Annotated in this window: 52 protein-coding genes (1 of these 52 running past the window's edge); 27 read left to right on the top strand and 25 right to left on the bottom strand. The window is 64.8% G+C overall.

Annotated features, from left to right (window positions below; translation table 11 throughout):
* Positions 1 to 59: the 3' end of a septation protein A gene (locus AAE027_RS35075; RefSeq protein ID WP_370990250.1), read on the top strand. Its footprint begins 544 nt before the window's first position; the window shows 59 of its 603 coding nt (coding positions 545-603); its start codon lies beyond the left edge, outside the window; its stop codon occupies positions 57 to 59.
* A gap of 169 nt (positions 60 to 228) precedes the next feature.
* Here the strand turns inward: AAE027_RS35075 and AAE027_RS35070 are convergent, their stop codons facing one another.
* The 5 genes from AAE027_RS35070 to ccmA form a co-directional block, all read right to left on the bottom strand.
* Positions 229 to 822: a DsbE family thiol:disulfide interchange protein gene (locus tag AAE027_RS35070; RefSeq protein ID WP_128930639.1), complete on the bottom strand. Its 594-nt coding sequence runs from the start codon at positions 820 to 822 to the stop codon at positions 229 to 231.
* Positions 819 to 1,004, bottom strand: a complete 186-nt coding sequence (gene ccmD / locus AAE027_RS35065) for a heme exporter protein CcmD (protein WP_370990249.1) — start codon at positions 1,002 to 1,004, stop codon at positions 819 to 821. Before ccmD ends, AAE027_RS35070 begins: the two co-directional genes overlap by 4 nt.
* The gene (locus AAE027_RS35060) at positions 1,001 to 1,792 is read right to left on the bottom strand and encodes a heme ABC transporter permease (RefSeq protein ID WP_370990248.1); all 792 of its coding nucleotides are present in this window, start codon (positions 1,790 to 1,792) and stop codon (positions 1,001 to 1,003) included. Before AAE027_RS35060 ends, ccmD begins: the two co-directional genes overlap by 4 nt.
* A gap of 106 nt (positions 1,793 to 1,898) precedes the next feature.
* A complete protein-coding gene (gene ccmB / locus AAE027_RS35055; protein ID WP_091893069.1) occupies positions 1,899 to 2,567 on the bottom strand; it encodes a heme exporter protein CcmB in 669 nt (222 codons plus the stop codon).
* 232 nt (positions 2,568 to 2,799) lie between these two features.
* Positions 2,800 to 3,402: a heme ABC exporter ATP-binding protein CcmA gene (gene ccmA / locus AAE027_RS35050; RefSeq protein WP_370990247.1), complete on the bottom strand. Its 603-nt coding sequence runs from the start codon at positions 3,400 to 3,402 to the stop codon at positions 2,800 to 2,802.
* Between the two features lie 240 nt (positions 3,403 to 3,642).
* Between ccmA and acnA the strand changes: the two genes are divergently transcribed.
* The 3 genes from acnA (at position 3,643) to AAE027_RS35035 (ending at position 8,320) form a co-directional block, all read left to right on the top strand.
* Entirely contained in the window at positions 3,643 to 6,363 is a 2,721-nt protein-coding gene (gene acnA, locus AAE027_RS35045) for an aconitate hydratase AcnA (RefSeq protein ID WP_128942438.1), read from the top strand.
* 221 nt (positions 6,364 to 6,584) lie between these two features.
* Complete coding sequence (locus AAE027_RS35040; RefSeq protein WP_128930645.1) at positions 6,585 to 7,361, top strand: DUF1223 domain-containing protein; 777 nt, start codon at positions 6,585 to 6,587, stop codon at positions 7,359 to 7,361.
* A gap of 587 nt (positions 7,362 to 7,948) precedes the next feature.
* Entirely contained in the window at positions 7,949 to 8,320 is a 372-nt protein-coding gene (locus AAE027_RS35035; RefSeq protein ID WP_128930646.1) for a DUF2794 domain-containing protein, read from the top strand.
* An 89-nt stretch (positions 8,321 to 8,409) separates the two neighbouring features.
* Here the strand turns inward: AAE027_RS35035 and AAE027_RS35030 are convergent, their stop codons facing one another.
* The 4 genes from AAE027_RS35030 to AAE027_RS35015 form a co-directional block, all read right to left on the bottom strand.
* Positions 8,410 to 8,940, bottom strand: a complete 531-nt coding sequence (locus AAE027_RS35030) for a GNAT family N-acetyltransferase (RefSeq protein WP_370990246.1) — start codon at positions 8,938 to 8,940, stop codon at positions 8,410 to 8,412.
* 260 nt (positions 8,941 to 9,200) lie between these two features.
* A complete protein-coding gene (locus tag AAE027_RS35025) occupies positions 9,201 to 9,992 on the bottom strand; it encodes a Bax inhibitor-1/YccA family protein (protein WP_025575992.1) in 792 nt (263 codons plus the stop codon).
* Between the two features lie 269 nt (positions 9,993 to 10,261).
* Positions 10,262 to 12,832, bottom strand: coding sequence for an ABC transporter permease (locus tag AAE027_RS35020; protein ID WP_370990245.1), 2,571 nt, complete (start codon positions 12,830 to 12,832; stop codon positions 10,262 to 10,264).
* Positions 12,829 to 13,551: an ABC transporter ATP-binding protein gene (locus AAE027_RS35015; RefSeq protein WP_370990244.1), complete on the bottom strand. Its 723-nt coding sequence runs from the start codon at positions 13,549 to 13,551 to the stop codon at positions 12,829 to 12,831. Before AAE027_RS35015 ends, AAE027_RS35020 begins: the two co-directional genes overlap by 4 nt.
* A gap of 55 nt (positions 13,552 to 13,606) precedes the next feature.
* Between AAE027_RS35015 and AAE027_RS35010 the strand changes: the two genes are divergently transcribed.
* The 12 genes from AAE027_RS35010 to AAE027_RS34955 all read left to right on the top strand — a co-directional run bounded on the left by AAE027_RS35010 (position 13,607) and on the right by AAE027_RS34955 (position 27,723).
* Positions 13,607 to 14,242 (top strand): arylesterase, encoded by a 636-nt coding sequence (locus AAE027_RS35010; RefSeq protein WP_370990243.1) that lies wholly within the window; start codon positions 13,607 to 13,609, stop codon positions 14,240 to 14,242.
* 175 nt (positions 14,243 to 14,417) lie between these two features.
* Entirely contained in the window at positions 14,418 to 14,954 is a 537-nt protein-coding gene (gene thpR / locus AAE027_RS35005; RefSeq protein WP_091893084.1) for an RNA 2',3'-cyclic phosphodiesterase, read from the top strand.
* A gap of 173 nt (positions 14,955 to 15,127) precedes the next feature.
* Entirely contained in the window at positions 15,128 to 16,312 is a 1,185-nt protein-coding gene (gene zapE, locus AAE027_RS35000; protein WP_370990242.1) for a cell division protein ZapE, read from the top strand.
* Between the two features lie 251 nt (positions 16,313 to 16,563).
* Positions 16,564 to 17,532, top strand: a complete 969-nt coding sequence (mdh, locus tag AAE027_RS34995; protein ID WP_091893088.1) for a malate dehydrogenase — start codon at positions 16,564 to 16,566, stop codon at positions 17,530 to 17,532.
* Positions 17,533 to 17,751: 219 nt separating this feature from the next.
* Positions 17,752 to 18,948, top strand: coding sequence for an ADP-forming succinate--CoA ligase subunit beta (gene sucC, locus AAE027_RS34990; protein ID WP_091893090.1), 1,197 nt, complete (start codon positions 17,752 to 17,754; stop codon positions 18,946 to 18,948).
* Positions 18,949 to 18,952: 4 nt separating this feature from the next.
* A complete protein-coding gene (locus AAE027_RS34985) occupies positions 18,953 to 19,432 on the top strand; it encodes a DUF1579 family protein (RefSeq protein WP_370990241.1) in 480 nt (159 codons plus the stop codon).
* A gap of 33 nt (positions 19,433 to 19,465) precedes the next feature.
* Positions 19,466 to 20,350 carry a succinate--CoA ligase subunit alpha gene (sucD, locus tag AAE027_RS34980; protein WP_370990240.1) on the top strand — a complete coding sequence of 295 codons (885 nt, stop codon included), beginning with the start codon at positions 19,466 to 19,468 and terminating at the stop codon, positions 20,348 to 20,350.
* A gap of 136 nt (positions 20,351 to 20,486) precedes the next feature.
* Complete coding sequence (locus AAE027_RS34975) at positions 20,487 to 23,444, top strand: 2-oxoglutarate dehydrogenase E1 component (protein WP_091893096.1); 2,958 nt, start codon at positions 20,487 to 20,489, stop codon at positions 23,442 to 23,444.
* Positions 23,445 to 23,645: 201 nt separating this feature from the next.
* Entirely contained in the window at positions 23,646 to 24,887 is a 1,242-nt protein-coding gene (gene odhB / locus AAE027_RS34970; RefSeq protein ID WP_370990239.1) for a 2-oxoglutarate dehydrogenase complex dihydrolipoyllysine-residue succinyltransferase, read from the top strand.
* Between the two features lie 67 nt (positions 24,888 to 24,954).
* Complete coding sequence (locus AAE027_RS34965) at positions 24,955 to 25,704, top strand: SDR family oxidoreductase (protein ID WP_370990238.1); 750 nt, start codon at positions 24,955 to 24,957, stop codon at positions 25,702 to 25,704.
* A gap of 54 nt (positions 25,705 to 25,758) precedes the next feature.
* Positions 25,759 to 27,159 (top strand): dihydrolipoyl dehydrogenase, encoded by a 1,401-nt coding sequence (lpdA, locus tag AAE027_RS34960; RefSeq protein ID WP_370990237.1) that lies wholly within the window; start codon positions 25,759 to 25,761, stop codon positions 27,157 to 27,159.
* A 33-nt stretch (positions 27,160 to 27,192) separates the two neighbouring features.
* Positions 27,193 to 27,723: a hypothetical protein gene (locus AAE027_RS34955; RefSeq protein WP_370990236.1), complete on the top strand. Its 531-nt coding sequence runs from the start codon at positions 27,193 to 27,195 to the stop codon at positions 27,721 to 27,723.
* A 110-nt stretch (positions 27,724 to 27,833) separates the two neighbouring features.
* Here AAE027_RS34955 and AAE027_RS34950 read toward each other — a convergent pair whose 3' ends face one another.
* Together AAE027_RS34950 and AAE027_RS34945 are read right to left on the bottom strand one after the other, a co-directional pair.
* Complete coding sequence (locus AAE027_RS34950; RefSeq protein ID WP_128942448.1) at positions 27,834 to 28,424, bottom strand: DUF4337 domain-containing protein; 591 nt, start codon at positions 28,422 to 28,424, stop codon at positions 27,834 to 27,836.
* 81 nt (positions 28,425 to 28,505) lie between these two features.
* Positions 28,506 to 29,471, bottom strand: coding sequence for a tyrosine recombinase XerC (locus tag AAE027_RS34945; protein WP_370990235.1), 966 nt, complete (start codon positions 29,469 to 29,471; stop codon positions 28,506 to 28,508).
* 111 nt (positions 29,472 to 29,582) lie between these two features.
* On the opposite strand from AAE027_RS34945, the gene AAE027_RS34940 reads away from it, so the two are divergent.
* Entirely contained in the window at positions 29,583 to 31,793 is a 2,211-nt protein-coding gene (locus tag AAE027_RS34940; protein ID WP_370990234.1) for a primosomal protein N', read from the top strand.
* 246 nt (positions 31,794 to 32,039) lie between these two features.
* On the opposite strand, the gene AAE027_RS34935 is transcribed toward AAE027_RS34940, so the two are convergent.
* On the bottom strand, positions 32,040 to 32,540 hold the full coding sequence (locus tag AAE027_RS34935) for a septal ring lytic transglycosylase RlpA family protein (protein ID WP_249759057.1): 501 nt from the start codon (positions 32,538 to 32,540) through the stop codon (positions 32,040 to 32,042).
* A 636-nt stretch (positions 32,541 to 33,176) separates the two neighbouring features.
* Here AAE027_RS34935 and AAE027_RS34930 point away from each other — a divergent pair.
* From AAE027_RS34930 to AAE027_RS34905, 6 genes are all read left to right on the top strand, one after another.
* Positions 33,177 to 33,737, top strand: coding sequence for a F0F1 ATP synthase subunit delta (locus tag AAE027_RS34930; RefSeq protein ID WP_370990233.1), 561 nt, complete (start codon positions 33,177 to 33,179; stop codon positions 33,735 to 33,737).
* On the top strand, positions 33,737 to 35,266 hold the full coding sequence (atpA, locus tag AAE027_RS34925; protein ID WP_370990232.1) for a F0F1 ATP synthase subunit alpha: 1,530 nt from the start codon (positions 33,737 to 33,739) through the stop codon (positions 35,264 to 35,266). The genes AAE027_RS34930 and atpA overlap by 1 nt, the downstream gene beginning before the upstream one ends.
* A gap of 174 nt (positions 35,267 to 35,440) precedes the next feature.
* A complete protein-coding gene (locus AAE027_RS34920) occupies positions 35,441 to 36,313 on the top strand; it encodes a F0F1 ATP synthase subunit gamma (RefSeq protein WP_370990231.1) in 873 nt (290 codons plus the stop codon).
* Between the two features lie 34 nt (positions 36,314 to 36,347).
* Positions 36,348 to 37,790, top strand: a complete 1,443-nt coding sequence (gene atpD, locus AAE027_RS34915; protein ID WP_091893120.1) for a F0F1 ATP synthase subunit beta — start codon at positions 36,348 to 36,350, stop codon at positions 37,788 to 37,790.
* 88 nt (positions 37,791 to 37,878) lie between these two features.
* On the top strand, positions 37,879 to 38,286 hold the full coding sequence (locus AAE027_RS34910; RefSeq protein ID WP_091893122.1) for a F0F1 ATP synthase subunit epsilon: 408 nt from the start codon (positions 37,879 to 37,881) through the stop codon (positions 38,284 to 38,286).
* A gap of 146 nt (positions 38,287 to 38,432) precedes the next feature.
* Positions 38,433 to 40,088 (top strand): adenylate/guanylate cyclase domain-containing protein, encoded by a 1,656-nt coding sequence (locus AAE027_RS34905; RefSeq protein ID WP_370990230.1) that lies wholly within the window; start codon positions 38,433 to 38,435, stop codon positions 40,086 to 40,088.
* A 521-nt stretch (positions 40,089 to 40,609) separates the two neighbouring features.
* Here AAE027_RS34905 and AAE027_RS34900 read toward each other — a convergent pair.
* The 9 genes from AAE027_RS34900 to AAE027_RS34860 all read right to left on the bottom strand — a co-directional run bounded on the left by AAE027_RS34900 (position 40,610) and on the right by AAE027_RS34860 (position 49,142).
* Complete coding sequence (locus AAE027_RS34900; RefSeq protein WP_370990229.1) at positions 40,610 to 41,110, bottom strand: RNA pyrophosphohydrolase; 501 nt, start codon at positions 41,108 to 41,110, stop codon at positions 40,610 to 40,612.
* Positions 41,111 to 41,174: 64 nt separating this feature from the next.
* Positions 41,175 to 41,681 carry an RNA pyrophosphohydrolase gene (locus AAE027_RS34895; RefSeq protein ID WP_091893128.1) on the bottom strand — a complete coding sequence of 169 codons (507 nt, stop codon included), beginning with the start codon at positions 41,679 to 41,681 and terminating at the stop codon, positions 41,175 to 41,177.
* Positions 41,682 to 41,762: 81 nt separating this feature from the next.
* Positions 41,763 to 42,986: a divergent polysaccharide deacetylase family protein gene (locus AAE027_RS34890; RefSeq protein ID WP_370990228.1), complete on the bottom strand. Its 1,224-nt coding sequence runs from the start codon at positions 42,984 to 42,986 to the stop codon at positions 41,763 to 41,765.
* Between the two features lie 329 nt (positions 42,987 to 43,315).
* Positions 43,316 to 44,671, bottom strand: a complete 1,356-nt coding sequence (locus AAE027_RS34885; RefSeq protein ID WP_128930672.1) for a S41 family peptidase — start codon at positions 44,669 to 44,671, stop codon at positions 43,316 to 43,318.
* A complete protein-coding gene (locus tag AAE027_RS34880) occupies positions 44,668 to 46,002 on the bottom strand; it encodes a murein hydrolase activator EnvC family protein (RefSeq protein ID WP_370990251.1) in 1,335 nt (444 codons plus the stop codon). The genes AAE027_RS34885 and AAE027_RS34880 overlap by 4 nt, the downstream gene beginning before the upstream one ends.
* 32 nt (positions 46,003 to 46,034) lie before the next feature.
* Positions 46,035 to 46,517, bottom strand: a complete 483-nt coding sequence (gene rlmH / locus AAE027_RS34875) for a 23S rRNA (pseudouridine(1915)-N(3))-methyltransferase RlmH (RefSeq protein ID WP_370990227.1) — start codon at positions 46,515 to 46,517, stop codon at positions 46,035 to 46,037.
* 94 nt (positions 46,518 to 46,611) lie between these two features.
* Positions 46,612 to 46,968, bottom strand: coding sequence for a ribosome silencing factor (gene rsfS / locus AAE027_RS34870; RefSeq protein WP_128942457.1), 357 nt, complete (start codon positions 46,966 to 46,968; stop codon positions 46,612 to 46,614).
* Positions 46,969 to 47,181: 213 nt separating this feature from the next.
* Positions 47,182 to 47,826 (bottom strand): nicotinate-nucleotide adenylyltransferase, encoded by a 645-nt coding sequence (locus AAE027_RS34865; protein ID WP_370990226.1) that lies wholly within the window; start codon positions 47,824 to 47,826, stop codon positions 47,182 to 47,184.
* 20 nt (positions 47,827 to 47,846) lie between these two features.
* On the bottom strand, positions 47,847 to 49,142 hold the full coding sequence (locus tag AAE027_RS34860; RefSeq protein WP_370990225.1) for a glutamate-5-semialdehyde dehydrogenase: 1,296 nt from the start codon (positions 49,140 to 49,142) through the stop codon (positions 47,847 to 47,849).
* A gap of 190 nt (positions 49,143 to 49,332) precedes the next feature.
* On the opposite strand from AAE027_RS34860, the gene AAE027_RS34855 reads away from it, so the two are divergent.
* Both AAE027_RS34855 and AAE027_RS34850 read left to right on the top strand, forming a co-directional pair.
* A complete protein-coding gene (locus AAE027_RS34855) occupies positions 49,333 to 49,611 on the top strand; it encodes a type II toxin-antitoxin system ParD family antitoxin (RefSeq protein ID WP_370990224.1) in 279 nt (92 codons plus the stop codon).
* Positions 49,592 to 49,888, top strand: a complete 297-nt coding sequence (locus tag AAE027_RS34850) for a type II toxin-antitoxin system RelE/ParE family toxin (RefSeq protein ID WP_370990223.1) — start codon at positions 49,592 to 49,594, stop codon at positions 49,886 to 49,888. Before AAE027_RS34855 ends, AAE027_RS34850 begins: the two co-directional genes overlap by 20 nt.
* Positions 49,889 to 49,898: 10 nt before the next feature.
* Here AAE027_RS34850 and proB read toward each other — a convergent pair whose 3' ends face one another.
* Entirely contained in the window at positions 49,899 to 51,020 is a 1,122-nt protein-coding gene (gene proB / locus AAE027_RS34845) for a glutamate 5-kinase (protein WP_370990222.1), read from the bottom strand.
* A 179-nt stretch (positions 51,021 to 51,199) separates the two neighbouring features.
* Here proB and AAE027_RS34840 point away from each other — a divergent pair, with 179 nt between their 5' ends.
* The gene (locus AAE027_RS34840; RefSeq protein WP_370990221.1) at positions 51,200 to 52,165 is read left to right on the top strand and encodes a Bug family tripartite tricarboxylate transporter substrate binding protein; all 966 of its coding nucleotides are present in this window, start codon (positions 51,200 to 51,202) and stop codon (positions 52,163 to 52,165) included.
* Positions 52,166 to 52,326: 161 nt separating this feature from the next.
* Here the strand turns inward: AAE027_RS34840 and AAE027_RS34835 are convergent, their stop codons facing one another.
* The 3 genes from AAE027_RS34835 to AAE027_RS34825 form a co-directional block, all read right to left on the bottom strand.
* Entirely contained in the window at positions 52,327 to 53,961 is a 1,635-nt protein-coding gene (locus AAE027_RS34835) for an alkaline phosphatase family protein (protein WP_370990220.1), read from the bottom strand.
* A 227-nt stretch (positions 53,962 to 54,188) separates the two neighbouring features.
* The gene (gene obgE, locus AAE027_RS34830) at positions 54,189 to 55,229 is read right to left on the bottom strand and encodes a GTPase ObgE (RefSeq protein ID WP_091893209.1); all 1,041 of its coding nucleotides are present in this window, start codon (positions 55,227 to 55,229) and stop codon (positions 54,189 to 54,191) included.
* An 84-nt stretch (positions 55,230 to 55,313) separates the two neighbouring features.
* Positions 55,314 to 55,796, bottom strand: coding sequence for a MaoC family dehydratase (locus AAE027_RS34825; protein WP_370990219.1), 483 nt, complete (start codon positions 55,794 to 55,796; stop codon positions 55,314 to 55,316).
* Between the two features lie 264 nt (positions 55,797 to 56,060).
* Here AAE027_RS34825 and AAE027_RS34820 point away from each other — a divergent pair, with 264 nt between their 5' ends.
* Entirely contained in the window at positions 56,061 to 56,975 is a 915-nt protein-coding gene (locus AAE027_RS34820; RefSeq protein WP_370990218.1) for a DMT family transporter, read from the top strand.
* Positions 56,976 to 57,032: the final 57 nt, after the last annotated feature.

Genomic DNA, 57,032 nt, shown 5'->3' with positions numbered 1-57,032 from the left:
TCGAGCCGGTGTCGCTGGAGGCGAGCGAGGCCGAGGCGGGAGATGTGAGCAAGGGGTGAGCGCTCGCCACACATTCGGTGTCATTGCCCGGCTTGACCGGGCGATCCAGTACTCCGAGCCGTCTGTGGCTGAATCGATAAGCCGCGGCGTACTGGATGCCCCGGTCAAGCCGGGGCATGACAGCTGTATGTGGGGCGCCGGGTCTTTGATTCGCAATGACGGGCTTGGCTAAGATCCCGCCTTCAGCGCCTTCTCCAGCTCCGGCATCAGCACCGTCTTGAGGTTTTGCGGCGTGACCGGTCCGACCAGCTTGTAGACGATCGTGCCCTCGCGCCCGACGACGAAGGTCTCGGGCACGCCATAGACGCCCCATTCGATCGAGGCGCGGCCGTTGGCGTCCACGCCGACGCGGCCGAACGGATTGCCGTAGCGTCCGAGGAAGCGCCGGGCGTTGTCGGCCGCGTCCTTGTAGTTGATCCCGACGAGCTGGAAGCGCTTGTCCTTGGCGAGCTCGGTCAGGAGCGGCGCCTCGTCATGGCACGGCACGCACCAGGACGCCCAGACGTTGACGAGGCTGACCTTGCCTTTGAACGCGGCGGGATCGAGCCCCGGCACCGGCGCATTGTCAGCCTGCAATCCCTCGAGCGGCGGCAGCAGCGTTTGCGGCGCCGGTCGCCCGATCAGTGCGGACGGAATCCGCGAGGGATCGCCGCTGCCGAGCCGAAACCAGAACAACAGCGCAAGGCCGAGGAAGGCGATCAGCGGCAGCGCCATCAGGAAGGTGCGGCGCTGCGGCGTCGCCGGGCTCGATTGATTGCTCATGATCGATCCGTCGCGCTGCGGCCCGAGCGGCGGCTAACGCCACTGCGATCGAGCTCGCGCAGGCGCTGCGTCTGGTTGCGATAGTCGAGCATAACCCAGCCGATCAGGATCACGACGACGAGGGCCGCCGCGGCATAGGACGTCACGATGAACGACGCATAAGGACCGAGCGCCATCATCACGCGGCCCCAGCTTCTTTTGTCGCGTTTTCTTCACGCGAACCGGCGTCCACTTCGCTCGAAAACGCGACGCGGCTCGCCTGCATCATCTGCAGGGAGCGGACGCGGCGGCGCAGGATCTCGTTGCGCATCGCCGCCAAGTGCAGCGTGACGAACAGCAGCGTGAAGGCGATCGCCATCACCAGCAGCGGGATCAGGAACGACTTGTCGAGCGTCGAGCCGCCCATGCGCATCACCGAGGCCGGCTGGTGCAGCGTGTTCCACCAGTCGACGGAGAACTTGATGATGGGCAGATTGATGGCGCCAACCAGCGTCAGCACCGCCGCGGCGCGCGCCGCGCGCGAGGGATCGTCGACCGCGCGCCACAGCGCCATCAGGCCGAGATACATCAGGAACAGGATCAGCACCGAAGTCAGCCGCGCGTCCCACTCCCAGTAAGTGCCCCACATCGGCCGGCCCCACAGCGAGCCCGTGAGCAGTGCGAGGAAGGTGAAGGCCGCGCCGATCGGAGCAGCCGCTTTCGCGGCGACGTCGGCGAGCGGATGCCGCCACACCAGCGTGCCCAATGAGGCGATGCTCATCACGCCCCACACGAACATCGAGAGCCACGCATTGGGCACGTGGATGAACATGATCTTCACCGTCGCGCCCTGCTGATAGTCGTCGGGCGCAAGCGCTGACTGGTACAGACCGATGGTGAGCAGGATGACGGTCGCAGCCGCGAGCCACGGCAGCAGGCGCGCTGTCAGCGCGAGGAACCGCGTGGGATTGGCGAGGTCGATCAGCGTCATGGTATTCTGATAATCATCCGGGAGCGCTCAGGCAATCAGCACGAAAGCACGTCGCGAAAGTTGATGCGGGTCAAGGTCAGGCAGGCCCATCTCAGTCGGGTCCATCTCAATCGAGTCCATGCCGCAGGCTCGCCGCCGCGGCGAAGGGGCCGATCACGAGGCTGACCAGCGACAGCGCGCAGAGGATCGAGAACGGCGCGCCGAACGTCATGGGACCGACGATCACGGCCTGCGAGGCCGCGACCCCGAAAATCAGCACCGGAATCGACAGCGGCAGCACCAGCACGGCCATCAGCAGTCCGCCCCGATGCAGGGTCACCGCCAGTGCCGCGCCGATCATGCCGGTGAAGGTAAGCGCCGGGGTTCCCGCCAGCAGTGTGAGCGCCACCGCGCCGGTTGCGACCATGTCGAGGTTGAGCAAGAGGCCGAGCACGGGGGTTGCGACAATCAGCGGCAGGCCGGCCGCCAGCCAATGCGCCAGCGCCTTGGCGGCGCAGGCGAGTTCTAGCGGCGTCCGGCTCATCGTGATCAGGTCGAGCGAACCATCCTCATGGTCGGCCATGAACAGCCGGTCCAGGGTCAGCAGGCTTGCCAGCAGCGCACCGAGCCAGAGGATGGCCGGCCCGAGCCGCGACAGCAGCGCCAGATCCGGCCCCACCGCGAACGGCATCAGCACCACCACGGTCAGGAAGAACAGCACGCCTATCAGCGCCCCGCCGCCGACGCGGAGCGCGATCCGGATGTCCCGATGGATCAGGGCCGACAAGGCGGTCATGGGGGGCTCCCCTCGTGCCCCAAAGGCGGTGCGCTCCCTCCCCCGCTTGCGGGGGAGGGCTGGGGAGAGGGTGCCTCGGCAACGAAGACTCCCCCAGAGGAGAGAACCCTCACCCGGCGCTCCGCGCCGGCCTCTCCCGCAAGCGGGAGAGGCAAGGGAGCCCGCGGCGACGGCTGCGTCCCGGGTGAAAGAGCGAAGCTTTGCCGCTCGAAAAACTGAGGGTGAAGCCGCCTCACGCCATTCCCCCGATCCTGAGCTCGCGCGAGTCGATCCCCAATGGCGCGTGGGTCGCTGCGATGATCATGCCGCCGCGCGAAAGGTGCTCGCGCATTAGGCCGCCGAACATGTCCTGGCCAGCCACGTCCAGCGCCGTGGTCGGCTCGTCCAGCAGCCAGACCGGGCGGCGCACGGCCAGCAGTCGGGCCAGTGACAGCCGGCGGCGCTGGCCGGCGGACAGAAAGGCGGCGGGCAGGTGGGTGGCGTGGTCGAGGCCGACTTTGGTGAGGCTCTCGGCGGCATCGCGGCGCTCGCCACCGAGGAAATCAGCCCAGAACGCCAGATTTTCCGTCACGCTCAGCGCCGGCTTCAGGGCATCGCGATGGCCGAGATAGTGGCATTGCTCCGGCAGCGTCAGCTCGCCATCACCCCCGTCCAGCGCGATCGTCCCGCCGGCCGGAATGAGCAGGCCGGCGATCAGCCGCAGCAGCGAGGTCTTGCCCGATCCGTTGCGACCCATCACCGCCAGGGCTTCGCCGGAGGCGGCCGCGAAATCCAGGCCGGCGAACACCTCGCGGCCGCCCCGCACGCATCTGAGCCCGTGACCTGAAAGCCGCATCTCGCCTCGTTTCAACCCGCTCAAAGCCAGGCCTCAGGAAAACTTGGGGTAGCGCATGGGAATTTTTGGCTCGCGGATTGGCGCGGCACGATTGTGGCTGTGGCGGCGCGGTTAGAAAGCTTCTATAAGCCCGGAACTACTTGATGCAGCAACTCAACCTGCCCCTGCAAGCGGCCAAGCCTGATACGCTGACGGTGTTAAAATACCCTGCCGGGTATAACTAACAATTGGGATTCCTACATGACCTCGCTCGACAGCTTCAAATGCAAAAAGACCCTCAAGGTCGGCGCCAAGACCTATGTCTATTACAGCCTGCCCACGGCCGAGAAGAATGGTCTGAAGGGAATTTCGAAACTTCCCTATTCGATGAAGGTCCTGCTCGAGAACCTGCTGCGCAACGAGGACGGCCGCTCGGTCAAGAAGGAAGACATCGTCGCAGTCTCGAAATGGCTGCGCAAGAAGTCGCTGGAGCATGAGATCGCATTCCGCCCGGCGCGTGTCTTGATGCAGGACTTCACCGGCGTGCCTGCGGTGGTCGACCTCGCCGCGATGCGCAACGCGATGCAGAAGCTCGGCGGCGATGCTGAGAAGATCAATCCGCTGGTCCCGGTCGACCTCGTCATCGATCACTCCGTGATCGTGAACTTCTTCGGCGACAACAAGGCCTTCGGCAAGAACGTCACCGAGGAATACAAGCAGAACCAGGAACGCTACGAGTTCCTGAAGTGGGGCCAGAAGGCGTTCTCGAACTTCTCGGTCGTGCCGCCCGGCACCGGCATCTGCCACCAGGTCAATCTCGAATATCTGGCCCAGACGGTCTGGACCAAGAAGGAGAAGATGACGGTCGGCAAGAAGACCGGCACGTTCGAGGTCGCTTATCCCGACTCGCTGGTCGGCACCGATTCCCACACCACCATGGTCAATGGTCTCGCCGTGCTCGGCTGGGGCGTCGGCGGCATCGAGGCGGAAGCCTGCATGCTCGGCCAGCCGCTGTCGATGCTGTTGCCGAACGTGGTCGGCTTCAAGCTGAAGGGCGCGATGAAGGAAGGCGTCACCGCGACCGACCTCGTGCTGACCGTGACGCAGATGCTGCGCAAGCTTGGCGTCGTCGGCAAGTTCGTCGAGTTCTTCGGCCCGGGCCTCGACCATCTCTCCGTCGCCGACAAGGCGACCATCGCCAACATGGCGCCCGAATATGGCGCGACCTGCGGCTTCTTCCCGGTCGACGCCGCCGCGCTCGACTACCTCAAGACCTCCGGCCGCGCCTCGGCGCGCGTTGCGCTGGTGCAGGCCTATGCCAAGGCGCAGGGCCTGTTCCGCACCGCCAAGTCGGCCGATCCGGTGTTCACGGAAACCCTGACGCTCGACCTCGCCGACGTCGTTCCCTCGATGGCCGGTCCGAAGCGTCCCGAAGGCCGTATCGCGCTCCCGTCGGTGGCCGAGGGCTTCTCGCTCGCGCTCAGCAGCGAGTACAAGAAGGCCGAGGAGCCGGAGAAGCGCTTTGCCGTCGAAGGCAAGGACTTCGAGATCGGTCACGGCGACGTCGTGATCGCGGCGATCACCTCCTGCACCAACACCTCGAATCCGAGCGTGCTGATCGGCGCCGGCCTGCTTGCGCGCAACGCGGCAGCGAAGGGCCTCAAGGCCAAACCGTGGGTGAAGACCTCGCTTGCCCCGGGCAGCCAGGTGGTCGCGGGCTATCTCGCCGATTCCGGTCTGCAGAAAGATCTCGACAAGGTCGGCTTCAACCTGGTCGGCTTCGGCTGCACCACCTGCATCGGCAATTCCGGTCCGCTGCCGGAAGAGATCTCGAAGTCGATCAACGACAACGGCATCGTCGCCGCTGCCGTGCTCTCAGGTAACCGCAATTTCGAAGGCCGCGTCTCGCCGGACGTGCAGGCGAATTATCTGGCCTCGCCGCCGCTGGTCGTCGCGCACGCGCTCGCGGGCAGCGTGACCAAGAATCTCGCCACGGAGCCGCTCGGCGAGGGCAAGGACGGCAAGCCGGTGTACCTGAAGGACATCTGGCCGACGACGAAGGAGATCAACGCCTTCATGAAGAAGTTCGTGACCGCGTCGATCTTCAAGAAGAAGTATGCCGATGTGTTCAAGGGCGACACCAACTGGCGCAAGATCAAGACGGTCGAGAGCGAAACCTATCGCTGGAACATGTCTTCGACCTATGTGCAGAACCCGCCCTATTTCGACGGCATGAAGAAGGAGCCGGAGCCGGTCACCGACATCGTCGAGGCGCGCATCCTCGCCATGTTCGGCGACAAGATCACCACCGACCACATCTCGCCGGCCGGCTCGATCAAGCTCACCTCGCCCGCCGGCAAATATCTCAGCGAGCATCAGGTGCGCCCCGCGGACTTCAATCAGTACGGCACGCGCCGCGGCAACCACGAAGTGATGATGCGTGGCACCTTCGCCAACATCCGCATCAAGAACTTCATGCTGAAGGGCGCCGACGGCAACATTCCCGAGGGCGGTCTGACCAAGCACTGGCCGGACGGCGAGCAGATGTCGATCTATGACGCCGCGATGAAGTACCAGGAAGAGAAGGTGCCGCTGGTGGTGTTCGCCGGCGCCGAATATGGCAACGGCTCCTCGCGCGACTGGGCCGCGAAGGGCACGCGCCTGCTCGGCGTTCGCGCCGTGATCTGCCAGAGCTTCGAGCGCATCCACCGTTCGAACCTGGTCGGCATGGGCGTGCTGCCGCTGACCTTCGAGGACGGCACTTCCTGGCAGTCGCTGGGTCTGAAGGGTGACGAGAAGGTCACGTTGCGCGGCCTCGTCGGCGACCTCAAGCCGCGCCAGAAGCTAACCGCGGAGATCGTCTCCGGCGACGGTTCGTTGCAGCGCGTTTCGCTGCTTTGCCGCATCGATACGCTGGACGAGCTCGATTACTACCGCAATGGCGGCATCCTCCATTACGTCTTGCGCAAGCTCGCGGCGTAAGCGCGGATTTGTGAACGATGGCTCACTGCGAAGTGAGTAGAAGCCAGAACGAAGGCGGCCTATCAAAAGGCCGCCTTCGCGCGTTTTGCGGCACGTTTCGGATGGGCCCGGCCGGTGGAAAACCTCCTCCTGGACGGAAGAATGTGCTGCGCCCCGTAAGATTACGGTGACCATCAGGCGATAAGATTCCCTCTCACGAGCAATGGTGTGCGGCGTTCGACATGACAACAATGACGGCTTCTCATCCGATTTCACGTTGGTCCAGTGCCCTCTGGTCGGGTGCTCTCGGCATCTGTGCGATCGTCGCCGTCATCCGCCCTGCCGAGGCTGATCCCCGCGCCGTTGTCGAATTGTTTACCTCGCAGGGCTGCTCGTCCTGCCCGCCCGCCGACAAGATCATCGGCGATCTCTCCAAGGATCCCTCGGTCATCGCGCTGAGCATGCCGATCGACTATTGGGACTATCTCGGCTGGAAGGACACGCTGGCCGATTCGCGGTTCTCTGCGCGGCAGCGTGCTTACTCGCGCATGCGCGGCGACCGCGAGGTCTACACGCCGCAGGTCGTCGTCAATGGCTCGACCCATGTCATCGGCAGCGATCGCACCGGCATCGAGAATGCGATCGGCAAGACCGACAAGGGCATGGGCGTGATGAGCGTGCCGGTGACGATGTCGCTTGCGGGCAAGCAGATCAGCGTCTCCGTCGCCGCGAGCAACGAGCCCACGGTCTCGCATGGCGAGGTCTGGATCTGCTCGATCGCCAAGTCGGTGCCGATCACGATCACCCGCGGCGAAAATCGCGGACAGCAGATCACCTACCACAACGTGGTGCGCAACCTGCTCAAGGTCGGCGACTGGACCGGCCGTCCGGAAAGCTGGACGGTGCCGATCGAGAACCTCACGCGCGACGGCGTCGACGGCGCGGTGGTCTATGTTCAGGATGGCAACCGAGAGAAGCCGGGTGCGATGCTGGGCGCGGCGTACACGTCGCTGCACTGATTTCACGCGCGCACCAGCCTCGCACTCGCTCTAACTCCCCATGGTGAGGAGCGCGCCCTTGCGCGCGTCTCGAACCATGCAGGCCCGGCGGATGCAGCTCGGCCTTTCTATCCTCCGAGACGCCGCGTGAGCGCGGCCCTCAGGATGAGGGGGAGAGCCGGTGCATGAGGAGAGAGAGAGAGAGAGAGAGAAGGCTCGGCGAGCCGGAAACATCCCGACACAAACAAAAAAGGACCAACTTGCGTTGGCCCTCCTTGTCGCGCGTACAGACCCGATCCTGTCGACCCCGGGGGGCTGGGGGCTGAGGAATCCGGAACCGAAGGACCGGGCCAACGCACGTGAGCCTTTTCGCAGTGCAGGGCGGCAGTCGCTAGGCGGAAAAGCGGCGACACTATGATTCCTGCTAACGATCCCGTGACGGTTTGCCGCGACAAAGTTCCACCATTGCGTGTGTCCCGATTCGATGAGTCGAACGGGGAGGCCCCTTGCGGTAGGGACCGGTTGGCGCAATCATGCAACTGTCATGATGCCAGAGGTTCCGGTTGTCGCGGACGCGGGTCATGCCGTGCGATGAGGAGGCGCTTCCCATGAATCTGATGTCGGAGGATGCCGAGCCGAGCGAGCAGCGCGCGGCGGCGCGCCCCGCCGCTGCGACGACGCAGCCGAATCGGGTGACGTTCAACCGCCTCGAGCTGCACCGGATTCTCAATCTCTACGGCCGCATGGTCGCCGACGGCGAGTGGCGCGACTACGCTATCGACTTCCTGAAGGACCGCGCCGTGTTCTCGGTCTATCGCCGCGCCTCGGAAGTGCCGATCTATCGGATCGAGAAGGACCCGCGGCTTGCGCGCAAGCAGGGCATGTACAGCGTGATCTCGGCGACCGGCCTGATCCTGCGCCGCGGCCACGAGCTCGAACGCGTCCTGCTGGTGATCGATCGGAAGCTGGCGGTGGTGTGAGGCTTTCGTAGCCCGGATGAGCGAAGCGACATCCGGGACTTTGCTTGCACCGTTCCCGGGTATCGCTTCGCTCACCCGGGCTACGGCATCTACTTCCCCGGCACCGTGCGCGCGCCCTCGCCGAGGTCACGTTGCATCATCACCGTATCCAGCCAGCGGCCGAATTTCAGCCCGACATTGGGATGCGTGCCGATCATCTTGAAGCCGCTCTTGGTGTGAACGCCGATCGAGCCGGCATTGGCGGAATCGCCGATCACGGCGATCATCTGACGGAAGCCGCGCGTCTCGCATTCGGTGATCAGCCGCTCCAGCAGCAGCGAGCCGACACCGCGGCGGTGGAAGGAGGGATCGAGATAGATCGAATTCTCGACCGTGAAGCGATAGGCCGGCCGCGGCCGGTAGGCCCCGGCATAGGCATAGCCGGCGACGCGACGATCGAGGATGGCGACGAAATAGGGATAGCCGCCGTCGATCAGCGCGCGATAACGCCGCGTCATCTCGGCAAGGTCGGGCGGCTCCAGCTCGAACGTCGCGGTGCCCTCGCGGACGGCCTGCTGATAGATGGCGGTGATGGCGGGAAGGTCGGCCTCGGCGGTGGGCCTGATTTCAGGTGCGGACATGGGGAGAAGATTAGAGGCTTCCCGCGGCCGCTGGAAGGGGCTGCGCTGCTTCTCCGGCGTCATTGCGAGCCACCGGGTCCGCGCAACGCGCGGCCCGATGACAGGCTCCGCGAAGCAATCCAGAAATGCATCCGTGGAGGCACTCTGGATTGCTTCGTCGCAAGAGCTCCTCGCAATGACGGTGCCTGTGGGTACAGCCCCGCCACAAACAAAAACCCCGGCCTTACGGCCGGGGTTCATGTCGTTCCCTCGTTCTGGCGTTAGTCGCGCTGGCCGAGGAGCTGCAACAGCAGCGTGAACAGGTTGATGAAGTTCAGGTACAGCGACAGCGCGCCGGTGATGGCCGCACGCTCTGCGATGTCACCGCCGGCCGAGGCGTAGCCGTAGATGTAGTCGTTCTTCAGCCGCTGGGTATCCCAGGCGGTGAGGCCCGCGAACACCAGCACGCCGACCACCGACACGATGAACTGCAGCATCGAGCTCGCCAGGAACAGGTTCACCAGGCTTGCAATGATGATGCCGATCAGGCCCATGAACAGGAACGAGCCCATTCCGGTCAGGTCACGCTTGGTGGTGTAGCCGTAGAGGCTGAGCGCACCGAAGGTCGCCGCGGTGATGAAGAACACCCGCACGATCGAGGTGTGCGTGAACACCAAAAAGATCGACGACAGCGAGATGCCCATCAGCGCCGAGAACACCCAGAACAGGATCTGGGCCGTCGAGGGTGCCAGACGGTTGATGCCCGCCGAGATCACGAACACCATCGCGAGCGGCGCCAGCATGAACAGCCACTTCAGGGGGCTCACGAACATCGCGTAGCCGAATGGCGTCAGGAACAGCTTGCCGACGCGGACGGCTTCCGGCGTCGGGACGTCCGTCACGGCGGCCATGTAGACGCCGAGCGCGGCAAGGCCCGTGATGGCCAGGCCGATGCTCATGTAATTGTAGATGCGCAGCATATAGGCGCGCAGGCCGGCATCGACCGTCGCGGCGTCAACACGCCCGGCGGCCCTGCCGAAAGGAGAAGCGTAGTTACGGTCTAGGTCCGACATGGTCGAATTCCCGTTGGTTGGTCCGGTCCGGCATGAGGGTCGCCACGCCGCCGGTTCGTCAGTTCTATCTCGGATACCGCTGCCAGCCGACTAAATTTTGGCTCACAATCGGGGCTCCGAACCCACTCGATATGTGGGAAACTAACACATTCGCTGCAACCGTCCACGCGCGGCCGAATGTCGCCCTCGGCCACAATCCTGACGGGCGGACGTGGTTAATCGCAGGAATCGTGCGATTCCGCTCCCGCGCGCCCATCCGCTACCTTTTGTCACAAATTCCGCAACACCGTCGCGGGCTTTTTGTTCAACGCGAGCAGCGTGCCGGCGAGCCCGAGCCCCACAGTGACGACGAGCGCGGCCGCGACCACGCTGGCGGCGCTGCCGGCCTGCCAGACGAAACTCAGCGTCATCAGCCGCGTCACGATCATCCAGGCCGCGATGCTGCCGGCGATCACGCCGAACACTGCGGTGGCGAGCCCGATCAGGAGGTATTCGAGCGCATAGGCGCCGAGCAGCCGCAGCCGCGTCGCGCCCAGCGTCTTCAGGATCACCGCATCATAGACCCGGTGGCGATGACCGGCGGCGAGCGCCCCGCCGAGCACCAGGATCGCCGAGATCAGGGTCACCGCACTGGCGCCTCGGATCGCCAGCGCTAGGTTGGTCACCACCGAACCGACCGTCTCCATCACCTCGCGCACGCGCACGCTCGTCACCATCGGATAGGCGTCGGCCACTTGCTTGATGATCTTGCCGTCGCCCGCAGCGTTGCTGCCGGCTTCGGTCAGCGTTGCGATATGGGTATGCGGTGCGCCCTTGAAGGCGTTCGGCGAGAACACGAGGACGAAATTGATGCCGAGCCCCTGCCAGTCGATGGTGCGCAGATTGCCGATTCTAGCCGGGATGTCACGGCCAAGCACGTTGACCACGATCTCGTCGCCGAGCTTGAGACCGAGTCCGTCGGCGATCTTCTTTTCGATCGAGACCAGCGGTGGGCCGGAATAGTCGGTGCTCCACCATTCGCCCTCGACCACCTTGGACCCCTTCGGCAGCTCGCCGGTGTAGGTCAGGCCACGGTCGCTTTGCAGCACCCATTCGGAATCGGTCGAGGGCTTGAGCTCCTCGGCGCGCAACCCGCGCGCGCCGACGATGCGGCCGCGTAGCATCGGCACGTCCTCGACCTTGGCGCCGGGGGCAATCTGGCGCAGATAGAGGTCGAACTGCTCGGCCTGCGCGCTCGGGATGTCGATGAAGAAGAACGATGGCGCCTGCTCGGGAAGCGACGCCAGGAACTGCCGGCGCAGGTTGCCATCGATCTGGGTGATGGTGACCAGCACGGCGAGCCCGAGCCCCAGTGACAGCACGACGGACGGCGTCAGCGCGCCCGGCCGGTGGATGTTGGCGATGGCCAGCCGCAGCATTGGCAGCCGCGTCCGCGGCAGGTGCCGTGCGATGGTCATCAAGAGGGCGGCGATGCCGCGCAGCAGGGCGAACACGACGACGGAGGAGGCCACGAACACCGCGGCGATGCGCTTGTCGAATGAGAGCCCGATCACGACGGCGACGAGCAGGACGATCACGACGCCCATGAACACCAGGTAGCCCAGGCGCGGCCGGTGCCATTCGGAGCTGATGGTGTCGCGGAACAGCGCGGCCACCGGCACGTCGTGGACGCGGCCGAGCGGCCACAGGCCGAAGGCCAATGCGGTGAGCAGGCCATAGACGAAGGACAGCGCGAGCTCGTCGGCATGCACGGCCGGCACCACGGGCAGCGGCAACAGCTTGCCGAACAGGCCGACGATGGCGAAGGGCATCGCGGCGCCGAGCGCAAGGCCGATCACCGAGCCGATCGCGGCGAGCAGGATGACCTGCGCGAGATAGATGCCGAACACGTCGCGGCCGGTGGCGCCGACGGCCTTGAAAGCCGCGATCACCTCGAGCCGGCGGTCGATATGGCTCTTGACGGCATTGGCGACGCCGACGCCGCCGACCAGCAGCGCGGCGAGGCCGACCAGCGTCAGGAACTGAGTGAAACGGTTGATGTTGCGCTCGAGCTGCGGCGAGGCGTTGGAGCGGCTGCGGATCTCCCAGCCGGCCTGCGGCGCCGCGTTGCGCGCGTCAGTGATGAAAGTCTCGGTGGCGCGTTCGCCGTTGGCGGCGTCAGGCAGCTTCACCCGGTAGACCCAGCGCATCAGGCTGCCGGGTTGGATCAGGCCGGTGGCGCGCAGGCCCGCCTGGCTGATCAGGAAGCGCGGACCGAAGCCGATGCCGCCGGCGAGCTTGTCGGGTTCGGCCTCGACGGTGCTGCGGATCTGGAACGTCGCCGAGCCGATGGTGACGCGATCGCCGGTCTTGAGCGAGAGCCGCGCCAGCAGCGTTGGATCGGCGGCGGCGCCGAACGCGCCGTCACGCTCCGCAAGCAGATCGGACATCGGCAGCGGCGGCGCCAGTTTCAGCTGGCCGAGCATCGGATAGCTGTCGTCGACCGCCTTCATCTCGACCAGCGCGAGCTTGCCATCAGTCGAGCGCGCCATGCCGCGCAGGGTCGCGGCGGTCGACACGGTGCCGCGCGAGCGCAGGAACGCGACCTCTTCCGGCTTGGCCTCGCGCTGGAACAGCACGAACGAGACGTCGCCGCCGAGCAGCGTGCGGCCTTCGCGCGCAAGACCGTCGGAGAGGCTCGCCGAGACCGAGCCGACGCCGGCGATCGCCATCACGCCGAGCGCGATGCAGGCGATGAAGACGTAGAAGCCGCGCAGGCCTCCGCGCAATTCGCGCAGCGCGTAGCGCAGCGACAGCGCGACGGCACTAGGCTTCGCGAACGATTCGGCAGCCGTGCTCATGCGGGCGCGGACTGCGTGTCGATGCGCCCGGAGCGCAGGCGGATGACGCGATCGCAGCGATGCGCGAGCGAGGAATCGTGCGTCACCAGCACCAAGGTCATGCCGCGCTCGGCATGCTTGCTAAACAGGAGATCGATGATCTGCTTTCCGGTTGTCTCATCCAGATTGCCAGTCGGCTCGTCGGCGACGAGGATCGCCGGATCGGGCGCCAGCGCGCGCGCCAGCGCAACGCGCTGCTGCTCGCCGCCGGAGAGTTGCGTCGGATAATGATGCAGGCGATCGCCGAGCCCGACCGATTGCAGCTCCTGCGCCGCGCGCCTGGCGGCATCGGGATTGCCGGCGAGCTCGAGCGGCACCGCGACGTTCTCAAGCGCCGTCATGGTCGGGATCAGATGGAAGGACTGGAAGACAATGCCGACCTGGCGGCCGCGGAAGCGGGCCAGCGCGTCCTCGTCAAGGGCATTGAAAGGCGTGCCGGACACCACCACCTCTCCGCTATCAGGACGCTCCAGCCCCGCCATCACCATCAGCAGCGTGGATTTGCCCGAGCCTGACGGGCCGATCAGGCCGATCGTCTCGCTCCGGCCCACGCGCAGGCTGATATCCTTGAGGATGTGAACGCGTGCCGCGCCCGTGCCCAATGAGAGATTGACGTTGGAGATGGCGATGGTGTCCGCCGCGGTGGCGGCGAGCGAAGAGGTTTCGATGCGACTGTCCATGGTCCGGTCATATGGCAACTCCGCTGGCGCGGTCGAGAGGCGTTACGGATTGTTCATGCACATAGCCGTGTTGATGTTCGCTTTGATGACGGCCATCACGACGGCCTCGGCACAGGGGCAGAGGCCGATCAAGCTCGTCGTTCTCGGCGATTCCCTGAGCGCCGGTCTCGGCCTACCGGCCCAGGACGCATTTCCCCAAAAGCTGCAAAAGGCCTTGCAGACCAAGGGCATAGCGGTCGACATGATCAATGCCGGGGTATCCGGCGACACCTCCTCCGGCGGCCGCGACCGGCTCGACTGGTCGGTGCCTGAAGGAACCGAGGCCGTCATCGTCGAGCTCGGCGCCAACGACGCGCTGCGCGGCATCGATCCCGATTTGACGCGCGCCGCGCTGAGCGACATCGTTCAGCGGCTCAAGGCACGCAAGATCGCGGTGCTGCTGTGCGGCATGCTGGCGCCGCCGAATTACGGCGCCGATTACGCCGCGCGCTTCAATTCGATTTATCCGGAGCTGGCGAAAAAATTCGACGTGCCGCTCTATCCGTTCTTCCTCGACGCCGTCGCCGCCGACGCCAAGCTCAACCAGGCCGACGGCATTCATCCGACCGCGGCCGGCGTCGACATCATCGTCGAAAGGATGATGCCCACCGTGGAGGCATTCCTTGGCACGATCGCTGAGCAACGGCGTTGAAAAGCAGGCAGCGCTAAACGTAATTCCCAGGGTTTTACCGGGGTGAGGCGGGCTAAGCTTCGCAGAGTCACACAACTGCGATAGGAATCAGGGTACCGGTGATTCGTCGCCGGCTCTAATTTGGTTATGGTCCTGCTTCCAAGGGGCTGTACCCAAGCATCGGGAGTGCGAAACGATGCCGCGTTTGTTCACTGGTCTGGAAATTCCGGCCGAGATCGGCCAGTCGCTTTCCAACTTGAGGGGTGGCCTTCCCGGCGCCCGCTGGATCGATCCCGAAAATTATCACGTCACCCTGCGCTTCATCGGCGATATCGATGGTGTCTCCGCCAACGAGATCGCCTCGATGCTGTTTCGCGTCGACCGCAAGCCGTTCGAGGTGAAGGTGCAGGGCCTCACGAGTTTTGGCGGCCGCAAACCGCGGGCAGTCGTTGCGACGATCGCGCCGAGCAAGCCGCTGATGGAATTGCAGGCCGAGCTCGAACGCATGATGCAGCGGATCGGTCTCGATCCTGAAGGCCGCAAGTTCATTCCGCATGTCACGCTGGCCCGGCTGCACGACGCCTCCGATCGCGACGTCGCCGACTATCTCTCATTGCGCGGCTACTTCCCAAGCAAGGCGTTCATGGCGGAGCGCTTTGTTCTGTTCTCGTCCCGCGCTTCAACCGGCGGCGGCCCGTATGTCGTCGAGGACGCTTACGAGCTGTGCGCGTAGCTCGCTCTCATGCCCCGGCCGTAGAGCCGGGGCCCAGCGCTCAGCGATGAACGAAATTTGGCGATGAACGAAACGGTGGGTCCCGGATCAGCGCGTCCGGGACACGAATCCGCATACCCCGTCCACCAATTCACGGCTTGCAATTTCCGCCGGTCTCTGGCGGTAAGGGGGCCATGCTCACGACCCCAAGTTCCCCGTTCAGCGAGGCGTATCAGGCCGAGATCGCGTCCGGCGCGATCGAGCCGGATGCCGCGCAGGCCGAAGTCGCCGAGGCCTATGCGGCGCTCGACCTGCGGCTCGCGACTTACAAGCCGCAGCGCAAGCAGGGCCTGCTCAGCCGCCTGTTCAGCAGTGACAAGGACGAGGCGCCGCGCGGGCTCTACATCCATGGCGAGGTCGGTCGCGGCAAGACCATGCTGATGGACCTGTTCTTCCAGTACAGTACCGTCGAGCACAAGCGCCGCGCGCATTTCCACGAGTTTATGGCGGAAGCGCATGAGCGAATCTATGACTATCGCCAGAGCATCGCGCGCGGCGAGATCGCCGACGGCGACGTCATCGCGCTGACCGCGAACGCGATCTTCGAAGAGAGCTGGCTGCTCTGCTTCGACGAATTCCATGTCACCGACATCGCGGACGCGATGATCCTCGGCCGTCTGTTCGCAAAGCTGTTCGAGCTCGGCACCGTCGTGGTCGCGACCTCCAACGTCGCGCCCGACGATCTCTATAAGGGCGGCCTGAACCGGTCGCTGTTCCTGCCTTTCATCAAGCAGATCACCGACCACATGGATGTCGCGCGGCTCGATGCGCGTACCGACTTCCGCCTGGAGAAGCTTCAGGGCGTGCCGATGTGGCTGACGCCGGCCGACGTTGATGCTCGTGCCGCGCTCGACCGCGCCTGGTCGAAGATGAGCGGCGGCGCCCGATGCAAGCCGCACGACATTTCGATCAAAGGCCGCATCCTGCACGTGCCGTGCTCGGCCCATGGTGTGGCGCGGTTCTCGTTCGCCGATCTCTGCGAGAAGCCGCTTGGGGCATCGGACTATCTCAGGCTCGCGCACGACTATCACACCATCCTGGTCGACCATATTCCAGTGATGGACTTCTCCCAGCGCAACGCCGCCAAGCGCTTCATCACGCTGATCGACACGCTCTATGACAATGCGGTGAAGTTGATGGCCTCGGCCGATGCCAATCCGATCTCGCTGTACCTCGCCACCGAAGGCAACGAGGCCAACGAGTTCAAGCGGACGGCATCACGCCTGATCGAGATGAGCTCGGAATCCTATCTGGCGCTGCCTCACGGCCGCAAGGATTCCACCGCCAGCGGCTCGACCAAGGGCCTGGTAGAGACTTAAGTCCTATTTGCCAGCGCTGTCATTCCAGGGCGCGCCACGCGCGAGCCCGGAAATCCATCGCGTCACCAACTCTGCAGCTCAATGGATTCCAGGCCTGCGCCTGTCGGCGCATCCCGGAATGACGGACCGGGTATGGCTGCTATCGCGGCAAGCCCGACAATTGGGCATCCACCGACTTGAACGGGGGAGGCGAAAGGGATAACCACCCGTCTCAGTTTTCCCCTCCTTACGTGTCTAAAGGACAGGTTCACATGGCGCGCGACAAGATTGCTTTGATTGGCTCCGGCCAGATCGGCGGAACGCTGGCTCACCTCATCGGCCTGAAAGAACTGGGCGACGTCGTGATGTTCGACATCGCCGAGGGCGTGCCGCAGGGCAAGGCACTCGACATCGCGCAGTCCTCGCCGGTCGACGGCTTTGACGCGCACTACAGCGGCGCGAACTCCTACGAAGCGCTCGACAACGCAAAAGTTTGCATCGTCACCGCCGGCGTGCCGCGCAAGCCCGGCATGAGCCGCGACGACCTCCTCTCCATCAACCTCAAGGTCATGGAGCAGGTCGGTGCCGGCATCAAGAAGTACGCCCCCGACGCTTTCGTCATCTGCATCACCAACCCGCTCGACGCGATGGTGTGGGCGCTCCAGAAGGCCTCGGGCCTGCCGCACAAGAAAGTCGTCGGCATGGCCGGCGTGCTGGATTCGGCGCGCTTCCGCTACTTCCTGGCCGACGAGTTCAACGTCTCGGTCGAGGACGTCACCGCCTTCGTGCTCGGCGGCCATGGCGACACCATGGTGCCGCTGGTGAAGTACTCCACCGTCGCCGGCATCCCGCTGCCCGACCTCGTCAAGATGGGCTGGACCTCGCAGGCGCGTCTCGATGAGATCGTTGACCGCACCCGCAACGGCGGCGCCGAGATCGTCAACCTGCTCAAGACCGGCTCGGCCTTCTATGCGCCGGCGGCGTCGGCGATCGCGATGGCCGAGAGCTATCTGCGGGACAAGAAGCGCGTGCTGCCCTGCGCCGCCTACCTGAACGGCGAGTACAGTGTGAAGGACATGTATGTCGGCGTGCCCGTCGTGATCGGCTCCAAGGGCGTCGAGCGCGTGGTCGAGATCGAGCTCGCCGGCAAGGACCGCGAGGCCTTCGACAAGTCGGTCGGCGCCGTCCAGGGCCTGGTCGACGCCTGCAAGAAGATCGCCCCCGATCTTCTCGGCCGCTAAGCGCCAGCAATTCCCGCCGAAGCCCGAAAACCGGTCTTCGGCGGTTTCATTTCCGGGGTCCGGGTGTCCGGGCGGGCTCCGGGCCAGTCAGTGATCTCCCAGTTCAGAGATCTCGAAGTCAAAGAATCCGGGTTGCAGTTCCTGTGGTATATGGTATGCCAGCCACAAGACTGAGGTGGGCCCTTGGGGTCACCGCCCGCGGGTTCAGGGAGCGACCATATGAATATCCATGAGTACCAGGCCAAAGCGCTGCTGAGCGAGTTCGGCGTGCCGATTTCCAAGGGCGTGCCTGTCCTGAAGCCCGCTGACGCGGAAGCCGCCGCCAAGGCGCTGCCGGGGCCGGTCTGGGTGGTGAAGAGCCAGATCCACGCCGGCGGCCGCGGCAAGGGCAAGTTCAAGGAAGCCAGCGCCGGCGACAAGGGCGGCGTCCGCATCGCCAAGTCGGCCGCCGAGGTCTCCGAATTCGCCAAGCAGATGCTGGGTGCCACGCTCGTGACCGTGCAGACCGGTCCCGCCGGCAAGCAGGTCAATCGCCTCTACATCGAGGACGGCTCCGACATCGACAAGGAATTCTACCTCTCGATCCTGGTCGACCGCGAGACCTCGCGCGTCTCCTTCGTCGTCTCGACCGAGGGCGGCGTCAACATCGAGGAGGTCGCGCACAACACGCCTGAGAAGATCGTGACCTTCTCGGTCGATCCCGCGACCGGCGTCATGGGTCATCACGGCCGCACGGTTGCGAAGGCGCTGAACCTATCAGGCGATCTCGCCAAGCAGGCCGAGAAGCTGACCGCGCAGCTTTACGCTGCCTTCGTCGCCAAGGACATGTCGATGCTGGAGATCAACCCGCTGGTCGTGACCAAGCAGGGCCAGCTCCGCGTGCTCGACGCCAAGGTCTCGTTCGACGACAACGCGCTGTTCCGTCATCCCGAGGTGCTCGCGCTGCGCGACGAGACCGAGGAAGACGCCAAGGAAATCGAGGCGTCGAAATACGATCTCAACTACGTCACGCTCGACGGCAATATCGGCTGCATGGTCAACGGCGCCGGTCTTGCCATGGCGACGATGGACATCATCAAGCTCTACGGCATGTCGCCGGCCAACTTCCTCGACGTCGGCGGCAGCGCCAGCAAGGAAAAGGTCGCGGCCGCCTTCAAGATCATCACCGCCGATCCCAACGTGAAGGGCATCCTGGTCAACATCTTCGGTGGCATCATGAAGTGCGACGTGATCGCCGAGGGCGTCACCGCCGCCGTGCGCGAGGTCGGTCTCAGCGTGCCGCTGGTGGTTCGCCTCGAAGGCACCAATGTCGAGCTTGGCAAGAAGATCATTCGTGAATCCGGCCTGAACGTGGTGCCGGCCGACAATCTCGACGACGCCGCGCAGAAGATCGTGAAGGCCGTCAAGGGAGGCTAAGGCCATGGCCCAGGACCATCTCGCCGCATCATCTCCGCTCCCCGAACACACGCGCCTCGCCGCGTTCGCCGGCGAATGGAATGGCGAAGAGATGGTCTTCCCGTCGCGCTGGACGGAGGGCGGACCGGCCACCTCGCACGTCGTCGCGCGCATGGACCTCAACGGGTTCTATCTGATCCAGGACTCGGTCCAGATGCGCGACGGCAGGCAGATCTTCGCCACCCACGGCATCTTCACCTACGACCGCGACGATCGGACCTACAAATTGTTCTGGTACGACTCGCTCGGCTACACGCCGCCCTCGCCCGCCTCCGGCGGCTGGGTCGGCAAGACCCTGACGCTGGTGCGCGGCTCGCTCCGCGGCAATGCGCGCCACGTCTACGAGATCATCGACGACAATTCCTATTCGTTGAAGATCCAGTTCTCGCCGGACGCGGAAGGCTGGGCCGACGTGCTCACCGGCGTCTACCGCCGCATCCACTGACCTCTCACTCGTTAGTTCGCGAAAGCAGATCTCATGTCCATCCTGATCGACAAGAACACCAAGGTCATCTGCCAGGGCTTTACCGGCAAGAACGGCACCTTCCACTCGGAGGCCGCGCTTGCCTATGGCACCAAGATGGTCGGCGGCACCTCGCCGGGCAAAGGCGGCGCGACCCATCTGGGCCTGCCGGTGTTCGACACCGTGCGCGAGGCGCGTGAGAAGACCGGCGCCGATGCGTCGGTGATCTACGTGCCCCCGCCGGGTGCGGCGGACGCGATCTGCGAAGCCATCGATGCCGAGATCCCGCTGATCGTCTGCATCACCGAAGGCATTCCGGTCGTCGACATGGTGCGCGTGAAGCGTTTGCTGATCGGCTCCAAGTCGCGCCTGATCGGGCCGAACTGCCCGGGCGTCATGACCGCCGGCGAGTGCAAGATCGGCATCATGCCGGCCAACATCTTCAAGACCGGCAGCGTCGGCATCGTCTCCCGCTCCGGCACGCTGACCTATGAAGCCGTGTTCCAGACCTCCCAGGAAGGCCTCGGCCAGACCACCGCGGTCGGCATCGGCGGCGACCCGGTCAAGGGCACCGAGTTCATCGACGTGCTGGAGATGCTGCTCGCCGACCCCAAGACCGAATCGATCATCATGATCGGCGAGATCGGCGGTTCCGCCGAGGAGGACGCCGCCCAGTTCCTCAAGGACGAGGCCAAGCGCGGCCGCAAGAAGCCGATGGTCGGCTTCATTGCCGGTGTCACGGCACCTCCCGGCCGCCGCATGGGCCATGCCGGCGCGATCATCTCGGGCGGCAAGGGCGATGCCGGTTCCAAGACGGAAGCGATGAAATCGGCCGGAATCACCGTCTCTCCGTCGCCCGCGCGCCTCGGACATACGCTTGCCGAAAAGTTGAAAGGCTAATTCACTTCTTCGTGCTTTTCCGGGCGAAGTTTCGCAGCAAATAGGGTAAAGGGTGCCTGTCGCGCCGAGCCTCTGCCGGGAGCTCGGCGCCAGCGCCGTTTGTTATGCGCGAACCGAAATCGCCAGGAACTCCAGTATGTCTCGCCAGGACGCGAACGCAGCCTTTGCCCTCTCATCCTTTTTGCAGGGCACCAACGCCACCTACATCGACGAAATCTACGCCCGCTACGAGAAGGATCCGTCCTCGGTCGACGCCGAGTGGCGGGAGTTCTTCAAGAGCCTGAACGACCAGCCCGGTGACATCAGCAAGAACGCCGAAGGCCCGTCCTGGGAGCGCGCCAACTGGCCGCTGACCCCGCAGGACGACCTCACCTCGGCCCTCGACGGCAATTGGGCCGAAGTCGAGAAGGCGGTCGGCGGCAAGATCGCCGCCAAGGCGCAGGCCAAGGGGGCCGGCCTTTCATCCGCCGACCTGCTCCAGGCCACGCGCGACTCCGTCCGTGCGCTGATGCTGATCCGCTCCTACCGCATGCGCGGTCATTTCCACGCCAAGCTCGATCCGCTCGGCATCGAAGCCCCGCGCAACCGCGAAGAGCTCGACCCGCGCACCTACGGCTTCAGCGAAGCCGATTTCGACCGCAAGATCTTCCTCGATCACGTGCTCGGTCTCGAATACGGCACCCTGCGCGAGATCACCGCGATCTGCGAGCGCACCTACTGCCAGACGCTCGGCGTCGAGTTCATGCATATCAGCAATGCCGCGCAGAAGGCCTGGATCCAGGAGCGCATCGAGGGGCCGGACAAGGAGATCTCGTTCACCCGCGAAGGTCGCAGAGCCATCCTGATGAAGCTGATCGAAACCGAAGGCTTCGAAAAATTCTGCGACACCAAGTTCACCGGCACCAAGCGCTTCGGTCTCGACGGCGGTGAATCGCTGATTCCCGCGCTGGAGCAGATCATCAAGCGCGGCGGCAATCTCGGCGTGAAGGAGATCGTGCTCGGCATGCCGCATCGCGGCCGCCTCAACGTGCTGACCCAGGTGATGGGCAAGTCGCACCGCGCGCTGTTTCACGAGTTCAAGGGCGGCTCCGCCAACCCGGAGGACGTCGAAGGCTCCGGCGACGTCAAGTATCACCTCGGCGCTTCCTCGGACCGCGAGTTCGACGGCAACCGCATCCATCTGTCGCTGACTGCGAACCCCTCGCATCTCGAGATCGTCGATCCCGTCGTGCTCGGCAAGGTCCGCGCCAAGCAGGACCAGCACGGCGATCCGCCGGACATGCGCATCTCCGTGATGCCGCTGCTGATGCACGGCGACGCGGCGTTCGCCGGCCAGGGCGTGGTCGCGGAGTGCTTCGGCCTGTCCGACCTGAAGGGCTACCGCACCGGCGGCTCGGTGCACTTCATCGTCAACAACCAGATCGGCTTCACCACCTATCCGCGCTATTCGCGCTCCTCGCCCTATCCGTCCGACGTGGCGAAGATGATCGACGCGCCGATCTTCCACGTGAACGGCGACGATCCGGAAGCCGTCGTGTTCGCGGCCAAGGTTGCGACCGAGTTCCGGCAGAAATTCCACAAGCCCGTCGTCATCGACATGTTCTGCTACCGCAGGCATGGCCATAATGAGGGCGACGAGCCGGCCTTCACCCAGCCGGTGATGTACAAGAGGATCGCGGCCCATCCCTCGACGCTGGAGCTCTACTCGCGGCGTCTGGTCAGCGAAGGCGTGATCACCGAGGGCGAGGTCGACAAGGCCAAGGCCGATTGGCGCGCGCGGCTCGATGCCGAGTTCGAGGCCGGCACGTCCTACAAGCCGAACAAGGCCGACTGGCTCGACGGCAAATGGGCGGGCTTCAAGATCGCCGATCAGGAGGAGGATGCGCGGCGCGGCGTCACCGGCGTCGATCTCCCGATCCTCAAGGACATCGGCCGCAAGATCACCAAGGTGCCGGACGGCTTCCGCGTTCATCGCACCATCCAGCGCTTCCTGGAAAACCGTGCCAAGGCGATCGACAGCGGCAATGGCATCGACTGGGCGACCGGCGAGGCGCTGGCGTTCTGCACGCTACTCCATGAAAACCATCACGTCCGTCTGTCGGGACAGGATTCGGAGCGCGGCACCTTCTCGCAGCGTCACTCGGTCCTGATCGACCAGGAGGACGAGAGCCGCTACACGCCGTTCAACCATCTCGGCAGCGAGCAGGGCCATTACGAGGTCATCAACTCGCTGCTGTCGGAAGAGGCCGTGCTCGGCTTCGAATACGGCTATTCGCTCGCCGAGCCGAACACGCTCACGCTGTGGGAAGCCCAGTTCGGCGACTTCGCCAACGGCGCGCAGGTCGTGTTCGACCAGTTCATCTCCTCGGGCGAACGCAAATGGCTGCGCATGTCCGGCCTCGTCTGCCTCTTGCCGCACGGCTATGAGGGCCAGGGACCGGAGCACTCCTCGGCGCGTCTCGAGCGTTACTTGCAGATGTGCGCGGAAGACAACATGCAGGTGGTCTACCCGACCACGCCGGCGAACTACTTCCATGTGCTGCGGCGCCAACTCCACCGCGAGATCCGCAAGCCGCTGATCATGATGACGCCGAAGTCGCTGCTGCGTCACAAGCGGGCGGTGTCGCGTCTCGAAGAGCTCGCGAAGGGCACGAGCTTCCACCGCATACTCTATGATGACGCCCAGATGCAGCCGAACGAGGCGAGCAAGCTCGTCCCGGATGAGAAGATCCGCCGTATCGTGCTCTGCTCCGGCAAGGTCTATTACGACCTCTACGAGGAGCGCGAGAAGCGCGGCATCGACGACATCTATCTGATGCGCGTCGAGCAGCTCTATCCGGTGCCGCTGAAGGCGCTGGTGGTCGAGCTGTCCCGCTTCAAGAAGGCGGAAGTGGTGTGGTGCCAGGAAGAGCCCCGCAACATGGGTGCCTGGCACTTCATCGAGCCCTATCTGGAATGGGTGCTGAACCAGGTGCACGGCGCGAGCCGGCGTCCGCGTTATGTCGGACGCGCCGCTTCCGCCGCGACCGCCACGGGTCTGATGTCCAAGCATCAGGCGCAGCTGAAGGCGTTCCTGGACGAAGCACTGAGCTAGACAATTTTAGACTGAGTCATGCCCCGCCTTGTGCGCAGTTGCGCAACTAGGGCGGGGCATCCAGTACTCTGCGACGTTCGTTCTGATCACCAACGTCTCGGCGTACTGGATCGTTCGCCCCCCGTGCGCAATTGCGCACAAGGCGGGCGATGACACCCGAGAATTCATGACCGCATTGGCGATCCCCTTAAGGAAAAGACCATGACTGAAATTCGTGTGCCGACGCTCGGCGAATCCGTCACCGAGGCCACCATCGGCCGCTGGTTCAAGAAGGCCGGCGATCCCGTCGCCGTCGACGAGCCCTTGGTGGAGCTCGAGACCGACAAGGTCACCATCGAAGTCCCGGCGCCCTCAGCTGGCACGCTGAGCGAGATCATCGCCGCCGACGGTGCGACCGTTGCGGTCGGCGCGCTGCTCGGCCAGATCACGGAAGGCGCAGGCGCTGCAAAGCCCGCCGCTGCTCCCGCCAAGGCTGCCGCTGCTCCGGCTGCCGCTGCAGCCGCTGCTGCACCGGCCGCGGCCGCGAAGGCGCCGCCGGCTGATGCGCCACTCGCCCCGTCCGTTCGCAAGCTATCGGCCGAGACCGGCATCGACGCCTCGACCGTTCCGGGCTCCGGCAAGGACGGCCGCGTCACCAAGGGCGACATGCTCGCCGCGATCGAGCGTGCGGCCTCCGCGCCGACCCCGGTCAACCAGCCCGCCGCCGCCGTTCAGGTCCGCGCGCCGTCGCCGGCCGATGACGCCGCCCGCGAAGAGCGCGTCAAGATGACCCGCCTGCGCCAGACCATCGCGCGCCGGCTCAAGGACGTGCAGAACACCGCCGCCATGCTCACGACCTTCAACGAGGTCGACATGACCAACGTCATGGCGCTGCGTGCCCACTACAAGGATGCGTTCGAGAAGAAGCATGGCGCCAAGCTCGGCTTCATGGGCTTCTTCACCAAGGCCGTCGTGCAGGCGCTGAAGGACATCCCGGCCGTCAACGCCGAGATCGACGGCGGCGATCTGATCTACAAGAACTATTACCACGTCGGCGTTGCCGTCGGTACCGACAAGGGCCTTGTCGTCCCCGTGGTGCGCGACTGCGACCACAAGTCGATTTCCGACATCGAGAAGAGCATCGCTGATTTCGGTCGCCGCGCCCGCGACGGCCAGCTCAAGATCGACGAGATGCAGGGCGGCACCTTCACCATCACCAACGGCGGCATCTACGGCTCGCTGATGTCGACCCCGATCCTGAACGCGCCGCAGTCCGGCATTTTGGGCATGCACAAGATCCAGGAGCGGCCGATGGTCGTCGGCGGCAAGATCGAGGTCCGCCCGATGATGTACCTGGCGCTGTCCTACGATCACCGCGTGATCGACGGCAAGGAAGCCGTCACCTTCCTGGTCCGCGTCAAGGAGAGCCTGGAAGATCCGGCACGCCTGGTGCTCGATCTCTGATCCCTGATGCTTTGCGAGCGCCGTCGCAACTAAACGCGACGGCGCATGTCGAACCATGGAGGCGCGCATGACGGATAAAGTCGTTGTCATCACCGGCGGCAGCCGCGGCATCGGACGGGCGACCGCGCTTGCGGCGGCCGCGCGCGGCTTCCGCGTCGTGGTCGGCTACGCCAGCAACAAGCAGGCTGCGGACGAAGTCGTGGCCGCGATCGAAGCTAGGAACGGCAAGGCCATCGCGGTGAAATGCGATGTCGCGGAGGAAAGCGACATCCTCGAACTGTTCAAGCAAGCCGACAAGTTCGGCACGCTTGGCGCGCTCGTCAACAATGGCGGCATCGTCGGCAAGAGCGGCGTGCGCGTCGACGAGATGTCCGCCGAGCGCATCCAGCGCGTGATGGCGGTGAACGTCACCGGCTCCATCCTCTGCGCGCGCGAGGCGGTGAAGCGGATGTCGACCAAGCATGGCGGCAAAGGCGGCGTCATCGTCAACCTGTCGTCGGTCGCGGCCAAGCTCGGCTCACCCAATACCTATGTCGATTATGCGGCCTCCAAGGGCGCGATCGATTCCTTCACCATTGGGCTCGGCTATGAGGTTGCGGGCGAAGGCATCCGCGTCGCAGGCATCCGCCCGGGCCTGATCGATACCGACATCCACGCCGCCGGCGGTGAGCCCGACCGCGCCCACCGTCTGGCCCATCTGGTGCCGATGAAGCGCGTCGGCACCGCCGACGAAATCGCCAACGCCATCGTCTGGCTGATCTCGGACGAGGCCTCCTACGTCACCTCAGCCATTCTCGATGTGTCCGGCGGACGCTGACGCGCCGCGCGGACGCTGACACATCCTCACGCTAAACCTACGGGACTTCCTCTCATGGCTACCTACGATCTCGTCGTCATCGGCACCGGACCGGGCGGATATGTCTGCGCGGTGCGCGCAGCCCAGCTCGGCATGAAAGTCGCCGTTGTCGAAAAGAACGCCACGCTCGGCGGCACCTGCCTCAATGTCGGCTGCATGCCGTCGAAGGCGCTGCTGCATGCGTCCGAAATGTTCGAGGAAGCCGGCCATTCGTTCGCCAAGATGGGCGTCAGCGTTTCCGCGCCGAAGCTCGATTTGCCCTCGATGATGAATTTCAAGCAGCAGGGCATCGACGGCAACGTCAAGGGCGTCGAGTTCCTGATGAAGAAGAACAAGATCGACGTGCTCAAGGGCACCGGCAAGATCTTGGGCACCGGCAAGGTCGGAGTCTCCGCCGACGGCAAGGCACAGATGGTCGAGACCAAGAACATCGTGATCGCAACCGGCTCGGACATCGCGCGTCTTAAGGGTATCGAGATCGACGAGAAGCGCATCGTCTCCTCGACCGGCGCGCTGTCGCTGGAGAAGGTGCCCGGCAGATTGCTGGTCATTGGTGCCGGCGTGATCGGGCTCGAACTGGGCTCTGTGTGGCGCCGGCTCGGATCCGAGGTCATGGTGGTCGAATTCCTCGATCGCATTCTGCCCGGCATGGACGGCGAGGTCGCACGGCAATTCCAGCGGATGCTCGAAAAGCAGGGATTTGCATTCAAGCTGGGTTCGAAGGTCACCGGCGTCGAAGCCAACAGCAAGGCATTGCTCGCGAAAATCGAACCGGCTGCCGGCGGTGCCGCCGAGACCATTGAAGCCGACGTCGTTCTGGTCTGCATCGGCCGCACGCCCTACACCGATGGGCTCGGTCTGAAGGAGGCCGGCGTCGCGCTCGACGCGCGCGGCCGCGTCCAGATCGATCCGCATTTCGCTACCAGCCTGAAGGGCGTCTACGCCATCGGCGACGTCGTCGCAGGACCCATGCTCGCGCACAAGGCCGAGGATGAGGGCGTGGCGGTCGCCGAGATCATCGCCGGGCAAGCCGGCCACGTGAACTACGATGTCATTCCCGGCGTCGTGTATACCACGCCGGAAGTGTCCTCCGTCGGCAAGACCGAGGAGGAACTCAAGCAAGCCGGCGTCGCCTATACCGTCGGGAAGTTTCCCTTTACCGCCAACGGCCGTTCCAAGGTCAATCAGACCACCGACGGTTTTGTGAAGATTCTCGCAGATGCGAAGACCGATCGCGTGCTCGGCGTGCACATTATTGGCCGCGAAGCCGGCGAAATGATCCATGAAGCCTGCGTTCTCATGGAATTTGGCGGCAGTGCGGAGGATCTCGCCCGCACCTGCCACGCGCATCCGACCCGCTCGGAAGCGGTCAAGGAAGCCGCGCTTGCAGTCGGCAAGCGGGCCATCCATATGTAGCCACGGCCCGAGCCGAATCGGGCGGGACAACACATGCTGCGCCGCCTTCTTCAACCGGTCTGGGTCCTGCTTGCGATCGTCTTCCTGATCGAAGCCTGGCTGTGGGACCATCTCGAGCCGATCGTTGCAAAAGCCGTCGCAGCCATCCCGCTCGCGCGCTTCAAGCAATGGCTGACGGAGCGCGTCGATGCGCTGTCGCCGGCCATGACGCTGATCGTGTTCGCGGTCCCCATCATCCCGCTGTTTCCGCTCAAGCTGGTCGGCCTGTGGCTGCTCGCGCACGAATACTGGACCAGCGCGGTGTTCACGATCGTGTTCGCGAAGATGCTCGGCGTCGGCGTCACCGCCTTCGTATTCGACGTGACGCGCGACAAGCTTCTGGAGATGCACTGGTTCGAGCGGATCTATGAGCTCGTGCTGAAAGTGCGCGCCAAGGCCGCCGAGCTGGTCGATCCGATCAAGCGGCGCATCCGCGAGCTGATCACCGGCAACGGGGAGGGGTGGTCGTCACGGACGCTCCGCCTGATCCAGCGTTTCAGGAAGAGCGTGCACGAGGCGCGGTGACTCTCACCACGATGGCGTCGCGTAGCCCGGATGGAGCGCAAGCGTAATCCGGGACGGTCGCCCCGCATTCCGCTGCGCTCCATGCGGGCTACAAGCGCAGCCTCAGCCCCTCAATGCAAATGCAAGAGATGCGGCCACCACAGGCCGAGCGCAGTCATGATCAGGCCTGCGAGCGTCAGCACGCCGCTGACATAAGCGAGCGCGAACATGCCGGTGATGATGGTGGCTGACGCCAGCACGATGCCGATCTGGAACGCGGCCGAGGCCAGCTCGAAGTGATGGTACTTCGCGGTCGCCTCGTCGCGTTCGTGCTCGGCATGCTTGGCCTTCTCGGCGAGCTGCTCGGTGCCTTCGCCGGTCTCGGGCTCGGAGCGGTAGCGCTGCGCGGTCTTGGTCCAGTCGTCGACCTGTTTCTGCACCGTCGCCTTCATGGCGTCGTCGGTCGTGCCACCCAGCGTCAGCTTGCCCTGCTCGGCCGCGGTCGCCACCACGGTGCGGCGGATGCTCTTGGCCTGAAAGAACGCCCAGAGATTGGCGGCCTCGACGTTCTTGCTGATCGATTCGGTCTGGGCGCCCTTGCCGAGCGTCTCCGAGATCGCCAGGAACAGCGCCAGAACCGCGATCAGGAGCGCGATCTTCTTGTTCGAGCCGGACGCGTGTTCGGCGTGCTCGGCATGCTCCATGCTTTCATGTGCGCTCATATGTCCTCCTGCTCGGTTCCGCAACGATTGACCGAACCGCGTGCGCCGCGCAAGAGGCACGCGCGTTATGACATCAGTGTGTCACCGTCGTGGATGCGCGCTCGCATAGACTTCGAGCAGCCGCTCGGAATCGATGCCGGTATAGACCTGCGTGGTCGAGAGCGAGGAATGGCCGAGCAGTTCCTGGATGGCGCGTAAGTCGCCGCCGCGCGAGAGCAGATGCGTGGCGAAGGAATGGCGGAGCGCATGCGGGGTGGCGCTGTCGGGCAGGCCGAGCGCGCCGCGCAGCCGCTCCATCGCGAGCTGAATGATGCGCGGGCTCAAGGGCCCTCCGCGCGCGCCGACGAAGATCGGCCCCTCGGCGGGCAGGGGATACGGGCACATCGCAACGTACTCTTGCACCAGCGCGAGCACGTTCTGCAGCACCGGCACCATGCGGGTCTTGTTGCCTTTGCCCGTGACGACGAGCACGTCGCCTTCACCTGGCCGCGGCACCTCGCGGCGCTTCAGGCCGAGCGCTTCGGAGATGCGCAGGCCCGAGCCATACAGCAGCGCCATCACCGCAGCATCGCGTGCCAGAATCCATGTCTCGCGTTCCTCGCCGGCGCGCTCGTCGGCATCGGCAAGCCGTTTGGCCGACGCCATCGGCAGCGGCTTTGGCAGGCTTTTTGCGACTTTTGGCGCGCGGATCGCGGACAACGCGCCGACCTTGCCTTTGCCTTCGCGCTCCAAAAAACGTCCGAACGAGCGCAGGCCCGCCAGCGCGCGCATCAGCGAGCGGCCGGCAATGTCATCGGCCCGGCGCATCGCCATGAAGGCGCGCACGTCAGTGGCCTCCAGCGCAGCGAAGCGCGCCAGCGTCACCCGCTCGCCCCAATGGGCGCAGAGAAAATCCAGGCATTGCCGCAAGTCGCGGCCATAGGCCTCCAGCGTCTTCGGCGACAGCCGTCGCTCGGCGCCGAGATGCGACAGCCAGCGCGCCATCTCCTGCGCGATCGAGGGATCGGCGCTGGCGAGCTCGATGGGTGGGGCGGCCGCTTTGCTCATGCGCTCTGGACGTGGTGATTCCGCACAGTATATCGCATCACACTCGTTTATCGTTCGCTAAGGCCGCCCCGTGGCGCTAGCCTCGAGGCCCCAGGTTCCGATTCTCAATCCATGGATCACACACCGCGCAGCACGACCGCCACCGCCAACGCGACCCGCATGGTCGACGTGCTGGTGCCGGTCGCGCTCGACCAGACCTATTCCTACAAGGTGCCGCGCGGCATGGAGCTGAAGGCCGGCGATCTCGTCGGCGTGCCGCTCGGCCCGCGCGAGGTGCTGGCGGTGGTCTGGGCCGAAAACGCCAATCCCGATCCGCGCCTGCACAACCGTCTCAAGGACGTCAGCGAGAAGCTCGACATCCCGCCGTTGAAGCCGGAGCTGCGCTCGGTCGTCGATTGGGTCGCCAATTACACGCTGAGCCCGCGCGGCATGGTGCTGCGCATGTGCCTGCGGATGGGCGAGAATCTCGGCCCGGAGCGGGCGCGCGCCGGCGTGCGCCTGGTCGGTGATCCCCCGAAGCGACTGACGCCGGCGCGGCAGCGCCTGATCGCGGTGCTGTCGGACCGGCTGCTGCACGGCAAGTCCGAAGCCGCCAAGGAGGCGGGCGTCTCGGCCGGCGTGATCGACGGCCTCGTCGACGAAGGCACGCTCACGGTCGAACCGATGCCGCCGCCGCCGCCGCCGCCCGCACCCGATCCGGATTTTGGCCGGCCGGATTTCACACCGCTCCAGCGCGCCGCGGTCGACACGATGCGCGCGCTCGCCGCCAACGGCACCTTCCACGTCGCGCTGCTCGACGGCGTCACCGGCTCGGGCAAGACCGAGGTCTATTTCGAGGCGGTCGCGGAAGCCATTCGTCGTGGCAAACAGTCGCTGATCCTGATGCCGGAGATCGCGCTCACCGGCCAGTTCCTCGACCGCTTCGCGCGGCGTTTTGGCGTGCGGCCGATCGAATGGCATTCAGAGCTGACGCCGCGCACCCGCGCACGCAACTGGGCGGCGATCTCCGCAGGCAGTGCGCCGGTCGTGGTCGGTGCGCGCTCGGCGCTGTTTCTACCTTACGCCAATCTCGGCCTCATCGTCGTCGATGAAGAACACGATCAGGCCTACAAGCAGGACGACGGCGTACATTACCACGCCCGCGACATGGCCGTGGTGCGCGCGCATATCGCCAAAATTCCGGTCGTGCTGGCCTCCGCGACGCCGTCGGTCGAGTCCGAGGTCAATGCGCGCAAGAACCGCTATCAGCGCATCGCGCTGCCCTCGCGCTTCGGCGGCCAGCACATGCCGCATATCGAGGCGATCGATCTGCGGCGCGAGCCGCCCGCTCGCGGCCGCTTCATCTCGCCCCGGCTTGCCGGCGAGATCAAGACCGCGATCGAGCGGCGCGAGCAGGCGCTCTTGTTCCTCAATCGCCGCGGCTATGCGCCGCTGACGCTGTGCCGTGCCTGCGGCCATCGCTTCGCCTGCACCATCTGCGACGCCTGGCTGGTCGATCATCGCTTTCGTCAGCGCCTGGTCTGCCATCACTGCGGCTTCTCGATGCCGCGTCCGCACATCTGTCCGAACTGCTCGGCGGAAGAATCGCTGGTCGCGGTCGGGCCCGGCGTCGAGCGCTTGCAGGAGGAGGCGGCCGCGCTGTTCCCGGACGCGCGCACTATGGTGCTGTCGAGCGACCTCATCACCTCGATCGAGACGATGCGCAGTGAGCTCGCCGAAATCGCGGAGGGTCGCGTCGACATCATCATCGGCACGCAGCTGGTGGCAAAAGGCCACAACTTCCCGCGGCTCAATCTGGTCGGCGTGGTCGATGCGGATCTCGGCCTCTCCAACGGCGACCCGCGCGCGGCGGAACGCACCTGGCAATTGCTCAACCAGGTGATCGGCCGCGCCGGGCGCGAGCAGGGCCGCGGCGTCGGCTATCTCCAGACCCACCAGCCCGATCATCCCGTGATGAAGGCGCTGATCGCCTGCGACCGCGAGGCCTTTTACGACAGCGAGATCGACCTGCGCGAACGCACGCTCTATCCGCCGTTCGGGCGGCTGGCGAGCCTGATCATCTCCGCGGGCGACCGCCCGAGCGCGGAAGGTTTCGGCCGCCGTTTGGTGGCGCTGGCGCCGCGCGACGAGCGCGTGGTGGTGCTGGGGCCTGCGGAAGCGCCGCTCGCGGTCATCAAGGGCCGCTACCGCTTCCGCATCCTGGTGAAATCGGCGCGCGGCTTCGATCTGTCGGACTATTTGCGCAACTGGCTCGCCGTGTGCCCGAAGCCGAAGGGCAATCTGAAGCTCGAGGTCGACGTCGATCCGCAGAGCTTTTTGTAAGGGCGTGCTCGCTCTTTCCACGTCATTGCGAGCCAACGGGTCCGCGCGAAGCGCGGCCCGATGACAGGCTCAGCGAAGCAATCCAGACTGTCTCCGCAGAGGCGCTCTGGATTGCTTCGTCGCAAGGGCTCCTCGCAATGACGGCGGAGGCCAACAAAAAAAGCCCGCGGTCCCCCAAGACCACGGGCTTGTTTCAGGCGCGCATCAAACTGATGAAAACTGCGCGTGCGAGGCGCTTGGAGCGCCTTAGGAGACGACTTCCGCGGTGACGCGGCCGACGCCGGCGCCGGTGAGGCCGATGGCGCGGGCAGCGCCGGTGGAGAGGTCGAGCACACGGCCGCGAATGAACGGGCCGCGGTCATTGATGGTGACGATGACGCTCTGGCCGCCATGGGTGACGCGCAGCTTGGTGCCGAACGGCAGCGAGCGGTGCGCCGCGGTCAAGGCGTTCTGGTTGAAGCGCTGGCCCGAGGCGGTCCGGCTGCCGGACTCGTTGCCGTAATAGGAGGCCATGCCGGAGAAGCTGCGGCCCGTGCCCGACGACGGCGTCATCGCGGCGTTGGCGTTGCGCCAATCGGAGCTCGCGTTGGTATCGTTCTGGACGTGGTGGCGGTGATGGTGATGCCGGTGATGCCTGGATTTGGCGGAAGCTTCGGTGGCAGTTCCACCGATGACGAGAGTTGCGGCAACGAAAGCAATCGCCGTGCGCGGCCGGGTCACAAAGCCCAGCGTCTTCAAAGACAGCATATAGTGGTCCCTAAGCTAGTATTGCCACATATGTGGCTAGTGGAGCCCCCATCAGTTTGTGAGCGGGATCGCGTTTCCTTTCGCAATGCGGCGTGAATTGGGCAGTAAATCTGTTCTGTTTCGTCATGAAATATCTTGTTACCTGCCTCTGATATTCAGGCGATGTTCCGTAATCTTTTGCTTTAACAATTCATTAACCAGTCCATTACTTGCGAATACTGTAGAGTGAAGTCATCGCCGCCGGCGTTTAGAATTGGGTAAGTATTCCTTGAGTGGAACCGGCGTGGCGGGATTCACGCCTCTGCGATCCGTGTTCATGGCGGCTATGCGCTGGGAGCAGGAACCAATGGGCGCCGGCCGGCTGCAAGGCTCGCGGCAATTCCGTGGCGCGGCAGGTCATCAACGTCATTGGCGGCGTGCGACGAACTGGCGACAGAACCCCATGCCTTTAATTTGGCGTCATGTTGCACCTGCGCGCCTGCTATGTTAGCAAAGCCGCGATTTTAACGAGCCCGGCACCTCCCGTGCTGGTCGAAAATCGAAGTCCCGCTTGAATTCCAAGGGCTTGGATCGCTAGGCGCCGCTTCGTGGCGACGGTTTTTCCCTTGCGAGTTTGACAGCAAAAAGAGCGCGTCTGTGGCTGCAGAAGATACGTCCGTTTCAGGTGTGTCCGGCCGTTATGCAACGGCCTTGTTCGAACTGGCCCGCGACCAGAAAGTGGTCGACGAGGTCAAAGCCGATCTCGACAAATTCGATGCCTTGCTCAACGAAAGCGCCGATCTGAAGCGCGTCGTCCGCAGCCCGGTGTTCGCGGCCGATGCCCAGTCCAGGGCCCTGTCGGCCGTGCTGGCCAAGGCCGGCATCGCCGGCATCTCCGCCAATTTCCTGAAAGTGCTGACCGCCAACCGCCGCCTGTTCGCGGTGTCGGACGTCATCCGCGCCTACGGCGCCCTCGTCGCCAAGTTCAAGGGCGAGACGACGGCCGACGTCACCGTGGCGGAAGCGCTCTCGGACAAGAATCTCGATGCCCTCAAGGTTGCCCTGAAGTCGGTGACCGGCAAGGACGTCGCGCTGAACGTGAAAGTCGATCCCTCGATCATCGGTGGCCTCGTCGTCAAGCTGGGCAGCCGCATGGTGGATGGTTCGCTTCGCACCAAACTCAATTCGATCAAGCACGCGATGAAAGAGGCAGGCTGATGGACATCCGCGCCGCGGAAATTTCCGCGATCCTCAAGGACCAGATCAAGAATTTCGGCCAGGAAGCTGAAGTCTCCGAAGTCGGACAGGTGCTGTCCGTCGGCGACGGTATCGCCCGCGTCTATGGTCTGGACAACGTCCAGGCCGGTGAAATGGTCGAGTTCGAGAACGGCACCCGCGGCATGGCGCTGAACCTCGAAACCGACAACGTCGGTGTCGTTATTTTCGGTGCCGACCGCGAGATCAAGGAAGGCCAGACCGTCAAGCGCACCCGCGCCATCGTGGACGCGCCGGTCGGCAAGGGTCTGCTCGGCCGCGTCGTCGACGCGCTCGGCAATCCCATCGACGGCAAGGGGCCGATTCAGGCTGACAAGCGCATGCGCGTCGACGTCAAGGCGCCCGGCATCATTCCGCGCAAGTCGGTGAACGAGCCGATGGCGACCGGCCTCAAGGCGATCGACGCTCTGATCCCGATCGGCCGCGGCCAGCGCGAGCTGATCATCGGCGACCGTCAGACCGGCAAGACCGCGATCGCGCTCGATACCATCCTGAACCAGAAGCCCCTCAACGCACAGCCCGACGAGAACATCAAGCTGTACTGCGTCTACGTCGCGGTCGGCCAGAAGCGTTCGACCGTCGCGCAGTTCGTGAAGGTGCTGGAAGAGCAGGGCGCGCTCGAATATTCGATCGTCGTCGCCGCCACCGCCTCGGATCCGGCGCCGATGCAGTACATCGCGCCGTTCACCGGCTGCACCATGGGCGAGTACTTCCGCGACAACGGCATGCACGCGGTCATCATCTATGACGATCTGTCCAAGCAGGCCGTCGCCTACCGCCAGATGTCGCTGCTGCTGCGCCGCCCGCCGGGCCGCGAAGCCTATCCGGGCGACGTGTTCTACCTGCACTCCCGCCTGCTCGAGCGCGCGGCGAAGCTGAACAAGGACCAGGGCTCGGGCTCGCTGACCGCGCTGCCGGTCATCGAAACCCAGGCCAACGACGTGTCGGCCTACATCCCGACCAACGTCATCTCGATCACCGACGGCCAGATCTTCCTGGAAACCGACCTGTTCTTCCAGGGCATCCGTCCCGCGGTGAACGTCGGTCTGTCGGTGTCGCGCGTCGGCTCCTCGGCGCAGACCAAGGCCACCAAGAAGGTCGCCGGCAAGATCAAGGGCGAGCTGGCGCAGTACCGCGAAATGGCGGCATTCGCGCAGTTCGGCTCCGACTTGGACGCCTCGACCCAGCGCCTGCTCAACCGCGGTTCGCGTCTCACCGAGCTGCTCAAGCAGCCTCAGTTCGCGCCGCTGAAGATGGAAGAGCAGGTTTGTGTGATCTGGGCCGGCACCAACGGCTACCTCGATCCGCTCCCGCTCAACAAGATCAAGGCGTTCGAGGACGGTCTGTTGTCGCTGCTGCGCGGCAAGAACGTCGAGATCCTCAACTCGATCCGCGACACCCGCGACCTCAGCGACGACACCGCCGGCAAGCTGAAGTCGGTGGTCGAAGGCTTCGCGAAGTCCTTCGCATAAGGCCGTTGTGGCCGGGCTAAAGCGCGAAGCGCGTCTTCGCATCTGATGTCCCGGCCATCCACGCGTCACGGCGTGGAGCGAGAAGACGTGGATGCCCGGGACAAGCCCGGGCATGACGACTGGGATAGGCTAGCGGCTTGATCCAAGCGATCGAACCGCCGGGGTGAACGAAGAATGGCGTCACTTAAAGACATGCGGGTGCGCATCGCCTCCACCAAGGCGACGCAAAAGATCACCAAGGCCATGCAGATGGTCGCGGCCTCCAAGCTGCGCCGCGCACAGACCGCCGCGGAAGCGGCGCGTCCCTATGCCGACAAGATGAGCGCGGTGATCGGTAACATCGCCGGCGCCGCCGCCGGTTCGCCCGGCGCGCCCAAGCTGCTTGCCGGCACCGGCAGGGACCAGGTTCATCTTCTGCTGGTCTGCACCGGCGAACGAGGCCTGTCGGGCGCCTTCAACTCCTCGATCGTGCGTCTCGCGCGCGAGCACGCGCAGTCGCTGATCGCGCAGGGCAAGGAAGTCAAAATCTTCTGCGTCGGCCGCAAGGGCTACGAGCAGCTCCGCCGCCTGTTCGAAAAGCAGATCGTCGAGCATCTCGACCTGCGCAGCGTTCGCCAGCTCGGCTTCGTCAATGCCGAGGACATCGCCAAGAAGGTGCTGGCCCGTTTCGACGCCGGTGAGTTCGACGTCTGCACGCTGTTCTATTCGCGTTTCAAGTCGGTGATCGCACAGGTCCCGACCGCCCAACAGATCATCCCGCTGGTGGTCGAGGAAAGCGCTGCCGCCACCACGACGGCTTACGAATACGAGCCGGAGGAGGACGAGATCCTCGCCCGCCTGTTGCCGCGCAATCTCGCGGTGCAGATCTTCCGTGCCCTGCTCGAGAACAACGCTTCGTTCTACGGTGCGCAGATGTCGGCGATGGACAACGCCACCCGCAACGCTGGCGAAATGATCCGCAAGCAGACGCTGGTCTACAACCGCACGCGTCAGGCTCAGATCACCAAGGAACTCATCGAAATCATCTCCGGCGCAGAAGCAGTCTGACCGGACACGAAATTCGGATCGAAGGAGACAGTAAATGGCTACAGCAGCCACCCAGATCGGTCGCGTCACCCAGGTCATGGGCGCCGTCGTCGACGTGCAGTTCGAAGGCCACCTGCCGGCCATTCTCAACTCGCTGGAGACCAAGAACGGCAACAACCGCCTGGTGCTCGAAGTCGCGCAGCACCTCGGCGAATCGACCGTCCGCACGATCGCGATGGACGCCACCGAAGGTCTGGTGCGCGGCCAGGAAGTGACCGACACCGGTCAGCCGATCTCGGTGCCCGTGGGTGCCGGTACGCTGGGCCGCATCATGAACGTCATCGGCGAGCCGATCGACGAGGCTGGCCCGATCAAGTCGGAGGGCACTCGCGCCATCCACCAGGAAGCGCCGACCTATACCGACCAGTCGACGGAAGCTGAAATTCTCGTCACCGGCATCAAGGTCGTCGACCTGCTCGCGCCCTACGCCAAGGGCGGCAAGATCGGCCTGTTCGGCGGCGCCGGCGTCGGCAAGACCGTGCTGATTCAGGAACTGATCAACAACGTCGCCAAGGCGCATGGTGGTTACTCGGTGTTCGCCGGCGTCGGCGAGCGTACCCGCGAGGGCAACGACCTCTATCACGAGTTCATCGAGTCCAAGGTCAACGCCGATCCGCACAATCCGGATCCGAGCGTGAAGTCGAAATGCGCGCTGGTGTTCGGCCAGATGAACGAGCCGCCGGGCGCCCGCGCCCGCGTCGGCCTCACCGGTCTGACCGTCGCCGAGCACTTCCGTGACCAGGGCCAGGACGTGCTGTTCTTCGTCGACAACATCTTCCGCTTCACCCAGGCCGGCTCGGAAGTGTCGGCGCTGCTCGGTCGTATTCCTTCGGCGGTGGGTTATCAGCCGACGCTCGCCACCGACATGGGCGCGCTGCAGGAGCGCATCACCACCACGCAGAAGGGCTCGATCACCTCGGTGCAGGCCATCTACGTGCCGGCCGACGACTTGACCGACCCGGCGCCCGCGACCTCGTTCGCGCACTTGGACGCCACCACCGTGCTGTCGCGCGCGATCTCGGAAAAGGGCATCTACCCCGCGGTGGATCCGCTCGACTCGACCTCGCGCATGCTCTCGCCGCTCGTCGTCGGCGAAGAGCACTACCAGACCGCCCGTATGGTCCAGCAGGTGCTGCAGCGCTACAAGTCGCTGCAGGACATCATCGCCATTCTCGGCATGGACGAGCTGTCGGAAGAGGACAAGCTGACGGTGGCGCGCGCCCGCAAGATCGAGCGCTTCCTGTCGCAGCCGTTCCACGTCGCCGAAGTCTTCACCGGATCGCCGGGCAAGTTCGTCGAGCTCGCGGACACCATCAAGGGCTTCCGCGGCCTCTGCGAAGGCAAATATGACCACCTGCCGGAAGCTGCCTTCTACATGGTCGGCACCATCGAAGAAGCCGTCGAGAAGGGCAAGAAGCTGGCCGCTGAAGCGGCTTAAGAAGCGAATGGCGAATGGGGAGTAGCGAATAGTCCGCTGCTCCCAGTTCGCTACCCGCTATTCGCTACTCACCATTCGCAGGTTCTTCATGGCCACCTTCCACTTCGATCTCGTCTCTCCCGAAAAGCTCGCCTTCTCCGGCGAGGTCGATCAGGTCGATATTCCCGGCGCCGAGGGTGATTTCGGCGTGCTCGCCGGACACGCGCCGGTGGTGGCTGCGGTTCGTCCCGGCATTCTCACCATCACCACGGGCGGCACGCATCAAAAGATGATCGTGCTCGGCGGCCTCGCCGAAGTTTCGGAGAACCGCCTCACGGTGCTCGCCGACGTTGCCACCTCGATCCAGGAGATCGATCGCGCGCAGTTCGCCGAGACGATTGCCGAAATGGAAGCAAAGCTTGCCGAGAAGGAAGGCTCTGAGCTTGATCACGCCATCGAGCGGCTCGACCATTACAAGACCATCCAGAACGTGATCGGCACCACGGCTATGCACTAAGCCCCGGGGCACCGCTCCGGGGCTCAAGCTCAAAATTCCCGAATCAACTCAGCGCTCGTCACACCCGTGGCGGGCGCTGAACTTTGTTGCACCGCGTCGCCGATAACGGCATTCTGCGCCCGCGAATTTGTTCCGGGGCTGGGCAGATGAAACGCAAGATCGCAGCGATTTTCGCAGCCGATATTGCCGGTTACTCGAGACTGGTCGCGGAAGACGAGGAGGAGACGCTGCGGCGTCTCGCCTCCTATCGCGAGGTCGTCGACGATTTCATCGCCAAGTCGGGCGGGCGCATCTTCAACACGGCGGGCGATGCCGTGCTGGCGGAATTCCCGAGCGCGGTCGACGCGGTGCGCTGCGCCATCGACATCCAGGAGAGCTTGCGGACCCGCAACTTGGCCTATCCGCCGAGCCGGCAGATGTCGTTCCGCATCGGCATCACCATCGGCGACGTGGTCGAGCGCGACGGCGATCTCTTGGGGGACGGCGTCAACATCGCGGCGCGGCTGGAAGGCCTCGCCGAGGTCGGCGGCATCTGCGTCTCCCGCGCCGTGCACGAGCAGGTCGCCAACAAGCTGTCGGTCCAGTTCGCCGATATCGGTGCCCAGGAGGTTAAGAACATCCCGACGCCGGTGCACGCCTACATGGTGGCGATGCGGCGCGAGGACGGGACCTACGCGAAACCGCAGCTGAAGAAGCCGGCCTCCAAGCTGGCCGCCGCGCCCGTGTGGATGTGGCCGCTGGTGGTCGCCGTCGTCTCGATCGTCGCCATCGGCGTCAGCGGCTTTCTCTACAACACCAAGCTCAAGCAGACGGCGAGCATCGCAGCGCCTGCCGCGACGCCCGGTGCAGCTCCGACTGCAAATGCGACGGCGACGAGCCCGATGCCGACGCAAATGGCGAAGACACCGATGACACCGCCGAATGCCGGCGCCGCGATGGCGCCGATGCCGGCACCGTCACCTTCGGCTTCGCCGATATCAGGCAAATTTCCTGCCGAGAGCGTGCCCTTCATCAACGAGCGTGTTCGCAATTACCTTGCTGGCGACTATTCCGCCGCCGCCGACTACAAGGCCTTCGCGCTCAATGTCGGCGGCTTCACCGGCTCGGCGTTGAACCAGCCGAACGAAGAGGCCGCGCGCAACATGGCGGTCGAGCAGTGCCAGAAGCGCGCCGACGCCGCGCAATCGCCGCGGCGCTGCGAGCTCTATGCGGTCGGCAACACCATCGTTTATGCGCATGGCAAGCCGCCGATGCCATCACAGCCCTTCGTGCGGCACGACGCCATGACCGAGCGGCCGTTCGCGTCGAAAGACTTTCCGATGGTGCGCGATCCCCAGAAAGTCCGGCTCGAGAACATGTTCGTACCGGCCGCGAAATCCCGCTCGGTCGCGCTCGGGCCGGGCGGACAATATTTCATGGTGCTGGGCGCCGCATCGGCCGACGACGCGGCGCGGCGTTCCCTGGAATCGTGCGGCGCCATCGCTGGCGTTGCCTGCCTGGTCGTCGCGATCGACGACAATTTCGTCGTGCCGATCCCGACCCTGTTCAGGATCACCGGCTTCTTCAACGCCGCCTCCAATGCCTCGATCGTGGCGGATGCGCGCGGCGAGGTCATGCGCAAGCTCACGGACACCATGGGCTGGAACGCGGTCGCGGTCGGCACCGCCGGCCGCCCGGGTCTCGGCCTCAAGGCCGCCGACGAGCAGACCGCCGTCAATTCCGCGCTCGCCGATTGCGCCAAGCGCGACAGCGATTGCCACGTCATCGCGATCGGCCCGTTCACGGTGGGGCCGATCAATTAAGGCCTGTGGCGCTTAGGCCCGATTGCTACCCGCGAGCGAGATGCGCCCGCTCCCCGGCTTGCGGGTAGGGCTATCGCATATGGTGCGCACGATGCGGCGGCATCGGCACTGGGCTCCCTCTCCCGCTTGCGGGGAGGGCTGGGGTGGGGGTGTCTCCGCGCCGGGATTGTTGAGGATTGAGGAGGATGTCCCTGTGTGGCGAGAGCCCTCACCCGCCGCGCTCTGCGAGCGCGTCGGCCTCTCCCGAAAGCGGGAGAGGCCGAGCAAGCCCGCAGATAGTCCTCGTGAAATCCAAATGCGATAGCCCTACGCTTGCGGGGGAGGGCTGGGGAGAGGGTGCATCCGCAAAGAGACAATCCCTAAGAGGAGAAAGCCCTCACCCGGATCGCCTTCGCGATCCAACCTCTCCCGCAAGCGGGAGAGGTTGGCGTTCATGGGCTCCGCCAATCGCACCCCGCCGCAGATTATTCTCTCCACATATCAAGCACATCGCTACTGTGCATGGGGTTGATTTCGCAGTTTTAGTTTCCGAACGTCGCAAACTGCTCTGCCACGGCGCGATAAACGTCGCGGCGGAACGGCACCACGAGGCTGGCGACACGGTCGAGGCGCTCCCAGCGCCAGGCGTCGAACTCCGCCGGCTGGCCGTTGCGCGGCGTCAGCGGATCGATCTCGTCGTCCTTGCCGGTGAAGCGCAGCGCGAACCACTTTTGACGCTGGCCGCGGAATTTCGCCAGCCGGTGCGTCTGCGGTCCGTCGTAAGGCGGGAATTCATAGGTGAACCAGTCGGTCTCGCCGAGATAGTCGGCGCTGACCACGTTGGTCTCCTCCCAGAGCTCGCGCATCGCCGCATCGCGCAGATTCTCGCCGTCGTCGACGCCGCCCTGCGGCATCTGCCAGTCGAGGCCCGGCAGGATGATCTCGGGCCCGTCGCCCTTGAAGCGGTGGCCGATCAGCACACGGCCGTCGGCATTGAACAGGGCGATTCCCACGTTGGGGCGGTAGGGTTTTTCATCGGTCACGCGTGGATCTCTCGTTGTCACTCCGGCGGTGCCTTTAGCACCGAACCCGGCGAGACAATTTGATTTACTGATCCGCCAGCGCGGAAAATTCCTTCACCACGCGCTCATAGACCGGGCGCTTGAACGGGATGATCAATCCGGGGAGGTTCTTCATCGGCTCCCAGCGCCAGCTCACGAACTCGGCCTTGTGGCCGCCGCCGCCGGGCTTCTCGACATTGATCTCGCTGTCCTTGCCGGTGAACCGCACTGCGAACCATTTCTGGCGCTGGCCGCGGTAGCGGCCCTTCCAGGCGCGTCCGGCGACCGTGCGCGGAATGTCGTAAATGAGCCAGTCCGGAACCTCGCCGAGCCGCTCGACCGAGCGCACGCTGGTCTCTTCATAGAGTTCGCGCTTGGCGGCTTCCCAGGTGTCCTCGCCGGGATCGACGCCGCCCTGCGGCATCTGCCAGACATGGGCGTCGTCGACATGCTCGATGCCGCCGGCGCGGCGGCCGATGAACACCAGTCCCTTCGTGTTGATCAGCATCACACCGACGCAGGTCCGGTAGGGCAGATCCTCGTAACGCGCCATTCCGCCAGACCCCTCGCATGCTGTTGTCGGTAGGGCCTGAAGCGGCCCCGCGGGGGACCCGTGCCGTACCAATTCGTTGATTTAGCTGGATTTTGATTTCAGCATCGCAGTTGTCAATGGCACCAAAAGGATACCCCGGTCGCCCAAAGTCTTGGTCCAGGCACCGATGCGCTCGATCGAGACCGGCAGGGCCGAGGCGGTGCCGACGGCGATGCCGCGCTCGCGCGCCGTCGCTTCGAGCTTGTTCAGGGCGCGGTCGATCTCGGTCGGGGTCGGCACCACGTCGATCGCGATGTCGCCCTTGCCGAACGGCATCGCCTGGTTGGCCGCGGCCTGGGGCGCGATGCTGCGCGGCGAGGAGCCGTCGTCGAAGAAGCCAAGCCCGCGCTTGGCCGCCTCGCGGATGATCGGCTGCATGGCCGGCTCGGTCGCGATGAAGCGGGCGCCCATGAAATTGGTGAGGCCGGCATAACCCTGCATCCGGCTCAGGTGCCAGTACAGGCGGTCCATGTTCTGGTCGGTGCTGAGCGAGGTCAGCAGCGTCTGCGGTCCGGGATCGTTGTCGGGGAAGTCGTAGGGCTCCATCGGGATCTGGAGGAAGATCTCGTGATGCTGGGCGCGCGCCCGCTCGGCGAGCTTGCCGGGGTCGGATCCGTAGGGTGTGAAGGCCAGCGTCACCGCCGGCGGCAGCTTCATGATCGCATCGGTGGTCTTGGCGGCACCGACGCCGAGGCCGCCGATCACGATGGCGACCACCGGCATCTTGGCAGCCTTGGCGCGGTCGGCATCGGCCGCGTAGACGTTGAACGGCTTCATGTCGCCTGCGACCACCGGGATCATGCCGTAGCGCGACTTCTCCAGCAGTTTTGGATCGATCCCGGCCATGACAGGCGGCGGTGCTGAAGCCGCCCCGCCCTTGTCGGTGGCCTCGCCGGCGCCGATCACCACATCGTGGCGGGCGCCGGTGGAGCCGTCGATCATGGTGACGGTCTTCTGCTCACCGGGAGCGGCCTGCTTCGGCGCCTCCTTGGTCTCGTGCTTGCCCTCCTGCCTGCTTTCGCCGGCGTGGCCCGAGGCCACCGGCTTTTCGTCCGTTGCCTTGGGCTCGCGGATCGCGATCCGCGTCATCGGCTCGCCGCCGAGCGGGTCCTTGTTGAAGATGGCGAAGCCGGCAAATGTGACCAGGAACAGGAGAAGCAGGACGGCGAGCAGCTGCATGGCCGTGAACGGCAGCCGCAGCCGGCCTTTCCGGCGCGGCTTGTCCTGTCCGAGCGGGGCGCTCAGATCATCGGCCGTTTCAGTCATGCGCGATCCCGAATCACTCGCAATGACGATACCACGCCGAGGTCAAGCGGCGGCAGGCCGGGATAGGCCGGGGATGCGTAATCGAATCGGCTGCACCCACAACGCAGGTGCGCCCCCTCTCCCGCTCGCGGGAGAGGGTTGGGGAGAGGGTGTCTCCGCAGAGAGACTCCCCCAGAGGCGAAAGCCCTCACCCGCGCCTTCGGCGCGACCTCTCCCGCAAGCGGGAGAGGTTAGGAAGCGTCGCTCCTCCGGGGCCACGGGCCTAAGTTCCAAGCAAAAAGGGCGGCTTCCTGCAGCCGCCCTTTGCGAGAGATTCGTCTAAGCCGATTCTAGTTCGCCGCTTTGGGCTTGTCGGCGGCGGCCTTGTCGCCGCCCGGCGTGGGCGCGGCTGAGGCGCTGTTCTTGATACCGTGGAGCAAATCGTCGGCGAGCTTGAGCGCCTTGTCGTCCTTGGCATCCGGCGGGACGTAGGACTGCGAGCCGGTCTTCTCGTCGCCGTCGTTCTTGAGGTGGCCGCGCAGCGACGCTTCGCCCTTGGTGTCGGTGCGGGACTTCAGCTCGTCCGGCACGTCCTGAAGCACTTCGATGTCGGGCACGATGCCCTTGGCCTGGATCGACTTGCCCGACGGCGTGTAGTAGCGCGCCGTGGTCAGCCGCAGCGCGCCGTTGCCGCTTCCGAGCGGAATGATGGTCTGCACCGAGCCCTTGCCGAACGAGCGCGTGCCGACGATGGTCGCGCGCTTGTGGTCCTGCAGCGCGCCGGCGACGATTTCCGACGCCGAGGCCGAGCCGCCATTGACCAGCACGATGACCGGCTTGCCCTTGGTCAGGTCGCCCGCATGCGCGGTGCGGCGCTGGGTCTCCTCGGCATTGCGGCCGCGGGTCGAGACGATCTCGCCCTTCTCCAGGAAGGAATCGGAGACGGTGACCGCTTCCTCCAGCAGGCCGCCCGGATTGTTGCGGAGGTCGATGATGTAGCCCTTCAGCTTGTCGCCGATCTGGTTCGAGAGATTGGTGACCTCACGCTTCAGGCCTTCGGTGGTCTGCTCGTTGAAGGTGGTGATGCGGATATAGGCGATGTCGTCGGCTTCGACGCGCGCGCGCACCGAGCGGACGCGGATGTTGTCGCGCACCAGCGTGACGTCGAGCGGATTGTCCTGGCCCTTGCGGATGATCTTGAGCTTGATCTTGGTGTTGACCGGACCGCGCATCTTCTCGACCGCCTGGTTCAGGGTCAGGCCCTGCACCGCCTCGTCGTCGAGATTGGTGATGATGTCGTTGGCCATGATGCCGGCGCGCGAGGCCGGCGTGTCGTCGATCGGCGAGACCACCTTGATCAGGCCGTCTTCCATCGTGACCTCGATGCCGAGACCGCCGAACTCGCCGCGGGTCTGCACCTGCATGTCGCGGAAGCTCTTGGCGTCCATGTAGCTCGAATGCGGATCGAGGCCGGTGAGCATGCCGCTGATCGCGGATTCGATCAGCTTGGTGTCATCGGGCTTCTCGACATAGTCGGAGCGCACGCGCTCGAAGACGTCGCCGAACAGATTGAGCTGGCGATAGGTGTCCGCGGTGGCGGCTCGCGCGCTGGAGCCCATGAACACCGCGCGCGGCTGGGTCACGAACAGCGTCAGCGCCGCGCCGGTGGCTGCGCTGAGGAGGATTACTGAAGTCTTGCGCATCATCCGCGAACCTTCTCGCCTTCATTTGCGGCCCACCATGGGCCTGGATCGACTGGAGTGCCGTCCTTACGGAACTCGACATAGAGCACAGGTTGACTCGCGTTCGTGGCGAGAATGGAGGCGACTTGAGATGTCGACCCCATGGTCGCGACCGGCTCCCCCGTGAGCACAAACTGTCCGATGTTGACCGAAATGCGCTCCATCCCGGCGATCAGGACATGATACCCGCCACCAGCGTTAAGGATCAAGAGTTGTCCATAGCTGCGGAAGGGGCCGGCATAGACCACCCAGCCGTCACACGGCGTTGTGACCTGGGAGCCTGGCTTGGTCGCCAGCGAAATGCCCTTCTGGACCCCGCCGACCCCATCGGAACCGCCAAAATCCCTGATCTTGTTACCGTTAACCGGAAGAGGCAGGAGCCCCTTGGTCGACGCGAAGGCAATCGCGGGCGCGGTCCGGGACCGGTCCTTGAAAGCGGCCGGACCAGACTTGGCGCTGGTATTGGCACTGGCAGCCGCCTTTGCCTCGGCCTGCTTGGCCGCCTCGGCCGCCTTCTCAGCAGCCTTGGCGGCGCTTTGCAGATCCTGCTCCATCTTGGTGATCAGGCCCTGGAGATCACCGACCTGCTTTGACAGCATGATCGCGCGCGAATTCTCGGCGTCGAGGTCCTTTTCCCGCGCCGCCTGCTGACGCTGCCGCTCATCGACCAAAGCCGTGAGCCGGCTCTGGTCGTTGCGGACCCTGTCGCGGTCCAGGGCGAGCTGGTCGCGTTCGCTGGCGATGTTCTTGCGCAGCGCCACGAGCTCGCCGAGCTCGCCGGCGATCGCTTCGGCGCGGCCGCGCAACTCCGGCACAACCGCGCCGAGCAGCATCGCGGTGCGCAGGGATTGCAGCGCATCTTCGGGCCGCACCAGCAGCGCCGGTGGCGTGCGCCTGCCGGCGCGCTGCAAGGCGGCCAGCACTTCGACGATGTCGGCGCGGCGCGAATCGAGCGAGGCGCGCATCTGTTGCTCGCGGCCGTTGAGATTTCGCAGCCGGGCTTCGGCTTCGTCGATCTTGGTCTCGACGGAGCGCACATTGGCGGCGGTGTCGATCAGCTGCTGGTTGAGCTGAGTGCGGTCCTGACCGAGCGCGGTGATCTCGGCCTTGAGCTTGGCCTGCGCTTCCTCGGCGCTTTTCTGCCTGGCGCGGGCGGCCTCGAGCTCCTGCTCACGCTGCTTGATCGCATCGGGCGAGACGGCCGCGGTCTGCGGCGGCGTCGCCGTCTGAGCTTGCGCGAGGCTTACGCCGGCGAGGCCAGTGATCAGCAACAGGTTGAGGAGCGGCGCTCGCATCTTGTCGGCAAAGGTGCTCGTTATGACGCGCATCACGCGCGGTGATAGGGGTGGCCGGCCAGAATGGTGGCGGCCCGATAAAGCTGTTCCAGAAGCATGACGCGGACCATTTGGTGCGGCCAGGTCGCAGAGCCGAACGCGATCGCGAGCTTGGCCTTACGGCGCAATTCGGGCGAAAGTCCGTCCGCCCCTCCGATCACGAAGATAGTATGTCCGGCACCCTCGTCGCGCCAGCGCCCGAGATGCCGTGCGAATACGGTGGAATCCAGATTCTGGCCGCGCTCGTCCAGCGCCACCAGGATCGACTTTTCCGGAATATGCGCGCTTATCGCCGCGGCTTCTTCGGCCATCCGCGTCGCGGAGTCGCGCGCACGGCTTTCCGGGATTTCGTGGACGGTGAGCTCGCGGAATCCGAGCTTGCGGCCGGCCTCCTCGAACCGCTCGAAATAGCGGTCGGCAAGCTCCCGTTCGGGGCCCTGCTTCAGCCGGCCCACGGCAATGATAGCAACACGCATGATGGCTTCAGCGTCGTGTTTCAGGGTCGCGCGCATCAGGCGCGCGCACGACGCTACCATGCGCGTCAGCCGATTCGAAATCGGCTCAGTGAGCCTAGATCGCCTTCGCCGCCCCTGGGCCCTGCGTATACAATCGCTCGAGATTGTAGAACTCGCGGACCTCGGGTCTAAACACGTGCACGATCACATCGCCGGAATCGATCAGCACCCAGTCGCAATTGGGCAAGCCCTCGACATGGATGTTCTTGATGCCGTTTTCCTTGAGGCCCTTCGTGACGTTGTCCGCGATCGCGCCGACGTGCCGGTTCACCCGGCCGGTGGTGACGATCATGTAGTCGGAGTACGTCGATTTGCCGCGAAGGTCGATGGTGACCGTCTCTTCCGCCTTCATGTCCTCGAGGCGGGAGAGGATCAGGCTCAGCGTCTTGTCGGCGTCGGGTTGCGCCTTCAAGGCCGCAGCTTTGGTCGATGTTTTACGCGTAGGCTTAGCAACCTTGGGTAAAACAGACTTGGACAATACAGATGTGGCCAGGGACCATTCCTTTCACTGTATCGCGAACGCCGAATCCGACGCTCACTGGTTACACTACATCATGTGGGGTTAAGGCTTTCAATATGCCAGAGAGCCCCAAATCCACACACTCCGTCTCACTTCGTACCTTTCTCACTTCGTACCTTTCCAGCTCCCGTCCGGGTTCCGCAGGCCCGTCGAGGAGAGATTCAGCTTCAATCCGGTCAAAAACACCCAGACCGGCGCCGGCAGGTCCGCAAGCAGTGCTGCCTTGTCCTCGGGCAGGCGGTAGCGCGATAGCGCTTGGCCTGCGGGCGAGGCGAGGGCGCGAAAACTCTGCGGCGGGCGATCGATGATTGCCATCGGCACCTGGGCGGCGATGCGCCGCCAGTCCTGCCAACGGTGGAATTGAGCGAGGTTGTCGGCGCCCATAATCCAGACAAAGCGCAAGCCAGAGAAGCGGCGGCGCAAGATGTTGATCGTGTCGATAGTATAGCGGGTACGAATGACGGATTCGAGACAGCTCACCTCGATCCTGGGATCGTTGGCGACCGCGCGCGCCGCCCGCATGCGCGCGCCGAGTTCCTGCAATGCGCCGTTCTCCTTGAGCGGATTGCCCGGCGTCACCAGCCACCAGACGCGATCGAGCTGCAATCGCTTCAGCGCGAACTGGCTGATGGCGCGATGGGCCTGATGCGGCGGGTTGAACGAACCGCCGAGCAAGCCGATGCGCATGCCCTCCGTATGGGGCGGGACCGCTTGCGCCACGAAATGCGGCACGACGAATGTGTTGCTCAATACCCGCCCCGCGACGTTGCTTACGGCCGCGTCTGCCCGGTGCCGCGAACGCGATATTTGAAGCTCGTCAACTGTTCGGCGCCGACAGGGCCGCGGGCATGGAAGCGGCCGGTGGCGATGCCGATCTCGGCGCCGAAGCCGAACTCGCCGCCATCGGCAAACTGCGTCGAGGCGTTGTGCAGCACGATTGCGGAATCGACCTCGCTCAGGAATTTGTTTGCGGCGGCCTCATCCGCGCTCACGATGGCGTCGGTGTGATGCGAGCCGTGATTCTGGATGTGCGCGATGGCGCCGTCGACGCCGTCGACCACTTTCGCTGCGATGATCGCATCGAGATATTCGGTGTCCCAATCGTCTTCGCTGGCAGGCTTTACGCGCGCATCGGTCTTCTGCACGGCATCGTCGCCGCGCACTTCGCAGCCCGCCTCGATCAGCATCTCCACCAGCGGCTTCAGGCTCCTTGCGGCTCCCGCGCGATCGACCAGCAGCGTCTCGGCGGCGCCGCAGACACCGGTGCGGCGCATTTTGGCGTTGAGCACGATCGACTTCGCCATGGCGAGATCGGCGCTGCCGTCGACATAGACGTGGTTGACGCCTTCGAGATGCGCGAACACCGGCACGCGCGCTTCCTGCTCGACGCGCGCGACGAGGCTCTTGCCCCCGCGCGGCACGATCACGTCGATGGCGCCGTTCAACCCTGATAGCATCATGCCGACCGCTGCGCGGTCGCGCGTCGGCACCAGCGTGATCGCGGCCTCAGGCAGGCCCGCTTCGCGCAGGCCTTGCGCCAGGCACTCATGGATGGCGCGGCAGGAACGGAAACTGTCGGAGCCGCCACGCAGGATCACGGCATTGCCGGACTTCAGGCACAGCACGCCGGCGTCCGCCGCAACGTTCGGCCGGCTCTCGAAAATCACGCCGACGACGCCGAGCGGCACGCGCACGCGCTCGATGGTCATGCCGTTGGGCCGTTGCCAGCTCTCGGTGACGACACCGATCGGATCGGCAATGCCGCGCACGATGCCGATGCCCTCGGCCATGCCTTCGACGCGCGCCGGTGTCAGCGTCAGGCGGTCGATGAAGGCGGAGGTCGCATTGCTGGAGGCGCGGGCCTCGGCGACGTCCTCGGCGTTGGCGGCGAGGATCGCCGCCGCGTTGCCGCGGATTGCCCGCTCCATGGCTTCCAGCGCCCGGTTCTTCTGCTCCGGCGGCGCCAGCGCCAGCACCCGCGCGGCGGCTCGGGCCTTGGCGGCGAGATCGGACATCAGCGTCTGGAGATCGGCATTGCCGTCGACGGCTTTGAGGGGGGCGGCCATGGGGTCAACCTTCTGCTAAGGCAGTGTCCTAGCACGGAAATCCCGCGTCTGCGAAGGGCGGGGAGGGTATGGCAGACCCGGTTCGCGCTGGCAGCTCGGTCGATGGCCCAATTGGACCGAAAGTCCGAAGCATTCCTTGCAGGCGGCTAGAATATCAATAAATATCATTATTCGATAACGGAGCCCGCAAATGGCGAGTAGCTATAGCATTGGCAAGCATTTCGAGGATCTGATCGACAATCTGGTCGAGAGTGGCCGCTACGCGACCGCAAGCGAGGTCATGCGCGAGGGCCTTCGCTTGGTTGAAGAACGCGAGGAGCAGCGCAAGGCCAAGCTGGAGGCGCTGCGCGCCGAAATCCAGAAGGGTTTTGACAGCGGGCCTATGGAAGAGGTTGGCGATATGTTCGAGCGGATCAAGTCAGAGGGTCGGAAACGTCTGGCGGCCAAGAATGGCAAAAAGACCGCTTAAGAGTCCGCAGACAGAGATCGACCTTACGGCGATCTGGGACTACATCGCCACAGACAATCCGCGAGCGGCCGACACGCTGCTCGATCGCATCGATGCAACTTTCAATATGCTGGCAGAGACGCCGTTTGCCGGTCGCGATCGCAGCGAATTGCGTGCCGAATTGCGTAGCTTTCCGGTCGGCAACTATCTGATTTTCTACGTACCCACACCCGATGGCGTCGAGATCATCCGCGTCATGCACGGCCGTCAGGACATCGGCGCTGACGACATGCAGTAGCAGCCGTCGTCTATCCCCCCACCACCAGGTCGTCGCGGTGGATCATCTCTGACCGCCCGCTGATGCCGAGGATGGCCATCACGTCCGGGGAGGAGCGGCCCTTAATTCGCTCGGCGACCTCGGCGTCATAGGCGATCAGGCCACGCCCGACCTCGCTGGCGTCGGGACCGCGCACGATCACGGCATCACCGCGGGCAAACTGGCCCTCGACCTTGATCACGCCGGCCGGCAGCAGGCTGGCGCCGGCGCGTAGCGCCGTCACCGCGCCGGCATCGATGGTCAGCGTGCCCTTCGGTTCCAGCGTGCCCGCGATCCAGCGTTTTCGCGAGGTGATGGGATTGGCCGGCGTCAGGAACCAGGTGCAGCGGCCGCCATCGGCGATCGCCTGCAACGGATGTTCGATCTTGCCGGAGGCGATCAGCATATGCGTGCCGCCTGTCGTGGCGATCTTGGCTGCCTCGACCTTGGTGCGCATGCCGCCGCGCGACAGCTCGGACTCGGCATCTCCCGCCACCCCCTCGATCTCCGAGGAGATGCTCTCGACCACCGGAATCAGCTTTGCGTTCGGGTTGTCCTTGGGCGGGGCGTCGTAGAGGCCGTCAATGTCGGAGAGCAGCACCAGGAGGTCGGCGCTCGCCATGGTGGCGACGCGCGCGGCGAGGCGATCATTGTCGCCATAGCGGATCTCGTTGGTGGCGACCGTGTCGTTCTCGTTGATCACGGGAATCGCGCGCCACTCCAGCAGCTTGCCGATGGTGGAGCGCGCATTGAGGTAACGGCGGCGCTCTTCGGTGTCCTGGAGCGTCACCAGGATCTGGCCGGCGCCGATGTCGTGCGCCCCGAGCACCTCCGACCAAATCCGCGCCAACGCGATCTGGCCGACCGCGGCGGCGGCCTGGCTCTCCTCCAGCTTCAGCGGACCGCGCGGCAATTTGAGGCGGCTGCGGCCGAGCGCGATCGAGCCTGAGGAGACGACCAGCACGTCGCGGCCTTCGCGGTGCAGTTTTGCCATGTCGTCCGCCAGCGCAGCCAGCCAGGACGCCCGCACCTCGCCCCTGTCGGAATCGACCAGCAGCGCGGAGCCGACCTTGACGACGATACGACGGAATTGACTGAGTTCGGGGCTGGCCATGACGCGCTTGGACGATCTGCTCTGCATTGGAAACGGCGGAGCGAGAAGCGGCGCCGGTAGGCCTGCTTTTGCAGCAGGACGATGGCCGGCGCAAGGCGGGCGGATGGTAAACGGCTCTTGTCTTGGGCAACGGCCCGGTTCTAATGCCGCCAACAAATAATGGGCTGGAGAAGACGCGAATGGATCGCCGCAAATTCATGGCCGGATGCTTGGGGCTGCCGCTGCTGGCGCAGGCGGGTGGGGCGCAAGCGCAGGCCGGGCTCACAAAGGTCATCTTCCCGTTCGCAGCGGGAGCTGGCGGCGACACGCTGTGCCGGCTGATCGCGCAGGAGATGGCGCCAGCGTTGCAACGGACCGTCGTGGTCGAGAACCGCACCGGCGGCGACGGCCTGATCGGCATCAAGGCCGTGAAGGGTGGCAGTCCCGACGGCAGCATGGTGCTGGTGACGACGGGGCCGACCATGTATCTGCTGCCGATGGTGGAGACGACACCGAGCTTCGATACGGCCAAGGACTTCATGCCGGTGTCGCTGCTGGCGCGGTTCGAATTTGCGCTGGTGATCAACCCGGCGGTCGACGCAACCGATTTCAAGAGTTTCGTGGCTTGGCTCAAGGCGCATCCGGTCAAGACCTCGTTCGGGGTGCCGAGCAATGGCACCATCCCGCATTTCATGGGCTCCAAGCTCGAGAAGGATCTCGGCATTCCCCTGACCCGCGTGCCCTACCGCGGCAGCGCGCCTATCCTCAACGACATCGTCGGCGGCCACATCTCGTTCGGCATCACGACATTGGCCGACGCTCTGCCGCAACATCGCGCCAAGGGCGTGAAGATCATCGCGGTCGCGAGCGCGGAACGATCGCCGTTTGCGCCAGACGTTCCGACGCTGAGGGAGAGCGGCATCGATCTCGTCGCGGACGCCTGGTATGGCATGTGGCTTCCGGCCGGCAGTCCGCCGGAGTTCGCCAGCAAGCTCGGCGCCGCCGCAAGTGCCGCGCTCGCCAAGCCCGAGGTGAAGGAGAAGCTCACCGCGATCGGGCTCATTCCGGTCGGGTCCACGCCGGAAGGATTGACGAAGGAGCTCGCAGCGAACATCGCGTTGTGGCAACCGATCGTGAAGGCGACGGGATACAAGATCGAGAACTGAGGCTTCTCCCTCTCCCCGCTTGCGGGGAGAGGGTTGGGGTGAGGGGGAGTCTCCGCGGGGCCGGTGAGAGTTGGACACGCGTGAGAGTCCCCCTCACCCGGATCGCATCTCGCGATGCGATCCGGCCTCTCCCCGCAAGCGGGGAGAGGCAAAGAGCGCCTCTACATCTTCGCGCGCTGCGCGATGCCGTGCTTGATCGCGGCAAGCTCGGCTTCGTCCCAGATGCCGATCAGAATGCCGCCTTTCACCTGCAGCTGGTTATCCGCATAGGCGGCGATCTTCTCGCGCGGGGTGGTGATGTGGTCGTTCGGATGCAGTGCCCAGTCGAACAGCTCGGCCTGCAACCGCGCGACGATCGCGCCGCAATCAGGATCGTCGCCGCGATCCAAAAACTCGTCCGGATCGGTTTCGAGGTCGTACAGCATCGGGCGGAAGCCGGAGGCGTGGATGTATTTCCAGCGGCCGTCGAACACCATGAACAGGCGGCAGCGCTCGATCGGCTGGTTCAGCTTCAGCCGCACATCCTGCATGGCGTAGTCGTATTCGGAGAACGCCACCTTGCGCCAATCTGGTGGCGTCGGGCCGCGCAGCAGCGGCAGCAGCGAGCGCCCTTCAAGGATGTGGCCGGGCACCTTGCCGCCGAAATAATCAACGAAGGTCGGCGCGAGATCGATCGCTTCCACCAGCGCATCACTGCGCGTGCCGCGGGTGGCGTCAGCTTCTTGCGACGGATCGATGATGATCAGTGGAATCTTGGCTGACTGCTCGTGGAACAGGTCCTTCTCGCCCATCCAGTGATCGCCGAGATAGTCGCCGTGATCGGAGGTGAACACGATCATGGTTGTTTCCAAGAGGCCGCGCGCCTCCAGAAACTTCATCAGCACGCCCATCTGGTCGTCGATCTGGGTGATCAGGCCCATATAGGTCGGGATCACCTTCTCGCGGGCATCATCGCGCGCCATGTTGCGGGAGTAGCGCATGTCCATATAGGCGCCGAACACCGGATGCGGGTTCTGCCGCTCGCGCTCGGAGCGGATCACCGGGATCATGTCATCAGTCGAATACATGCTCGCATAGGGCTCGGGCGCGATATAGGGCCAGTGCGGCTTGATGTAGGACAGATGCAGGCACCACGGCCTGCCGTCCGTCTCAGCCTCGCTGATGAAGTCCATCGCACGCCGCGTCATGTAGGGCGTCTCGGAGTGTTCATCCGGCACGCGCGCGGCCTTGTCGGCATGCACCAGCAGCCACCCGTTCTGCAAGCTACCATCGTCCGCCGCGCCGGAATTGGCCCAATGCTCCCAGGGATTGGTGGCCTCAAAGCCCTGCTTCCGCAGATATTCGTCGTATTTCGGCCGTGGCCGGCCGGTCGGATGCAGGCCGTCGTCACGCTCGTAGGGTTCAAAGCCGCATTCGGCGACATGCACGCCGATGATCGACTCCGGGGGGATGCCGAGCGCCTTCATGCCCTCGAGGTCAGGCGCCATATGGGTCTTGCCGACCAGCACGTTGCGCACGCCGATCTTGCCCAGGTGATCGCCGAGCGTGGGCTCGCCGACACGCAGCGGCCAGCCGTTCCAGTGCGAGCCGTGCGAGCGCATGTAGCGCCCGGTATAGAACGACATCCGCGACGGGCCGCAGATCGGCGACTGCACGTAGGCCTTGCTGAAGAGTACGCCACGCTTGGCCATAGCGTCGATGTTGGGTGTCTTCAGCGTGGGATGGCCGGTGCAGCCGAGGTAGTCATAGCGAAGCTGGTCGCACATGATCCAGAGAACGTTCTTCGCGCACGCCATGCGTCATCCCTGTTGTTTCTTGATTGTTTGATGCTGCGATATTGGAGGCGCGATGGCAACTGGCAGTGATGCGCGTGCGTGCAGCCGTACATTCCGACGTCGTCCCGGCGAAGGCCGGGACCCATAATCCCAGGGAGAAGTTTGGCGAAGACTCGTCTTTCGGTACTACGAGCGTCTGCAACCGATAGATCACGCGGTATGGGTCCCGGCTTTCGCCGGGACGACCATTAAGCCGACCACGGCTCCGCTTCGGCGGCGCTCTTGGCCTTGGCGGAGACCGGGCTCTCGCCGATCACGTCGGCCAGCGCGCGCAGCGCTTCCTTGACGCCCTGGCCGGTCACGCCGGAGAGCAGCAGCGGCGTCTTCTTGGCGGCGCGCTTCAGGCGGTCCTTCTGCTTCTTCAATTCGTCCGGCTCGACCGCGTCGATCTTGTTGAGCGCGACGATCTCGATCTTGTCGGTGAGCTGGCCGCCATAGGCCTCCAGCTCCGTCCGCACCGTCTTGTAGGCTTTGCCGGCGTGCTCGCTCGTCGCATCAACGAGATGCAGCAGCACGCGGCAGCGTTCGACATGGCCGAGGAAGCGGTCGCCGAGGCCGGCGCCTTCATGCGCGCCTTCGATGAGACCCGGAATGTCCGCCAGCACGAATTCGCGGCCGTCGGCATTCACGACGCCGAGCTGCGGATGCAGCGTGGTGAAGGGATAGTCGGCGATCTTCGGCTTTGCCGCGCTGACCTTGCTGAGGAAGGTCGACTTGCCGGCATTGGGCAGGCCGACGACGCCCGCATCAGCGATCAATTTCAGCCGCAGCCAGATCCAGCGCTCTTCGCCCACCTGGCCGGGATTGGCGTTGCGCGGCGCACGGTTGGTCGACGATTTGAAATGCGCGTTGCCGAAGCCGCCATTGCCGCCCTCGGCCAGCACGAATTTTTCGCCGACCTTGGTGAAGTCATGGATCAGCGTCTCACGGTCCTCGTCGAAGATCTGGGTGCCGACGGGGACTTTCAGCACGATGTTCTTGCCGTTGGCGCCGTGGCGGTCCGAGCCCATGCCGTTCTCGCCCTTCTGGGCCTTGAAATGCTGCTGGTAGCGATAGTCGATCAGCGTGTTGAGCCCATCGGCGACCTCGATGATCACATTGCCGCCGCGGCCGCCATTGCCGCCGGAGGGGCCGCCGAATTCGATGAACTTCTCGCGGCGGAACGCCACGCAGCCGTTCCCGCCGTCACCGGAGCGGATATAGACCTTTGCTTCGTCGAGGAATTTCATGGGCCATAGGTAGGCCAGCTCGCCCGGCCCGGCAACCCGAATTGACCCGTGCATCGGCGGAAATTCCGCGATTTTGGGGCGTGCTTAACCTGCGGGCCTTTTCCGGATCAGGAATTTCTGCGTGCCCTCCAGCACCAGCTCCTTGCGCTGGTTGAACACGGTGCTTTTGAGCGTGACGACGCCGGTCGTGCGACCCGGCACCAGCTCGGTGACTTCGAGCGCGGGATAGATGGTGTCGTCGGCGAACACGGGCTTGAGAAACCGGCTTGACTGCTCGAGGAAGCCGACCAAGGATTCCTCGACCATGAACGGAAACAGGCCGGCACCGGGCGCGGTGTGGATCAAGGTCTGGAAGCCGTGGGCGAGCAGATGCGGCATGCCGCGGGCGCGGCAATATTCCACGTCATAGTGCACCGGATGGGTGTCGCCGCTCGCGGTCTGGAACGCCGCGAACACGGCGGAGGTCTGGGTGCGGCTCGGCAGCACGAAACGCTCGCCGAGGACGAAATCCTCAAACCAGCGTTGCGTTGGGATCATGCGATGCCGGGAGGGATCGAAATCGGTCATGCCGCTTCCTTTCGTCGGTATGAGTTCTATCGCTACCGCGATGCGAAGAGTGCGACAATCCGTTCAATTCGGCGGAAGTGGGCTTGTCCAGCGCGCCTGCGTCATTAAAACGACCGAAGCGACACTACTCGCCGTTTTTCGATGCTTCCTCCGCTCGTCATTGCGAGCGAAGCGAAGCAATCCAGACTTGCCTCCGTGGAAACAGTCTGGATTGCTTCGTCGCAAGAGCTCCTCGCAATGACGGGTCTTCCACGAACGACAGCAATGCCCTTCTTCAAGAATCTCTCCGCCTATGACGACCGCTCGGCGCGGCTGGCCGGCATCGCCTTGATGGTGCTGTCGATCTTCATGTTCTCGTTCGGCGATGCCATGGGCAAGTTCCTCGTCGGCACCTATTCGGTGGGGCAGCTCCTGTTCCTGCGCGCCTGCGCGGCGCTGCTCTTGCTGTCGCCGTTGGTCTGGAAGCAGCGTCACCAATTCCTGCAGCTGGAGCGGCCGGGGTTGCAGCTGTTTCGCGTCGTGCTGTCGACGCTGGAAGTGGCTGCCTTCTTTCTCGCGACCGTCTATCTGCCGCTCGCCGACGTCATCACCTATTATCTCGCCGGTCCGATCTTCGTCACCGCGATGTCGGCGATCTTTCTGGGCGAGAAGGTCGGCTGGCGGCGCTGGACCGCGATCCTGATCGGCTTCTGCGGCGTCTTGATCGCGCTGCGCCCGTCCGCACAGACCGTCAGCCTGCCGGCGCTCATCGCGCTCGGCGGCAGTCTCTCCTTCGCAACGCTAATGCTGATCACGCGCAGCCTGCGCAAGACGCCCGACATCGTGATGGCGTCCTCGCAATTCATCGGCACGTTTTCGCTGGGTGCCGTGCTCTCAGCATTTCACTGGGTGCCACCGACATCGGGCAGCCTCGTGATCTTCGCGCTGGCGGGATGCGTCTCGGTCACCGCGCTGTTCTGCGTCAACCGCTCGCTGAAGCTCGCGCCGGCCAGCGTCGTGGTGCCCTACCAATATTCGATGATCGTCTGGGCCGTGATCTTCGGCTTCGTCGTGTTCGGCGACGTGCCTGAAGTCGCCACCATCGTCGGCGCCGCCATCATCATCGGCGCCGGGTTCTACATCTATCTGCGCGAGCGCGACCTCGGCCGCGAGAGCGCCGAGGTGAATCCGCCGGCGTAGCTCTTACCCTCCCCTGGAGGGGGAGGGTCGCTCGCGCACCGCGCGAGCGGGGTGGGG

It is taken from the genome of Bradyrhizobium sp. DN3, from assembly GCF_041357655.1.
Lineage (GTDB): Bacteria > Pseudomonadota > Alphaproteobacteria > Rhizobiales > Xanthobacteraceae > Bradyrhizobium.
This window is presented reverse-complemented; position numbering and strand designations above follow the sequence as displayed.

Coding starts and splice junctions, on each gene's coding strand:
- atpD (WP_091893120.1), top strand. CDS start 36,348: ATGGCTACAGCAGCCACCCAGATCGGTCGCGTCACCCAGGTCATGGGC.
- mdh (WP_091893088.1), top strand. CDS start 16,564: ATGGCGCGCGACAAGATTGCTTTGATTGGCTCCGGCCAGATCGGCGGA.
- AAE027_RS35030 (WP_370990246.1), bottom strand. CDS start 8,940: ATGTCCGCACCTGAAATCAGGCCCACCGCCGAGGCCGACCTTCCCGCC.
- AAE027_RS35025 (WP_025575992.1), bottom strand. CDS start 9,992: ATGTCGGACCTAGACCGTAACTACGCTTCTCCTTTCGGCAGGGCCGCC.
- AAE027_RS34945 (WP_370990235.1), bottom strand. CDS start 29,471: ATGAGCAAAGCGGCCGCCCCACCCATCGAGCTCGCCAGCGCCGATCCC.
- AAE027_RS34955 (WP_370990236.1), top strand. CDS start 27,193: ATGCTGCGCCGCCTTCTTCAACCGGTCTGGGTCCTGCTTGCGATCGTC.
- AAE027_RS35020 (WP_370990245.1), bottom strand. CDS start 12,832: ATGAGCACGGCTGCCGAATCGTTCGCGAAGCCTAGTGCCGTCGCGCTG.
- AAE027_RS35060 (WP_370990248.1), bottom strand. CDS start 1,792: ATGACGCTGATCGACCTCGCCAATCCCACGCGGTTCCTCGCGCTGACA.
- ccmA (WP_370990247.1), bottom strand. CDS start 3,402: ATGCGGCTTTCAGGTCACGGGCTCAGATGCGTGCGGGGCGGCCGCGAG.
- AAE027_RS34835 (WP_370990220.1), bottom strand. CDS start 53,961: ATGGCGTGCGCGAAGAACGTTCTCTGGATCATGTGCGACCAGCTTCGC.
- AAE027_RS34890 (WP_370990228.1), bottom strand. CDS start 42,986: ATGACTGAAACGGCCGATGATCTGAGCGCCCCGCTCGGACAGGACAAG.
- AAE027_RS34905 (WP_370990230.1), top strand. CDS start 38,433: ATGAAACGCAAGATCGCAGCGATTTTCGCAGCCGATATTGCCGGTTAC.
- lpdA (WP_370990237.1), top strand. CDS start 25,759: ATGGCTACCTACGATCTCGTCGTCATCGGCACCGGACCGGGCGGATAT.
- AAE027_RS34950 (WP_128942448.1), bottom strand. CDS start 28,424: ATGAGCGCACATGAAAGCATGGAGCATGCCGAGCACGCCGAACACGCG.
- sucD (WP_370990240.1), top strand. CDS start 19,466: ATGTCCATCCTGATCGACAAGAACACCAAGGTCATCTGCCAGGGCTTT.
- AAE027_RS34920 (WP_370990231.1), top strand. CDS start 35,441: ATGGCGTCACTTAAAGACATGCGGGTGCGCATCGCCTCCACCAAGGCG.
- AAE027_RS35040 (WP_128930645.1), top strand. CDS start 6,585: ATGACAACAATGACGGCTTCTCATCCGATTTCACGTTGGTCCAGTGCC.
- ccmB (WP_091893069.1), bottom strand. CDS start 2,567: ATGACCGCCTTGTCGGCCCTGATCCATCGGGACATCCGGATCGCGCTC.
- atpA (WP_370990232.1), top strand. CDS start 33,737: ATGGACATCCGCGCCGCGGAAATTTCCGCGATCCTCAAGGACCAGATC.
- AAE027_RS35010 (WP_370990243.1), top strand. CDS start 13,607: ATGCACATAGCCGTGTTGATGTTCGCTTTGATGACGGCCATCACGACG.
- AAE027_RS34850 (WP_370990223.1), top strand. CDS start 49,592: ATGGCAAAAAGACCGCTTAAGAGTCCGCAGACAGAGATCGACCTTACG.
- AAE027_RS34975 (WP_091893096.1), top strand. CDS start 20,487: ATGTCTCGCCAGGACGCGAACGCAGCCTTTGCCCTCTCATCCTTTTTG.
- thpR (WP_091893084.1), top strand. CDS start 14,418: ATGCCGCGTTTGTTCACTGGTCTGGAAATTCCGGCCGAGATCGGCCAG.
- sucC (WP_091893090.1), top strand. CDS start 17,752: ATGAATATCCATGAGTACCAGGCCAAAGCGCTGCTGAGCGAGTTCGGC.
- AAE027_RS35015 (WP_370990244.1), bottom strand. CDS start 13,551: ATGGACAGTCGCATCGAAACCTCTTCGCTCGCCGCCACCGCGGCGGAC.
- proB (WP_370990222.1), bottom strand. CDS start 51,020: ATGGCCAGCCCCGAACTCAGTCAATTCCGTCGTATCGTCGTCAAGGTC.
- acnA (WP_128942438.1), top strand. CDS start 3,643: ATGACCTCGCTCGACAGCTTCAAATGCAAAAAGACCCTCAAGGTCGGC.
- AAE027_RS34880 (WP_370990251.1), bottom strand. CDS start 46,002: ATGCGAGCGCCGCTCCTCAACCTGTTGCTGATCACTGGCCTCGCCGGC.
- AAE027_RS34885 (WP_128930672.1), bottom strand. CDS start 44,671: ATGATGCGCAAGACTTCAGTAATCCTCCTCAGCGCAGCCACCGGCGCG.
- AAE027_RS35035 (WP_128930646.1), top strand. CDS start 7,949: ATGAATCTGATGTCGGAGGATGCCGAGCCGAGCGAGCAGCGCGCGGCG.
- AAE027_RS34895 (WP_091893128.1), bottom strand. CDS start 41,681: ATGGCGCGTTACGAGGATCTGCCCTACCGGACCTGCGTCGGTGTGATG.
- AAE027_RS35070 (WP_128930639.1), bottom strand. CDS start 822: ATGAGCAATCAATCGAGCCCGGCGACGCCGCAGCGCCGCACCTTCCTG.
- AAE027_RS34935 (WP_249759057.1), bottom strand. CDS start 32,540: ATGCTGTCTTTGAAGACGCTGGGCTTTGTGACCCGGCCGCGCACGGCG.
- rlmH (WP_370990227.1), bottom strand. CDS start 46,517: ATGCGTGTTGCTATCATTGCCGTGGGCCGGCTGAAGCAGGGCCCCGAA.
- zapE (WP_370990242.1), top strand. CDS start 15,128: ATGCTCACGACCCCAAGTTCCCCGTTCAGCGAGGCGTATCAGGCCGAG.
- AAE027_RS34910 (WP_091893122.1), top strand. CDS start 37,879: ATGGCCACCTTCCACTTCGATCTCGTCTCTCCCGAAAAGCTCGCCTTC.
- AAE027_RS34840 (WP_370990221.1), top strand. CDS start 51,200: ATGGATCGCCGCAAATTCATGGCCGGATGCTTGGGGCTGCCGCTGCTG.
- obgE (WP_091893209.1), bottom strand. CDS start 55,229: ATGAAATTCCTCGACGAAGCAAAGGTCTATATCCGCTCCGGTGACGGC.
- odhB (WP_370990239.1), top strand. CDS start 23,646: ATGACTGAAATTCGTGTGCCGACGCTCGGCGAATCCGTCACCGAGGCC.
- AAE027_RS34860 (WP_370990225.1), bottom strand. CDS start 49,142: ATGGCCGCCCCCCTCAAAGCCGTCGACGGCAATGCCGATCTCCAGACG.
- AAE027_RS34855 (WP_370990224.1), top strand. CDS start 49,333: ATGGCGAGTAGCTATAGCATTGGCAAGCATTTCGAGGATCTGATCGAC.
- AAE027_RS34985 (WP_370990241.1), top strand. CDS start 18,953: ATGGCCCAGGACCATCTCGCCGCATCATCTCCGCTCCCCGAACACACG.
- AAE027_RS34825 (WP_370990219.1), bottom strand. CDS start 55,796: ATGACCGATTTCGATCCCTCCCGGCATCGCATGATCCCAACGCAACGC.
- AAE027_RS34965 (WP_370990238.1), top strand. CDS start 24,955: ATGACGGATAAAGTCGTTGTCATCACCGGCGGCAGCCGCGGCATCGGA.
- AAE027_RS34940 (WP_370990234.1), top strand. CDS start 29,583: ATGGATCACACACCGCGCAGCACGACCGCCACCGCCAACGCGACCCGC.
- AAE027_RS34820 (WP_370990218.1), top strand. CDS start 56,061: ATGCCCTTCTTCAAGAATCTCTCCGCCTATGACGACCGCTCGGCGCGG.